General features: G+C 65.2%; 56 protein-coding genes (1 of these 56 cut by a window edge). 34 read left to right on the forward strand and 22 right to left on the reverse strand.

Annotated features, from left to right (window positions below; genetic code table 11):
* Positions 1-397 precede the first annotated feature (397 nt).
* From AC1DHL_RS26270 to AC1DHL_RS26300, 7 genes are all read left to right on the forward strand, one after another.
* Positions 398-667: a helix-turn-helix domain-containing protein gene (locus AC1DHL_RS26270; protein ID WP_478163909.1), complete on the forward strand. Its 270-nt coding sequence runs from the start codon at positions 398-400 to the stop codon at positions 665-667.
* Positions 657-1,913 (forward strand): type II toxin-antitoxin system HipA family toxin, encoded by a 1,257-nt coding sequence (locus tag AC1DHL_RS26275; protein ID WP_478163910.1) that lies wholly within the window; start codon positions 657-659, stop codon positions 1,911-1,913. Before AC1DHL_RS26270 ends, AC1DHL_RS26275 begins: the two co-directional genes overlap by 11 nt.
* Before the next feature lie 31 nt (positions 1,914-1,944).
* Positions 1,945-2,817: a LysR family transcriptional regulator gene (locus tag AC1DHL_RS26280; RefSeq protein WP_478163911.1), complete on the forward strand. Its 873-nt coding sequence runs from the start codon at positions 1,945-1,947 to the stop codon at positions 2,815-2,817.
* A gap of 23 nt (positions 2,818-2,840) precedes the next feature.
* Positions 2,841-3,653 carry an alpha/beta hydrolase gene (locus AC1DHL_RS26285; protein WP_478163912.1) on the forward strand — a complete coding sequence of 271 codons (813 nt, stop codon included), beginning with the start codon at positions 2,841-2,843 and terminating at the stop codon, positions 3,651-3,653.
* 16 nt (positions 3,654-3,669) lie between these two features.
* Positions 3,670-4,230, forward strand: coding sequence for a dihydrofolate reductase family protein (locus tag AC1DHL_RS26290; protein ID WP_478103613.1), 561 nt, complete (start codon positions 3,670-3,672; stop codon positions 4,228-4,230).
* Positions 4,231-4,303: 73 nt separating this feature from the next.
* The gene (locus tag AC1DHL_RS26295) at positions 4,304-4,693 is read left to right on the forward strand and encodes a VOC family protein (RefSeq protein WP_478103615.1); all 390 of its coding nucleotides are present in this window, start codon (positions 4,304-4,306) and stop codon (positions 4,691-4,693) included.
* Positions 4,690-5,421 (forward strand): HAD family hydrolase, encoded by a 732-nt coding sequence (locus tag AC1DHL_RS26300; RefSeq protein ID WP_478103616.1) that lies wholly within the window; start codon positions 4,690-4,692, stop codon positions 5,419-5,421. The genes AC1DHL_RS26295 and AC1DHL_RS26300 overlap by 4 nt, the downstream gene beginning before the upstream one ends.
* A gap of 7 nt (positions 5,422-5,428) precedes the next feature.
* Here the strand turns inward: AC1DHL_RS26300 and AC1DHL_RS26305 are convergent, their stop codons facing one another.
* Both AC1DHL_RS26305 and AC1DHL_RS26310 read right to left on the reverse strand, forming a co-directional pair.
* Positions 5,429-5,818 carry a VOC family protein gene (locus AC1DHL_RS26305; protein ID WP_478163939.1) on the reverse strand — a complete coding sequence of 130 codons (390 nt, stop codon included), beginning with the start codon at positions 5,816-5,818 and terminating at the stop codon, positions 5,429-5,431.
* A 166-nt stretch (positions 5,819-5,984) separates the two neighbouring features.
* Positions 5,985-6,956 (reverse strand): LysR substrate-binding domain-containing protein, encoded by a 972-nt coding sequence (locus AC1DHL_RS26310; RefSeq protein ID WP_478163913.1) that lies wholly within the window; start codon positions 6,954-6,956, stop codon positions 5,985-5,987.
* Between the two features lie 102 nt (positions 6,957-7,058).
* On the opposite strand from AC1DHL_RS26310, the gene AC1DHL_RS26315 reads away from it, so the two are divergent.
* Positions 7,059-8,105, forward strand: a complete 1,047-nt coding sequence (locus AC1DHL_RS26315) for an alpha/beta fold hydrolase (protein WP_478163914.1) — start codon at positions 7,059-7,061, stop codon at positions 8,103-8,105.
* Positions 8,106-8,172: 67 nt separating this feature from the next.
* On the opposite strand, the gene AC1DHL_RS26320 is transcribed toward AC1DHL_RS26315, so the two are convergent.
* On the reverse strand, positions 8,173-8,487 hold the full coding sequence (locus AC1DHL_RS26320) for a hypothetical protein (RefSeq protein ID WP_478163915.1): 315 nt from the start codon (positions 8,485-8,487) through the stop codon (positions 8,173-8,175).
* 345 nt (positions 8,488-8,832) lie between these two features.
* Between AC1DHL_RS26320 and AC1DHL_RS26325 the strand changes: the two genes are divergently transcribed.
* Positions 8,833-9,318 carry a glycerate kinase gene (locus AC1DHL_RS26325; RefSeq protein WP_478103621.1) on the forward strand — a complete coding sequence of 162 codons (486 nt, stop codon included), beginning with the start codon at positions 8,833-8,835 and terminating at the stop codon, positions 9,316-9,318.
* Here AC1DHL_RS26325 and AC1DHL_RS26330 read toward each other — a convergent pair.
* Positions 9,315-10,304, reverse strand: coding sequence for a recombination-associated protein RdgC (locus AC1DHL_RS26330; RefSeq protein ID WP_478103623.1), 990 nt, complete (start codon positions 10,302-10,304; stop codon positions 9,315-9,317). The genes AC1DHL_RS26325 and AC1DHL_RS26330 overlap by 4 nt on opposite strands.
* A gap of 118 nt (positions 10,305-10,422) precedes the next feature.
* Between AC1DHL_RS26330 and AC1DHL_RS26335 the strand changes: the two genes are divergently transcribed.
* On the forward strand, positions 10,423-11,361 hold the full coding sequence (locus AC1DHL_RS26335) for a branched-chain amino acid transaminase (protein WP_478103624.1): 939 nt from the start codon (positions 10,423-10,425) through the stop codon (positions 11,359-11,361).
* Between the two features lie 5 nt (positions 11,362-11,366).
* On the forward strand, positions 11,367-11,579 hold the full coding sequence (locus AC1DHL_RS26340; protein WP_478103625.1) for a zinc-finger domain-containing protein: 213 nt from the start codon (positions 11,367-11,369) through the stop codon (positions 11,577-11,579).
* Here AC1DHL_RS26340 and AC1DHL_RS26345 read toward each other — a convergent pair.
* From AC1DHL_RS26345 to AC1DHL_RS26375, 7 genes are all read right to left on the reverse strand, one after another.
* Positions 11,545-12,807 carry an O-antigen ligase family protein gene (locus AC1DHL_RS26345; protein WP_478163916.1) on the reverse strand — a complete coding sequence of 421 codons (1,263 nt, stop codon included), beginning with the start codon at positions 12,805-12,807 and terminating at the stop codon, positions 11,545-11,547. The genes AC1DHL_RS26340 and AC1DHL_RS26345 overlap by 35 nt on opposite strands.
* A gap of 127 nt (positions 12,808-12,934) precedes the next feature.
* Positions 12,935-14,119, reverse strand: coding sequence for an ATP-binding protein (locus AC1DHL_RS26350; RefSeq protein ID WP_478163917.1), 1,185 nt, complete (start codon positions 14,117-14,119; stop codon positions 12,935-12,937).
* Positions 14,120-14,126: 7 nt separating this feature from the next.
* Positions 14,127-14,840 carry a response regulator gene (locus AC1DHL_RS26355; protein WP_478103629.1) on the reverse strand — a complete coding sequence of 238 codons (714 nt, stop codon included), beginning with the start codon at positions 14,838-14,840 and terminating at the stop codon, positions 14,127-14,129.
* Positions 14,841-14,956: 116 nt separating this feature from the next.
* Positions 14,957-16,585 carry an NAD(P)/FAD-dependent oxidoreductase gene (locus AC1DHL_RS26360; protein WP_478163918.1) on the reverse strand — a complete coding sequence of 543 codons (1,629 nt, stop codon included), beginning with the start codon at positions 16,583-16,585 and terminating at the stop codon, positions 14,957-14,959.
* 7 nt (positions 16,586-16,592) lie between these two features.
* Positions 16,593-17,423 (reverse strand): beta-ketoacyl synthase chain length factor, encoded by an 831-nt coding sequence (locus AC1DHL_RS26365; RefSeq protein ID WP_478163919.1) that lies wholly within the window; start codon positions 17,421-17,423, stop codon positions 16,593-16,595.
* Positions 17,420-18,613 (reverse strand): beta-ketoacyl-[acyl-carrier-protein] synthase family protein, encoded by a 1,194-nt coding sequence (locus AC1DHL_RS26370; RefSeq protein ID WP_478163920.1) that lies wholly within the window; start codon positions 18,611-18,613, stop codon positions 17,420-17,422. Before AC1DHL_RS26370 ends, AC1DHL_RS26365 begins: the two co-directional genes overlap by 4 nt.
* A gap of 120 nt (positions 18,614-18,733) precedes the next feature.
* A complete protein-coding gene (locus AC1DHL_RS26375) occupies positions 18,734-20,104 on the reverse strand; it encodes an AmpG family muropeptide MFS transporter (RefSeq protein WP_478163921.1) in 1,371 nt (456 codons plus the stop codon).
* A 123-nt stretch (positions 20,105-20,227) separates the two neighbouring features.
* Here AC1DHL_RS26375 and atzF point away from each other — a divergent pair, with 123 nt between their 5' ends.
* The 11 genes from atzF to AC1DHL_RS26430 all read left to right on the forward strand — a co-directional run bounded on the left by atzF (position 20,228) and on the right by AC1DHL_RS26430 (position 31,687).
* A complete protein-coding gene (gene atzF, locus AC1DHL_RS26380) occupies positions 20,228-21,964 on the forward strand; it encodes an allophanate hydrolase (protein WP_478163922.1) in 1,737 nt (578 codons plus the stop codon).
* Positions 21,961-22,167: a DUF4089 domain-containing protein gene (locus AC1DHL_RS26385; RefSeq protein ID WP_478103637.1), complete on the forward strand. Its 207-nt coding sequence runs from the start codon at positions 21,961-21,963 to the stop codon at positions 22,165-22,167. Before atzF ends, AC1DHL_RS26385 begins: the two co-directional genes overlap by 4 nt.
* Entirely contained in the window at positions 22,164-23,588 is a 1,425-nt protein-coding gene (locus AC1DHL_RS26390) for an AtzE family amidohydrolase (protein ID WP_478163923.1), read from the forward strand. The genes AC1DHL_RS26385 and AC1DHL_RS26390 overlap by 4 nt, the downstream gene beginning before the upstream one ends.
* A gap of 130 nt (positions 23,589-23,718) precedes the next feature.
* Positions 23,719-24,099 (forward strand): oxalurate catabolism protein HpxZ, encoded by a 381-nt coding sequence (gene hpxZ, locus AC1DHL_RS26395; RefSeq protein WP_478163924.1) that lies wholly within the window; start codon positions 23,719-23,721, stop codon positions 24,097-24,099.
* Between the two features lie 102 nt (positions 24,100-24,201).
* Entirely contained in the window at positions 24,202-25,317 is a 1,116-nt protein-coding gene (locus tag AC1DHL_RS26400; RefSeq protein ID WP_478103641.1) for a BMP family ABC transporter substrate-binding protein, read from the forward strand.
* 37 nt (positions 25,318-25,354) lie between these two features.
* Positions 25,355-26,440 carry an ABC transporter permease gene (locus AC1DHL_RS26405; protein WP_478163925.1) on the forward strand — a complete coding sequence of 362 codons (1,086 nt, stop codon included), beginning with the start codon at positions 25,355-25,357 and terminating at the stop codon, positions 26,438-26,440.
* Complete coding sequence (locus tag AC1DHL_RS26410) at positions 26,437-27,357, forward strand: ABC transporter permease (RefSeq protein WP_478103644.1); 921 nt, start codon at positions 26,437-26,439, stop codon at positions 27,355-27,357. Before AC1DHL_RS26405 ends, AC1DHL_RS26410 begins: the two co-directional genes overlap by 4 nt.
* A gap of 23 nt (positions 27,358-27,380) precedes the next feature.
* Positions 27,381-28,094 carry a biuret amidohydrolase gene (gene biuH, locus AC1DHL_RS26415; RefSeq protein ID WP_478103696.1) on the forward strand — a complete coding sequence of 238 codons (714 nt, stop codon included), beginning with the start codon at positions 27,381-27,383 and terminating at the stop codon, positions 28,092-28,094.
* Positions 28,095-28,109: 15 nt separating this feature from the next.
* Entirely contained in the window at positions 28,110-29,720 is a 1,611-nt protein-coding gene (locus tag AC1DHL_RS26420; protein ID WP_478103645.1) for an ABC transporter ATP-binding protein, read from the forward strand.
* Positions 29,721-30,264: 544 nt separating this feature from the next.
* Entirely contained in the window at positions 30,265-30,930 is a 666-nt protein-coding gene (locus AC1DHL_RS26425; protein ID WP_478103646.1) for a cysteine hydrolase family protein, read from the forward strand.
* 10 nt (positions 30,931-30,940) lie between these two features.
* Positions 30,941-31,687 (forward strand): GntR family transcriptional regulator, encoded by a 747-nt coding sequence (locus tag AC1DHL_RS26430; RefSeq protein WP_478163926.1) that lies wholly within the window; start codon positions 30,941-30,943, stop codon positions 31,685-31,687.
* 18 nt (positions 31,688-31,705) lie between these two features.
* Here AC1DHL_RS26430 and AC1DHL_RS26435 read toward each other — a convergent pair whose 3' ends face one another.
* Together AC1DHL_RS26435 and AC1DHL_RS26440 are read right to left on the reverse strand one after the other, a co-directional pair.
* Complete coding sequence (locus AC1DHL_RS26435) at positions 31,706-32,668, reverse strand: tripartite tricarboxylate transporter substrate binding protein (RefSeq protein ID WP_478163927.1); 963 nt, start codon at positions 32,666-32,668, stop codon at positions 31,706-31,708.
* 25 nt (positions 32,669-32,693) lie between these two features.
* Positions 32,694-33,953 carry a flavin-dependent oxidoreductase gene (locus AC1DHL_RS26440; RefSeq protein ID WP_478163928.1) on the reverse strand — a complete coding sequence of 420 codons (1,260 nt, stop codon included), beginning with the start codon at positions 33,951-33,953 and terminating at the stop codon, positions 32,694-32,696.
* A gap of 114 nt (positions 33,954-34,067) precedes the next feature.
* On the opposite strand from AC1DHL_RS26440, the gene AC1DHL_RS26445 reads away from it, so the two are divergent.
* The gene (locus AC1DHL_RS26445) at positions 34,068-34,976 is read left to right on the forward strand and encodes a LysR family transcriptional regulator (protein ID WP_478103652.1); all 909 of its coding nucleotides are present in this window, start codon (positions 34,068-34,070) and stop codon (positions 34,974-34,976) included.
* 12 nt (positions 34,977-34,988) lie between these two features.
* Here AC1DHL_RS26445 and AC1DHL_RS26450 read toward each other — a convergent pair whose 3' ends face one another.
* The gene (locus tag AC1DHL_RS26450) at positions 34,989-35,792 is read right to left on the reverse strand and encodes an exodeoxyribonuclease III (protein ID WP_478103653.1); all 804 of its coding nucleotides are present in this window, start codon (positions 35,790-35,792) and stop codon (positions 34,989-34,991) included.
* A 13-nt stretch (positions 35,793-35,805) separates the two neighbouring features.
* On the opposite strand from AC1DHL_RS26450, the gene pyrE reads away from it, so the two are divergent.
* Together pyrE and AC1DHL_RS26460 are read left to right on the forward strand one after the other, a co-directional pair.
* Entirely contained in the window at positions 35,806-36,489 is a 684-nt protein-coding gene (gene pyrE, locus AC1DHL_RS26455; RefSeq protein ID WP_478103655.1) for an orotate phosphoribosyltransferase, read from the forward strand.
* 24 nt (positions 36,490-36,513) lie between these two features.
* Entirely contained in the window at positions 36,514-37,191 is a 678-nt protein-coding gene (locus AC1DHL_RS26460) for a DUF4124 domain-containing protein (protein ID WP_478103656.1), read from the forward strand.
* 130 nt (positions 37,192-37,321) lie between these two features.
* On the opposite strand, the gene gatB is transcribed toward AC1DHL_RS26460, so the two are convergent.
* Genes gatB through gatC form a run of 3 tightly spaced genes read right to left on the reverse strand, consistent with a single transcriptional unit; the run spans position 37,322 to position 40,608 of the window.
* Positions 37,322-38,809: an Asp-tRNA(Asn)/Glu-tRNA(Gln) amidotransferase subunit GatB gene (gene gatB, locus AC1DHL_RS26465; protein ID WP_478163929.1), complete on the reverse strand. Its 1,488-nt coding sequence runs from the start codon at positions 38,807-38,809 to the stop codon at positions 37,322-37,324.
* A 15-nt stretch (positions 38,810-38,824) separates the two neighbouring features.
* Positions 38,825-40,312 carry an Asp-tRNA(Asn)/Glu-tRNA(Gln) amidotransferase subunit GatA gene (gene gatA / locus AC1DHL_RS26470; RefSeq protein WP_478163930.1) on the reverse strand — a complete coding sequence of 496 codons (1,488 nt, stop codon included), beginning with the start codon at positions 40,310-40,312 and terminating at the stop codon, positions 38,825-38,827.
* Entirely contained in the window at positions 40,309-40,608 is a 300-nt protein-coding gene (gene gatC / locus AC1DHL_RS26475) for an Asp-tRNA(Asn)/Glu-tRNA(Gln) amidotransferase subunit GatC (protein ID WP_478103660.1), read from the reverse strand. Before gatC ends, gatA begins: the two co-directional genes overlap by 4 nt.
* Positions 40,609-40,837: 229 nt before the next feature.
* On the opposite strand from gatC, the gene AC1DHL_RS26480 reads away from it, so the two are divergent.
* From AC1DHL_RS26480 to mrdA, 4 genes are all read left to right on the forward strand, one after another.
* Entirely contained in the window at positions 40,838-41,881 is a 1,044-nt protein-coding gene (locus AC1DHL_RS26480) for a rod shape-determining protein (RefSeq protein ID WP_028249609.1), read from the forward strand.
* Between the two features lie 77 nt (positions 41,882-41,958).
* Complete coding sequence (gene mreC, locus AC1DHL_RS26485; RefSeq protein ID WP_478103662.1) at positions 41,959-42,942, forward strand: rod shape-determining protein MreC; 984 nt, start codon at positions 41,959-41,961, stop codon at positions 42,940-42,942.
* A complete protein-coding gene (gene mreD, locus AC1DHL_RS26490) occupies positions 42,939-43,460 on the forward strand; it encodes a rod shape-determining protein MreD (protein WP_478163931.1) in 522 nt (173 codons plus the stop codon). Before mreC ends, mreD begins: the two co-directional genes overlap by 4 nt.
* A gap of 76 nt (positions 43,461-43,536) precedes the next feature.
* On the forward strand, positions 43,537-45,513 hold the full coding sequence (gene mrdA, locus AC1DHL_RS26495) for a penicillin-binding protein 2 (protein ID WP_478103664.1): 1,977 nt from the start codon (positions 43,537-43,539) through the stop codon (positions 45,511-45,513).
* A 28-nt stretch (positions 45,514-45,541) separates the two neighbouring features.
* Here mrdA and AC1DHL_RS26500 read toward each other — a convergent pair whose 3' ends face one another.
* The 3 genes from AC1DHL_RS26500 to AC1DHL_RS26510 all read right to left on the reverse strand — a co-directional run bounded on the left by AC1DHL_RS26500 (position 45,542) and on the right by AC1DHL_RS26510 (position 49,888).
* Complete coding sequence (locus tag AC1DHL_RS26500; protein ID WP_478163932.1) at positions 45,542-46,300, reverse strand: sulfite exporter TauE/SafE family protein; 759 nt, start codon at positions 46,298-46,300, stop codon at positions 45,542-45,544.
* 301 nt (positions 46,301-46,601) lie between these two features.
* Complete coding sequence (locus tag AC1DHL_RS26505; protein ID WP_478163933.1) at positions 46,602-48,230, reverse strand: GMC family oxidoreductase; 1,629 nt, start codon at positions 48,228-48,230, stop codon at positions 46,602-46,604.
* Between the two features lie 146 nt (positions 48,231-48,376).
* Positions 48,377-49,888 (reverse strand): CoA-acylating methylmalonate-semialdehyde dehydrogenase, encoded by a 1,512-nt coding sequence (locus tag AC1DHL_RS26510; protein ID WP_478163940.1) that lies wholly within the window; start codon positions 49,886-49,888, stop codon positions 48,377-48,379.
* Between the two features lie 204 nt (positions 49,889-50,092).
* On the opposite strand from AC1DHL_RS26510, the gene AC1DHL_RS26515 reads away from it, so the two are divergent.
* The 5 genes from AC1DHL_RS26515 to AC1DHL_RS26535 are packed head-to-tail and all read left to right on the forward strand — an operon-like array spanning position 50,093 to position 54,289.
* Positions 50,093-51,259 carry an MlaE family ABC transporter permease gene (locus AC1DHL_RS26515; RefSeq protein ID WP_478103668.1) on the forward strand — a complete coding sequence of 389 codons (1,167 nt, stop codon included), beginning with the start codon at positions 50,093-50,095 and terminating at the stop codon, positions 51,257-51,259.
* Positions 51,259-52,113 carry an ABC transporter ATP-binding protein gene (locus AC1DHL_RS26520; RefSeq protein WP_478103670.1) on the forward strand — a complete coding sequence of 285 codons (855 nt, stop codon included), beginning with the start codon at positions 51,259-51,261 and terminating at the stop codon, positions 52,111-52,113. Before AC1DHL_RS26515 ends, AC1DHL_RS26520 begins: the two co-directional genes overlap by 1 nt.
* A 5-nt stretch (positions 52,114-52,118) precedes the next feature.
* A complete protein-coding gene (locus tag AC1DHL_RS26525; RefSeq protein ID WP_478103671.1) occupies positions 52,119-53,105 on the forward strand; it encodes an MlaD family protein in 987 nt (328 codons plus the stop codon).
* A 10-nt stretch (positions 53,106-53,115) separates the two neighbouring features.
* Positions 53,116-53,805: an ABC-type transport auxiliary lipoprotein family protein gene (locus tag AC1DHL_RS26530; RefSeq protein ID WP_478163934.1), complete on the forward strand. Its 690-nt coding sequence runs from the start codon at positions 53,116-53,118 to the stop codon at positions 53,803-53,805.
* 19 nt (positions 53,806-53,824) lie between these two features.
* On the forward strand, positions 53,825-54,289 hold the full coding sequence (locus AC1DHL_RS26535) for a metallophosphoesterase family protein (protein WP_478103673.1): 465 nt from the start codon (positions 53,825-53,827) through the stop codon (positions 54,287-54,289).
* Between the two features lie 9 nt (positions 54,290-54,298).
* On the opposite strand, the gene AC1DHL_RS26540 is transcribed toward AC1DHL_RS26535, so the two are convergent.
* Positions 54,299-54,955: a MarC family protein gene (locus tag AC1DHL_RS26540; protein ID WP_478103675.1), complete on the reverse strand. Its 657-nt coding sequence runs from the start codon at positions 54,953-54,955 to the stop codon at positions 54,299-54,301.
* Positions 54,956-55,108, reverse strand: the 3' portion of a protein-coding gene (locus tag AC1DHL_RS26545) for an SDR family oxidoreductase (protein WP_478103676.1). Its footprint extends 594 nt past the window's final position; only the last 153 of its 747 coding nucleotides appear in the window; the start codon falls outside the window, past its right edge; it ends in the stop codon at positions 54,956-54,958. It lies immediately after the preceding gene.

Genomic DNA, 55,108 nt, shown 5'->3' on the forward strand with positions numbered 1-55,108 from the left:
CTGACAAACAACGGGGGTAAGGGGGTCGTGTGCCTAAAAACAGCCGCGACTCCATCCAGTAGCTCACACTGGACGCAAGACCGCGCTCAATGTCCGCCACCAGGTTCGGTCAACGCCACATCGGCCTACTGATGAAATATCCGGGCTAGCCATTCATTCCGGTTTTGAGACGCCCGATCGTTGCGAATGAGCGGGGCATAACGTGAGAAATTGCCGTGCTGAGAAACTATCCGTCTTTCTGGGCGATCATTCGTCGACAAGTGTCAGCCATGACTGACAAATTCTGACTCTTGCTGAATTTTGCAAGTCAAAGCTTGCATTTTGCCGGGCGGTGGGTCAACAAGGATGCGGAAGCTATGGCTTGCAATCACGAGTCGAATGGTCACAATTGTCAGCTATGACTGACATCGCACGTCTGCCTGACGAACTTGGCCGCCAGCTACGCGAGCGCCGCGAAGCTCTGGGAATGAGCAAGTCTGAACTCGCCGAGAAGGCCGGAAAGGTTCGGGAGGTCATCTACCGGCTGGAGGCCGGTGAAGACACCACCGTGTCGTCCCTGATGGCCGTGCTGGGCGCTCTGGGCTTGGGAATGAGCCTGAAGCGAGTCGGTCTGCCTTCGGCCGAAGAGGTCGCACGCCGCTTCCAGGAAGAGGACGATGCTTCCTGAAAAAATTCGTGCCCTCTCGGTCTCGATCGGGGACGCCGAGCTTGCGGGACAGCTGCTCAAAACCTCGACCTACGAGTTCCGCTATCTGAGTCCGGACCCTGAGCAGCCGACAGTGGCCTTGCTGATGTCACCGCTCGAGCGCCTGACCTGGCAAGACGGCGACCTGTTCGCCCCGATGGACCAGAACCTGCCCGAGGGCGACTTGTTCATGAAGATTCGGGCGCTGTTTCCCAAGCAGCCGATGACGCCCATGCATCTGCTGGCATTGGTCGGCCGCAACGGCATCGGCCGGCTGGGATACAGCCTTTCGGAGTTGCCGGTTCCTGCGGCACCACGGACGCTGAGCAAGGAAGAACTGCTCAAGACGCGCTATACGCCGGAGATCTTCAACGAATTGGTGGCCGCCTATCTGAGTACCGGCGCCGGGATTGCAGGTATGCAACCCAAGATCATGGTCCCGGACCGCCCGACGGTCCCCATCCCATCGCTCATCGTGAAAGCTGCCAGCGCGGCTTACCCGGGACTGGCCGCCAATGAGTACCTGTGCTTGAGCGCGGCCCGGAGCGCCGGCATCGATGTCCCCTCGTTCGCCCTCTCCGACGATGGACAGATGCTGATACTGGACCGATTCGACTTGGTGGCCCACGAAGGCGGCCGCATTGAGCGGCTCGGCTTCGAGGACGTCGCCGCCTTGGCAGGCCTGCGCGTACGTGACGTTCTGTCGGACAGAAAGTACCAAGGCAGCTACCAACGGATCGCCGAGCTGTTGCGACAGCTGCAACTGCACAGCGACAACTTGCACCGGTTCTTCCAGCAGGTAGCCTTTTCCATCATGGTTCGCAATGGCGACGCGCACTTGAAGAACTTCGGCGTGCTGTACCGCTCCTCTGCCGAGGTATGGCTCGCCCCGATGTTCGACGTTGTGACAACCTCCATCTACAAGTACGCGCAGTACCAAGGAGGCCCCGAGCTCGAGGACCGTACGCTGGCGCTCAAGCTTTTCGCAGGCAGGCATCGAACCAAGGCCTACCCGACCACCGAAGAGCTCCACGATTTCGGCCGCCGGGTTTGCGGCGTGAGCCAGCCTGCTCGCGTGCTCGAAGCCATTGCCGGGGCTATGCACCAGATCCTCGAAGAGGCCAAAGGCGATGCGCGGGTGCCGACAGAACTCCTTGCGAAGATGAAGGGCACTTGGGAAGAGGGCATGCGATACGCCAGACCACAACGAATGTCGATGCATCGTTGACCCAAGCATCGATCCTTGAGATGCTCGATCGGTGATCAGCGAACTCCAGACATTCATTGCCGTGTGCAAGCATGGCACCTTTGCGGCCGCGGGAGATCGCATCGGCCTGACGCAGTCAGCGGTCAGCAGCCAGATCAAGCGACTCGAAGAAGCCTTAGGCTTCGAACTCTTCGACCGGACCGGGCGGTCCGCCACCTTGAACGCGGCAGGTCAAACAACGCTCGCGCGTGCGGAGGAAATCTGCGCGCTCTACGCAAAGCTCGGCGATCCACCCAGCGACACGTCCACGCGCGGGCTCCTGCGCATCGGGGCCATTGCTTCGGCGCAACCGACGCTTCTGGCGCGTGCGCTCGAACGATTTCGCAAGGCGCTTCCGCAGGTGCTCGTGCATGTGTCGCCCGGCGTGTCGATGCGCCTGATGGACGATCTGGACGCCGGACAAATCGATGCGGCCCTGATCATCCGGCCGCCGTTCGGCGTGCTGCCTGAATTGACATGGCAGGCCCTGGTGCACGAGCCCTATGTCCTCATCGCACCCAAGACCGTGCCGGGAAGGAACTGGCGAACGCTCATCCAGTCGCAGCCCTTCCTTCGCTATGACCGCGCCTCGTTCGGCGGGCGGCTGGTGCAAGGATTCCTGCGCCGCGAGGGTCTTGCGGTCCACGATTCCATCGAGATCGATGAAATATCGGGACTCATCCATCTGGCATCGAAGGGCTTGGGCGTCGCGCTGGTGCCGTTGGTCGAGGCGCACCTTCCGCTGCCGCCGGGCGTGCGCGCGATCTCGTTGGGGGAATCGACGTTCTACCGCGAGATCGGCCTGCTCAGACGCAAGCCCCGGGCCAGCCCGCCCGTCGTCGCGCAGTTCGCGGAGTGTCTGCGAGAGGCCGCCGAGGCGCGATAGGGCTTCCGCACAGACGGATTCACATGAAAAATGCACGAATCATTTCTCGGATCGTGTGGTGCGGCCTTCTCCTTCTGACAGCGCTTGTCGCCCCCGTCCTCGCCCTCGTGTCACTTCAAGATCACCTCCTCTACCATCCCGCAAAGGCCGGGATTTCAGACTTGGCGTCTGCCGGTCTTCGACCTTGGCCTTCAGCCGGCGAATTCCGCGGATTGATCGCTGATTCCGCTGGCTCGAAGCGTGGCACGGCGATTGTTTTCCATGGCAATGCAGGCCATGCGGGCGATCGCGCGTACTACGCAGAAACACTCGAGGCGCATGGCCTGCGCGTCATACTTGCCGAGTACCCAGGGTATGGCCCGCGGGATGGCAGCGTCGGTGAGACCAGTCTCGTGGACGATGCCGATGAGACGATCAGGCTGGCTTACGAGATGTATGGCGCACCGCTCATGATCGTCGGGGAGTCCTTGGGCTCTGGCGTCGCGGCGGCAGCGGCTGGGCGGCAGCGGAACCGGGTCGCAGGACTGCTGCTGATCACGGCATGGAACCGCCTGGAGAACGTGGCGGCGTATCACTACCCGTGGCTGCCTGTTCGATGGCTACTGCGCGATCGTTACGACAGCGAGACGAACCTGCGGGACTTCGGTCGTCCGATCATGGTCGTCATTGCGGAGCGCGACAGTGTCGTGCCGCCAACCTTCGGGCGGGCACTCTATGAGGCACTACCCGATCCCAAGAGATTGACCTTGGTCAAAGGTGCCGAGCACAACAACTGGCAGGCGCACCTGGACCATGGTTGGTGGACGAAGACCGTGGAATTTCTCCTTGGCCCCTGAACAGCACGAGGCGCGAATGAAAACCCAGTACTTCACAGCAACAAGTCTCGACGGGTTCATTGCGACCGAGGATGACTCGCTCGACTGGCTGTTTCCGCTTGGCGACTTGAATGCCTCCAGCTATCCGGCGTTCATCGCCAATGTGGGTGCGTTGGCAATGGGATCGGCGACTTACGAGTGGATGGTGCGCAACGCAGAAAAGGTTGCCGCTGAGACTGGCTCGACATGGCCCTATGCTCAGCCAGCCTGGATCTTCTCGAGTCGCAAGCTTCCAACCATCGAAGGTGGGAACATCCGATTCGTCAATGGCGATGTGCGACATGCGCATGCCGCAATGCGAGCCGCTGCTGGAACCCAAAACATCTGGATCGTTGGAGGCGGAGATCTCGCGGGTCAGTTCTACGATGCTGGGTTGCTGGACGAACTTGTTGTCCAGGTTGGTTCGGCCACGCTCGGCAAGGGGAAGCCGCTTTTCCCGCGCAGAGTGCTGAACCCGGTTCTGCGCCTGGTGTCTGTCCGCCAGATGGGCATTGGCATGGTCGAGTTGCGCTATGAAGTGCGCAAGGGTGATATGTGATCTCCTGGTCGATCAGAGAACTCCTCCGTCATGGCCTCGAAGAATTCAGGATTGAGTGTTGAACAGGAATCCAATGCGCATCGAGCATATTGCCCTTTGGACTGATGACCTTGAGCGTTGCAAGCAGTTCTACACGCGATATTTCGGCGCCATTGCCGGCAGCGGCTACATCAACGCGTCGAAGGGCTTCGAGTCTTGTTTCCTCAGCTTCAAGGAAGGGGCGCGCATCGAGGTCATGAAGACGACCTCGCTACGCCCTGTCGCCATCGAGCCGGGTGCTCAGCGTATGGGCTTGACGCATTTCGCGGTGTCGCTGGGGTCGGAGGCGCTCGTCGACGAACTCACGCGGCGCCTGAAGGACGACGGATATCCAGTGCTTGACGGTCCTCGAAGAACCGGGGACGGCTACTACGAGAGCGTCGTCCTCGACCCGGACGGCAACCGAATCGAGATCACCGCGTGACGGAACAGGCGAGGGTCGACTCCGGAGCTGGGCTGGAGAGCAGCCATCCAACCAGAAAGCCTGTGGTTGTCCTTGACCTCGACGGCGTGATCATCCGATCGAACTTCGTCAAGCACAGGTCAATGCTGGCATTGTTCGCCGACTACCCGGACAAGTGTGCGGCCATCGATGCCTACATCCTCGACAACGGCGGCGTTGCCCGACGCGACAAGCTGATGGCGATACTCGAAACCATCGTCGGCGTCGAGGCCACACAGGAACGACTGGCTCAGTACCTTGCGCGATATGCGAAAAGCCTTGAGGCGTCGCTCGCTGTCGCGCCGCTTGTCGAGGGCATCAAGGCGTTCGCTGCCAGGGGCGACCATGCCTTCTATGTCAGTTCGACGGCTCCGGAAGAGGAGGTACGCGACCAGCTCGTCCGGAATGGCCTCCTTCACTGCTTCGCCGGGGTCTACGGGAGTCACACCCCAAAGGCCAAGGCTCTGGCGGAAATCTCGAAGCAGCATCCCAATGAGGAGATCGTGTTCTTCGGCGATTCGCTTGGTGACCTGGACGCAGCCCGAGAAGCTCGCGTCGCATTTGTGGGGGTGACGAACGAGCGCGACAACTTCAAGGGCATTGACGTCGTGAAGCTCGAAGACTTTGGCTCACCGGAGGCGGTGAACCACGCGATGCGCGCAGCGACCCGCATGCGAAGCGGCGCTTCGGGAAGCACGCCCTCAAGGTAATCACCAATCACGCCACGGCGAACAACGAATCCAGGTTCGCGAACGACTTCATCTCGATGGCGTTGCCCGAAGGGTCGAGGAAGAACATCGTCGCTTGCTCGCCCGGTTCGCCCTTGAACCGGATGTAGGGCTCGATGACGAATGGGGTCTTGCGTGCGATGAGCTTGTCGGCCATGGCTTGCCACTGGTCCATCGGGAGCACGGCGCCGAAGTGGCGCACCGGGACGTCGTGCCCGTCGACGGCACTGTGCTGATGATGGCCGCATTCATCGGGGGCCAGGTGCGCCACGATCTGGTGGCCGTAGAAATTGAAGTCGACCCATTCGGGCGCGCTTCGGCCCTCCGGGCAACCCAGCAGCTCGCCATAGAACGCGCGGGCCTCGTCAATGTCCCGCACGGGAAACGCGAGGTGAAACGGAATCGGTGTGTGGGGCGTGGTCATGAGAGTCATCGCGGCGAGAGTTCAGGTAGCCAGACTCTAAGGAATGGCTCTCATAACCGAAAGCGATATATTTTCTTGCTGAGCTCCTCGATTCTTGATGAATGGAGGTCGAGGGAAGCACCTACCTGGGCGCAGGCAACTTCGTGCGCGCTGGTGCTGTGCTTCGTGCTCGCCGGCCCGGCCCCTGAAAGACCGAGAACTTTTCCCGAATCTCGCCAAGCAAGCTGCTCGCCGCAATCGACAACGGCCGACCACCGCGAACGATCAGCTTGACTTGCGCCGACCGGCAAAGCGGGTGCGCCAGATCGAGCGCCACGAGATGCCCCGCATCGACCTCCACCGCCGCAGCCAGCCCGGCGCCGATGAAGGTCACCCCATCCGTGGTCCGCACGAATCGCTTGAGCGCTGCCACCGAGTTGCTGCGCAGGGTCGCATGCAGCTTCACGTTCTCGGCGTATTCGAGCAACTCGACGAGGATCCCGACGCCGTAGCCCGCCGGCATGAGTCCCAGCGGATATCCCGTGATCTGCCGCAGATGCAGCGGCCCGCCGAACCGCGTGAGCGGATGGCCAGCACGAACAAGCAGCTTGGCCGGCGCGGCTGCAGTTGCGACGACTTCGAGCCGAGGCTCGGCAGGCGGGTTGTACGCGAGGCCGATGTGCGCCTCGTCGTCGACGACTGCGCGCACGAGTTCATTGGCGGGCACGGCATCGACCACGACGTCCAGCTTCGGGTGCGCGGCGCAGAAGGCCGAGACGACCTGATCCAGCAGGCCGTCGATGAAGCCCTCGCTCGCGACGATCCTGACCGTGCCGGCTTCAAGTGACTTGACCGCGCGCAACCGCTCGGCCAGTTGCTCCTGATGGGCCTGGCACCCGCGCCAGTATTCGAGCAAGTGCTGGGCGACATCGGTCGGCACGACGCCCCGGGCCTGCCGCTCGAACAGGTCCAGCCCGAGTTCCTCTTCCAGCAACGCCACCTGTCGGGTGATCACCGATGGTGCGGTGTTGAGGCTGTCCGCTGCGGCCCGGATCGAGCCGTGGGTGAGGACTTCACGGAAGTACCTCAGTCGTTTCTGGTTGATTTCGCGCATGGCGTAGTGTTGCTCAACGAGCAACGAAGTAGTCAACAGATTGCTATTGGTCGAACGATGGCAAAGGCAAAGAATCCGTTCCATCGCACCACGGAGAACGCCATGTCCGAATCCTTCAAACTTCAACGCCGCAGCTTCCTGGGCAGCGCAGCCGCCGGGATCGCCCTCGCTGAATCGCTGCTTCCGGCCTTCGCCCAGGCAGCGACGCCATCGCAGCAGAAGCCCGTCGCAGGCTCGGGCGCCGCGCCACGAAGGCTCGAACCGATCCGTCAGATCCGCGCCGGCCAACTCTATGTCGGCTACTACGAAGCCGGCCCGCGCGATGGCACGCCCGTGTTGCTGATGCACGGCTACCCCTACGACATCCACAGCTATGCCGACGTCGCGCCGCTGCTCGCTGAGCGCGGATTCCGCGTGATCGTGCCGCACCTTCGCGGTCACGGCACAACGCGCTTTCTCGACCCGTCGGCGCCGCGCAATGCGCAGCAATCCGCCGTCGCGCTGGACCAGATCGCGCTGCTCGACGCGCTGGGCATCGACCGCGCCTTGATGGTCGGCTACGACTGGGGCGCGCGCACGGCCTGCATCATCGCGGCGCTGTGGCCGGAGCGCTGCCTGGGGCTGCTGACGGTCGGCGGCTACATCGTCACCAATCTCGCTGCTGCCGGAATGCCTTTGCCGGCGAAGGCCGAACACGACTGGTGGTACCAGTACTACTTCGCGCTGGAGCGCGGCCGCGCGGGCCTGAAGGCCAACCGGCGCGACATCGCCAAAATCCTGTGGACGAACAACTCGCCGAAGTGGGACTACGACGAAGCGACTTTCGAACGCAGCGCGGCGTCTTTCGACAACCCTGACTACGTCGACATCGTGGTCCACAACTATCGCTGGCGCCTTGGCCTGGAGCCCGGACAGCCGAAGTACGACGAGTGGGAAAAGCGGCTCGCCACGCAGCCGGTGATCACCGTTCCGACGATCACGATGGACGGCGCGACCAACGGCATCGTGCCGGCCAGCGACGGCAAGGCGCAGGCGGCGAAGTTCAGCGGGCCGCGTACGCACCGAGTGGTGCAGGCCGGTCACAACGTTCCGCAGGAGGCGCCGCAGGCTTTCGTCGACGCCGTCGTGGCGTTGGCCTCGGGGCACTGACGAACATGAATGCGCCGATCCTCGCCGTGGCTTACCGATCGGCTGAAGCTCTACCAACTACCTTCTGCTAATGCTTGGGGCACAGAGACAGCGCCGCTTGCGCGTCGGTGCAACTCTTGCCTCCAGCATCGTCACTCCGCTTCGCTGGCGCAGCGGCGGTTGTCAGGGGTGCGGCATCGGGCTCTGGCTCTGTCTGCCCGTTCGGCGACATGCTCGTCAGGAGCGGCTTGATGGTGTCGGCGATGGATGCGGCGGACCAATTCCATGCGGAGGCGACCGAACTCTTGACCGACGACCAGCGCTCGGGGGAAGCGTCGGAATTCCAATGCGTGAAAGGCCCGAACAGCAACACGAGAAAGATCAACAGCAAGCCTGCGCGCATGGCCGGTGAAGTGCTGCGCGCTCGCTCCCGTCTTCTTGCTGGCGTCGACGGCAGTCGCGATCTGCCACGTGGCGGGAGTGAATCGGAGGGGGCGCCGGCAGTTGTGTGAGCGCCGAAGCGGACACCCGAAAACCTGCCGTGGCAATAGCAACAATATTTGGCACGATCGATGTTCGCCGAGTGACACGCGTCGCAGTACTTCGTCATGAAGAGGATTCCTCCTTCCGTACTTTTTTGTGTTTTCTTCGGCGTGGATGTAAGAGGAAGACGGATGTCGTTGTCTCATTTGGCGACGTGCCGCACCGCCCGGGCTCCTCGGAAAAAAGTCGCGCGACAATCGGCCCCATGAATTTCGGCAAGATCCTCGTCCCCATCGTTGGCATCGTATTGATCGGCGGGGCCTATCGCAGCTATGGCTGGGCCGGCGTGGCGCTTGCCGCCGGCGCCATGATCATGTTCGTTCTTTTGAATATCAATCGCGCGATCACGGTCTTGAGGCGCGCGGCCGACCGGCCCATCGGCTCGGTGGCGAGCGCCGTGATGCTCAACGCGAAGCTCAAGCCGAAGGCGACCCTGCTGCACGTGGTCGCGATGACGCGCGCGATCGGCGAACTCCGTACGCCCAAGGACACCCAGCCCGAAGTGTTCCGCTGGACCGACGCGGGCGGCTCGTGGGTCGATGCCACCTTCGTCGGCGGCAAGCTCACCGAATGGAAGATGGTGCGGCCGGAGGTGCCAGAGACGGTCGAGGACGATGGTGCGCAGGCGGATGCGCCCAGCGCCGACGCCGTGAAGCCCGGCGCGACGGACGCCCTGCGCCCGCCCGTTTAAAACGGCGCCGACTCGTCGGCCAGCGCTTCTTCCGCGTTTGGCGTGGCTTTGACGGCCGCAGGCGCTGCATTGACCGTCGCCGCGCCCAGTTGCATTTCACCGCCCAGCGCGTCGAGCAATTCGGGCACCAACTGGCCGAGTTCACCCGTCGCGATCGCGGCGTCCGCGTCGAAGTTGTCTTCCTTGCCCGAGGCCGGCGCGTCGTCGAGCGTGCCTTCCAGGAATACGATCTTGCGAATCTGCAGACCTTCCGTCAGCTCGAATGAAACGCGGTCGTCCCACGTCATCGCAAGGCGGGTCGGTCGCTTGCCATCGGCGATGTGCTGCCGCACTTCCTCGATGTCGAGCGGATGCTTGGCATAGCGCACCACGGCCTTCGATTCGTCACTGGCCTTGAGTTCGCATTCGCGGTCGATCGTGAAGCCGGCCGGCGGCTCCTGGGTCGACAGCCAGTTCGACATCGCGACGGCAGGCTCGACCTGCGTGTTGATCAGCGCGACCGCAAAGCCGTCGAGCGCCTTCACCAGGTTCGTCACGACTTCATCCGCGCGTGCCGCATTGCTCGAATTGACCACCAGCCGGCGCGCAGCAGGATCGATCCACACCGCCACGCGTGCGTGCCGCGTGAAGGCCAGCGGCAGCAGCTCGTGCGTGACGTCTTCCTTGAGTTCCTTCTTTTCCTTCTTGCCGGGCTTGCGGCCGGTGGTGGCTTCGATCTGCGCGGCGCGCTCGTCGACCTTGCGGCGAACCACCGAGGCCGGCAGCGTCTTGCTTTCGACCATGAATTCGAGCAGCCACTGGCCGCCGATCGATTCGGCGAGCGGGCCGTGGTCTTCGCCGCGAGGCTCGACCCAGCCGGTGGACTTCTCCTGCGAAGGGCTGCAGGGGACGAAGCGCTGCGCATCGAGGCACTTCTCGACCTGATCGAGCGACTGCGACCACGTAGGCTCGATGCGGTAGACGATGACATTCTTGAAGACGGACACTGAAACCCTTTTCTCTGGCGATTGGCAAAGCTGAGCATTGTCGGTGCGGCGCCGACGGTCGCGGTCGTAAAATCGAAAGCTTTTGCGACTTACCCCCAAACGCCTGAGGACCTAGAACATGAGCGCGCTGCCCCCCGCACTGGACGACCGTGACGGCAAGATCTGGATGGATGGTGATCTCGTGGACTGGCGCGAAGCCAAGATCCACGTGTTGACCCACACGCTGCACTACGGCTGCGGTGTCTTCGAAGGCGTGCGCGCCTACAAGACGGTCGACGGCACGGCGATCTTCCGCCTGGCGGAGCACACGGAGCGCCTCTTCAACAGCGCCAAGATCCTGCGCATGAAGATCCCGTTCACGCCCGAACAGCTCAACGAGGCGCAGAAACAGGTGGTGCGCACCAACAATCTCGACAGCTGCTACCTGCGCCCGCTGGTGTGGATCGGCTCCGAGAAGCTCGGCGTCAGCCCCAAGGGCAACCGCATCCACGCGATGGTCGCCGCATGGTCCTGGGGTGCCTACCTCGGCGAAGAAGGCATGAAGCGCGGCATCCGCGTCAAGACGTCGAGCTACACGCGCCATCACGTCAACATCACGATGACGCAAGCCAAGGCGGTGAGCAACTACAGCAACTCCATCCTGGCCAACATGGAGGCGTTGGACGACGGCTACGACGAAGCCCTGCTGTTGGACGCAAGCGGCTTCGTCTCCGAAGGCGCGGGCGAGAACATCTTCGTGGTCAAGGGTGGTGTGGTCTACACGCCCGACCTGTCGGCCGGCGCGCTCAACGGCATCACCCGCAACACCATCCTGCACATCTGCAAGGACCTCGGCATCGAAGTCGTGCAGAAGCGCATCACGCGGGACGAGGTCTACATCGCTGAAGAAGCCTTCTTCACTGGCACTGCGGCCGAAGTCACGCCGATCCGCGAACTCGACCGCGTCGAGATCGGCAAGGGTTCGCGTGGCCCCGTCACCGAAAAGATCCAGAACGCGTTCTTCGATATCGTGAACGGACGCAACCCCAAGTACGCCCACTGGCTCACGAAGATCTAAAAACCATGTCGTCTCCCAAAGCCGTCATCGAACTGCTCGCCAAGGACCTGAACGATCAGGGCGGCGTGTTCTGCCCGAACCCGAAGGCCGACATGCCGCTCTGGAGCGCGCACCCGAAGGTCTATCTCGACGTTGCCCGGACCGGCGAAGCCAAGTGCCCTTATTGCGGCACGGTCTACCGTCTCAAAGCGGGCGAGGCGGTGGGTCACCACCACTGAGCTTCAGGGCGATCCGGCGCGGCACGAGCTCGCGCCAGGCATCGCCCGGTTCCTGCGCGAGCCGCAGGTAAACCATCGTCACCCACAGGAGCGACAGCCCGATCTGCGCATCACGAAGCGCGGAGTTCAGGCTTGTCGCGATCAGCATGATCAGGATGGCGGCAAAGGCCCGGCAACCGGCCAGGTCGTTGCGTCGCCACGCAACCCACAGCGCCGTGAGAATGATCGCGAGCAGGCTCAGCGAGCCCGGGATGCCGGCTTGCGAGCCCATCCAGAGAAAGTCGTTGTGCGGCATGTTGTAGTCCGCCAGCAGCTTGGGTCCGCGCAGGTGCCATTGCTCTGTCCAGCCGCCGATGCCCCAGCCCATGACCGGCTTGTCCTCGATCATGCGCGCGGTGTCGCGGTACATGTAGTAGCGCACCACCCAGCTGCCTTCTGACACCGCGCCCGCCTGTGCGGCTTCGAGTTCCTGCAGGCCCAGCTCGAACTTCTGCTGGACTGAAGGCGTGTTCCAGATGCCGACTGCTGCCACTACGGCGACCAGCGCGATCGCGATCGCGAGCACTTCGAGTTGCTTGCGCCATTGGTGCACGCAGGCCGCCGCGATCGCCAGGATCAACGCAAGCAGCGAGGTGCGCGAGACGAGCGCGAGCGTGATGACCACAGCCACCACCAGCGTGAGCGCAAAGGCCGGCAGTGCCCGCCGAACAAACTGGTGTTCCCGGATCGCCTGGATGCCGTACACCGCGGCCGTTGCGCCCATGATGGTGAAGAGCAGGGCGTTGCTGATGGATTTGTTGCCGACCGGCATCAACACCCCGCGCCACACTTCCAGCACCGGCAGTCCCACCGTGTAGTACAGCGCGATCAGCACGAAGTTCACGAGCCCGATGAGCCAGAAGCCGCGCAGTGCCCAGAGGGCTTCGTCGCGAGTGAGCGCCTGCGCCATCAGAACCGTGGCGGCAATGCGAAGTCCATGGCCCAGGTTCGAGCCAGTCTGCGGGTAGTGCCGCCCGACAGCCAGCACGATGAGCGTCCAGGCCACGTAGATCACGACGGGCCACCACAACGGATTCGCGCGAAGCCGCGCCGCGCGTTCACGCAGCCCGCCGGCGCAGAACAACGTGATCAGCAGCAAAACCGCCGCCGCATAGGTGGCCCCGACTGGCATGAACACAGTCAGCCCCCAGAACATGGCTGCGGGACGGACGATGTTCGATCTCTGCATGGGGCGCGATTCTAGAGAGGTAACTTGTTCGAGAAACACCGCGGAACCGGCTCCGCCGGGCCGCCGGTGTTGCCCCCGGCCGGGGGTGGGCGGCTACACGAAGTGAGCCAACCTGGGGGCGAGCCAATCAGTGCGGCAGTGTGATGACGAAACTCGCGCCGCCGCCCGGGCGGTCTTCGCAGCGTACATTGCCACCGTGGCGCTCGGTGATCGACTTGACCAGTGCCAGGCCAAGGCCGACTCCGCCGTTTCTCTCGCTGGCGCCAGGCAGCCGATAGAACGGCTCGAAGATGCGCTCCCTCAGCGCCGCAGGCACCCCGGGGCCGCGGTCGTTGACGCGGATCTCCGCCGCGCCGTTGCGGCTTCCAAGTTCCACGCTGGTTTCGCCGGCACCGTAGCGACGGGCGTTTTCCAGGAGGTTGCGGATCGCACGGCGCAGCAGGCGCGGCACGCCGCGCACCGTGAGCACGTCGCCATCGGTGCCGTCGATCACATCGAGATCGGCGTCCACGCGCGCACATTCCTCGGCCGCGAGGCCGGTGAGGTCCACGGTCTCGACTGTGCCCATGTCGGCTTCCTTGGCGTCGAGCCTGCTCGCGAGAAGGATCTCGTCGATCAGCTGGTCGAGTTCGCCGATATTGCGCGAGATTTCGTCGCGCGCGGCGAGGCTGGGACGCTCGCCCATCAGCTCCAGGCCCATGCGGATGCGCGTGAGCGGAGAGCGCAGCTCGTGCGAGGCATTGGCGAGCAGCGACTTGTGCGAGCGCACCAGTTGCTCGATGCGGGCCGCGGCGGCATTGAAGCGATTGGAAAGATCGGCCACCTCGTCCTGTCCGTCCTCGGCGATGCGCACCGAGAGGTCGCCTTCGCCCCAACGCTGCACGCCGCGCTGCAGCTCTTCGAGCCGCTTGGTGATTCGCCGCACGATCGGGTAGACGCCCAGCGCGACGGCCACCCCAACCAGCGCGACCATCCAGCCCAGTCCGAATGGCGAGCGCCATGGTGCCAAAGCGGACGGCGGAGGCGGGCGATCGCGTGGCGCGACCCGCAGCGTGAGGGAGCGCCCGTCGTTCAGCGTCACGTCGAACTCCAGCCCCTGGCCCGGCACGCGCGTGGCCTTGCCGCCGCCGATGGCACGGTCCTGGTCGTCCAGCACCACGACGTCGCGCGGTACGGGCGCCAGCCTTTCGCGTTCGTACTCGGCGGCTTCTCGCACGATCCAGTTGGCGGTCAGCGTGAGGATGAAGACACCCGCGACCACCGCCAGCCAGATGCGGACGTAGAGATGACGCTGGTAAAGCTTCAGGAGCATCGACGGTTCAGTCTTGCTGCTTGGCGAACACGTAGCCGACACCGCGCACGGTGAGGATGCGCTTCGGATTCTTGGCGTCGATCTCGATCGCGGCGCGGATGCGGCCCATGTGCACGTCGATCGAGCGGTCGAAGGCTTCGAGCTCGCGGCCGCGCACGGCTTCCATGATCTGGTCGCGCGTCAGCACGCGGCCGGCGCGCTCCGCCATCGCGGTCAGCAAGTCGAACTGGTAGGAAGTGAGGTCCGCCGGATCGCCGCTGACGGTGACCGTGCGCGCATTGCGATCGATTTCGAGCGAGCCGAAGCGCATCACCGAAGGTGCGCTCGAATCGGCCGCGCCTTCGCCGCGGCGGCGCAGCACGGCGCGGATGCGGGCGAGCAGCTCACGCGGTTCGAAGGGCTTCGGCAAATAGTCGTCGGCGCCGATCTCGAGGCCGATGATGCGGTCCATCGGATCGCCCTTGGCGGTGAGCATCAGCACCGAGACCTTGGCGAGCCCGTTGGGCAACGCCCGGATGCGGCGGCAGATCTCCAACCCGTCGGTATCGGGCAGCATCAGGTCGAGGATGACGAGGTCGGGGCTGCGCTGCTGCAGCATCTCGAGCCCGCTGCCGCCGTCAGCGGCGTGGCTGAAGCCGAAACCCGACTGCGTCAGGTACTCGCCCACCATGTGGGCCAGCCGGGTGTCGTCTTCGATCATCAGGAGTTGGGGGGTACTCATGGGTCAACCTTCGTGCGCGCCTCGGTGTAGGGCGTTTGATGTTGCTAGGTTCTTCCTGCGCCGCCAAGCAGGCTTGAACGCTTCGTAAAGTTGGGTAAATGTCGTGGCGGCGGCTTTCATCCCGACGCGAAAAGCATGGGTTCGCGCGGGATCTCGGGGCCGATGGCATGCGGTCTTTCGTCCAGTGCCGCTTGCAGGCCTTCCGCGGCGAGTTCAGGGTGATCGCGGGTAGCGCGCTCCAGAATCTCGGCCGCCAGTGCGCGCAACTGCTGCGCCGAATCCCTCATCCGGCCTTCGAAGGCACGATCGTCCAGCCGGTCCGTGAGGCAGCGGTTGAGCTCGGCAAACCAAGGCAGCGCTGCCTGATCGAGCATCAGCGGCCGATTGCGGCGGAAGCTCACGCCCGACCACGCACGCAAGAATTCCTGCATGGCGACATTGAGTCGCTGGCAATGCTGGAGCTCTTCGCGCAGGCGGCCCAGCAGTGCCAGGTCGGTGAGTCGATGCTGGAAGAAGATCTGCGACAGCACCCCCCAGTAGTAGGTGTAGTCCCAGATCACCTTGACCGGCAGTACCTCGGGATCGCCGAAGAGCGAATACTGGTCGGTGTAGAGCGCCAGCGTGCTCTCATAGAACGAGTGGTAGATCTGGTCGTAGAGCTGTGCGCGCGCATCCACGGCGTGGCCGGCGCGGTCGTGCGCGATCAAATCGGTGATGTAGGTGTTGCCGACCGCGATGAAGTCACTGCCCGGCGAATAGAACGGATCGAGAAACAGGCCGGCCTCGCCCGTCAGCGCCCAGCGTTGGCCGGAAAAGACCTGCTTGCAGCCATACGAAAACCCGCGGAAGAAGGCGAAGTCCTGCAGCAGATGGCGCTTTTCGTCGAGATCGTCGTACAGGCGCGGCTGCCAGGTGCGGAGCCACTGCATCGCCTTGTCGAAGGTGTCCATCCGCTCGAGCGGGTGGATGCGCGGGTCCGCCACGATGCCGACGGAATGGGAGCCCGATGCCAGCGGAATGAGCCACACCCAGTAGCCCGCGCCCACCAGATGGTTGGTCGAGAGCCAGCGTGCCCGCGGTTCGCAGCGTTCGCGCCATTCCGGGTCGTCGGACCAGTCGTCGATCATGATGCGCTCGCCGATGCGAAACCACACGGCATTGCAGTCGTGCGCGTTGGGCTGTGCCAGGCCGAGCTTGCGCTTGAGCATGCCGGCCCGCCCGCAAGCATCGACCAGCCAGCGGGCATGAATGGCATGCGATTCGCCGTGGCGCGCCCATTCGATCCGGTGCGGGCGGTGCGCGTCTTCGGCCAGTTCGATCCGGCGGACGGTCGCGCTGTCGATGAAGCGCACACCCCGGCGAGACGCTTCCTCGGCCAGGAAGTTTTCGAAGATGCCGCGGTCGATCTGGTAGCTGGGCACCGAGAGATAGCGGCTGGCGCCGATCTCGGTGACGTTTTCGATGTCGCGCCGGCCCTCGCTGAAGAAGAACCGGAATCCGAACTTGCGCAGCTGCGCGCCGTGCATGTGTGGCTTGAGGCCGAGCACCGTGTCGAAGTAGTGCGCGCCGATCTCGACCGACGACTCGCCGACCTTGTGCGTGGCGTGTGGCACCGGATGGGTCCGGCGCTCCAGCACCACGACGTCGAGGTCGGCGAAGCGCTGTTTGAGCTGCATCGCGAGCGTGAGCCCGGCAAGGCCGCCACCCATGATCACGACGTCGTGTTCGGAGGGCGGCATGCTCATGAGACCCTCAGCCTTGCCCTTCGAGTTGCAATGTGGGTTGCAGTTGAAGCTGCAGCGAGAGCTTGGCAGACAGCGGCAGGCTGAGCGATTCGGCATCGTCGTGCGCCAGTGCCTCGAAGAAGGGAAGTGCGTCGGCCATCGCATTGGCATCGAGCGCGCGCGCGGCGTCGCTCCGCAGCGCGGGCGTCGTCGCCGGTCCGGTGGCGAGCGACCATTCGAGCGCGGCCACGGTGCGCTCGGTGCGTGTCGGCGAAACGACGAGGGCCACCGCCAGCAGGCCGCGGCTGGTCGTCACCGAAGCGAGCGCGCCCACGGCAGGCATGTCGTAGCCAACGAGCAGCACAGGCTGCTGGTCTGCGGCGCATTGCGCCGCGGCTTCGAGCAGGCCGGCGGCGAAGGTGCTTTCGTAGGCGGTCAGCGAATTGCTCGCGGCCATGCAGCCGGTGCCGATCGTCCAGTAGCCCACGGCGGCGTTGTGCACCGAGTTGTGGAACTTGATCGGCGACAGCAACTTGGGATCGGCGGCCAGCGTGCTGCACATGTAGTCGTTGATGCCCAGATCGCCGTGCGCCGATGCGAACACGCAGGGCAGGTCGGCGGCGTTTCGACCCGCGCCGGCGACCGCTGCGGTCGCGACCTCGAGCGCCAGCGCCACGGTGTCGGGCGCGCGGCGGCGCTCGGCCGGGGCGAGGACTTGCGGCGACGGCCGCTTGGCCGGCGGATCGGCCGGGCTTGCCTCGCCGCGAAAGACGGCGCTGGCAATGTCCCAGCCAGGCAATGTCGGCGCCCAGAAGGCGGGGCCTTCGATGTAGAGGGTGGGAGTCTTTGCGCCATTCATGCCGCTGCTCCTTTTCCGAAGATCAGCGAGCAGTTGTTGCCGCCGAAGCCGAAGGAATTGCTCAGCGCGTAGCGCACTTCCCCGCGTGCGGGCTTCAGCTTGATCTGCGGGCCGCATTCGGCGTCGAGCGTGGTGGTGTTCACGGTGCCGGGCTTCAGGCCCGTTTCGATCGCCAGCAGGCTGATCACGGCTTCGACGATGCCTGCCGCACCCAGTGTGTGGCCGGTGAATCCCTTGGTCGAGCTGGCGTGGGTGGTCTCGGGGAAGCGCCGCGCGACCAGCGCGCCTTCGACTTCGTCGTTCTTGGTACTGGCCGTGCCGTGCATGTTGATGTAGTCGATGGCTTCTGCCTTCAGGCCGGCGCGCGCGAGCGCATCGTCGAGCGCTTTCTCGGCACCCAGTCCTTCGGGATGAGGCGTGGACATGTGGTGCGCGTCGCTCGCTTCGCCATAGCCCAACAGTTCGAGCTTGCCCTGACCGCGCTCGACCAGCGCGAAGCCCGCGGCTTCGCCGAGGCTGATGCCGTTGCGGTTGGCGTCGAAGGGCCGGCACGGTTCAGGCGAGACCAGTTCGAGCGAATTGAAGCCGAAGAGCACGCTGCCGCAGAGCGTGTCGACGCCCCCGACCACGGCCGCATCGACCAGCCCGAGACGGATCAGGCGCTCGGCCGATGCGAACACCTTGGCGCTTGACGAACAGGCGGTGGAGATCGTTTCAGCAGGCCCTTCGAGGCCTAGCGCCTCCTGCACGAACATCGTGAGCGAATGCGGTGTATGGACCTTCGGGCGTCGCTGGTCGATCGGGAACGCGCCGTCATCCAGCCGTGTGTAGGCCGCCTCAGTTTCGCCGATGCTTGACGTGGATGTGCCCAGGATCAGCGCGATGCGCGCGGGGCCATGGCGCTTGGATGCATCGGCCACGGCCTCCATGAAGCCGTCGGCCTGCATGCCCAGCCACGCCAGTCGGTTGTTGCGGCAATCCCAGCTCGCGAGGTGCTCGGGGAGCCGCAGCTCTTCAAGGCCGTCGACGCGTCCGATCCAAGTCGGCAGCGGCGTCGGGCCGAAGTCATTGGCGCGGAGCCCGCTGCGCGACTGTTCGAGCGCGGCGAGGAGAGATGCCTTGCCGGCGCCGACGGACGACGTCGCCGTGAAGGCGCTGATGTGCAGTGGGGGGATGCGTGAAGGTGACACGATGAAGAAAGGTGTGTACCGAAGACGGCAGCGTGAAAACTGCACAGCCTAACAGCAAGCTCCCGGGGTCGGACGTCAGTGAATGCCGCGGCTGGGCTCGGGCTGGCGGGCCGCGTTGGGTCAGGACGGCGCCGAGCCGGTGGACTCAGCAGGGGCTTTTGCCTTGCCATTGCTGTACGACCGCGACGCCAGCGCCACCAGGAACAGCACCGGCACGCCCAGCATCGCCGTGCCAATGAAGAAGGCGCTGTAGCCGTGGGCGTCCACGAACGCGCCCGAATAGCCGGCGATGAACTTCGGCAACAGCAGCATCAGTGAACTGAACAACGCGTACTGCGTGGCCGAATAGCTCACGTTGGTCAGGCTTGAGAGATAGGCGATGAATGCCGCCGAGGCGATGCCTCCGGCCAGGTTGTCTGCCGACACCACGACGACGAGCGCGGTCAGGTCGTGCCCGCGCGTGGCCAGTCCCGCGAAGAGCAGGTTGCTCGCGGCGCTCAGGACGGCGCCGAGCATCAGCACCCGCATCACGCCCAGCCGCATTGACAGCACGCCGCCCACGAAGGCGCCGGCCAGCGTCATGATCACGCCGTAGATCTTGCTGACCGTCGCAACCTCGTCCTTGGTGAACCCCATGTCGACGTAGAACGGATTGGCCATGATGCCCATCACCACGTCGCTGATCCGGTAGATGGCGATCAGCGAGAGGATCAGCACGGCCTGCCACCGGTAGCGGCGGATGAAGTCGGCGAAGGGTTCGATCAGCACGCTTTCCAGCCATGCGCCGACGGTCTTCGGCTGAGGCAGCACGGTACGCACGGGTTCAGGCGACAGGAGCACGGTGATCACGCCCACGGCCATGGACCCGGCCATCACGAGATAGGCGAACTTCCACGCCGCGTTCTGGTAGCCGGTGATGCCGGACACCTCGGCCCACGCTGCGACCCACAGGACGCCCGCGCCCGCCCAGATCATCGCGAGCCGGTAACCGGTCTGGTAGGCCGCCGCCAGCGCGGCCTGCTTGCGCGTCGCCGCGGATTCGATACGGAAGGCATCGAGCGCGATGTCTTGCGTGGCGGAGGCGAAGGCGACCAGCAGCGCGCACCAGACCAGCGGCGGCAGGCCGTCGCGCGGATCGTTGAAGGCCATGCCGCAAAGCCCGGCGATCACAGCCATCTGCGCCAGCAGAAGCCAACCCCGTCGCCGCCCGAGCAGCGTGGTCAGCGGGGGGATGGGCAGTCGGTCGACCAGAGGGGCCCAGACCCACTTGAAGCCGTAGGCCAAGCCGACCCAGCTCAGGAAACCGATCGTGGTGCGGTCGACGCCGGCCTCCCGCAGGCGAAAGCTCAGCGTGCCCAGCACCAGCAGCAAGGGCAGGCCGGCAGAGAAGCCCAGCGCCAGCATGCGCAGGGTGGCGGGTTCGAGGTAGACCTTGAGCGCGTCGCGCCAGGGCGGGGAAGGAGAGGCTTCGGCAGCCGGTGGTGCGGGCATGGAGAGGTGTCGTTGAGGCCTCTCATTATTCCCGCATGTCTCGCGCAGGCGACGGTCCGGCTGTTGGCAAACGCTGGCATACGGCTTGCAAGGCATCTTGTACACAAGACAGGATGCTTAACGATGGTGCATGAAGATGGCTTGCCCGAAGGCAAGACCAAGGATCCGCAGACCCACGAGATCGCCGCGCGGGCGTGGATCACGCGCCTCGACACGCTGCTGCGCGGTGTGGACACCGGCCCGCTGTCCGGCCTGTGCTTTGCGGTCAAGGACAACATCGACGTGGCCGGCGTGCCCACCACGGCGGCGTGCCCCGCCTTCGAGCGGACGCCGACCGCACACGCCCAGGCGGTGCAGCGTCTGCTCGATGCCGGTGCAGCGGTGCTCGGAAAGACCAATCTGGACCAGTTCGCCTGCGGGCTGAGTGGCACGCGCTCGCCCTACGGTGCGGTGCCGAACAGCTTCAATGCGCGCTATGTGTCGGGCGGATCGAGTTCCGGCTCGGCCTATGCCGTGGCGACGGGGCAGGTCGATTTCGCGCTCGGCACCGACACGGCCGGCTCCGGACGTGTGCCGGCGGGGCTCAACAACATCGTCGGCATCAAGCCGTCGCGCGGCCTCGTCAGCGCGCGCGGCGTGGTGCCTGCGGCGCAGAGTGTGGATTGCGTGTCGATATTTGCCCGCACGGTGGAAGTCGCTGCCCGCGTGCTGCAGGCGGCGATGGGCTTTGATTCGGAAGACCCCTATTCGCGCGACCTCGCGCTGAAGACGCAGCCGCTGCCGAGAAGCTTTCGCTTCGGCGTTCCGTCGAAGCTCCGGTTCTTCGGCGATGCCCTGTCCGCCAAGGCCTTCGCCCGCGCCGTCGAACAGATGAAGGCGCTCGGAGGCACGCCCGTCGAGATCGACTATGCGCCGCTGGCCGAGGCCGCAGCGTTGCTCTATGACAGCGCCTTGGTGGCTGAACGCTACGCAGCCGTGCGCGACTTCTTCGACGCCCATGAGGCCGAGGTGATCGAGCCCGTGCGCGGCATCATCGCCCAAGGACGGCGCTACAGCGCGGCCGACTATGTCGATGCACGCGTGAAGCTGCAGGCGCTGGGCCAACGCGCCGCCGCCATCTGGAACGACATGGACGTCCTGATGGTGCCGACCGCGCCGACGCACTACACGATCGAAGCGATGCAGGCCGATCCGGTCGGTCTCAATCGCAACTTCGGCGAATACACCAACTTCGTGAATCTGCTCGACTATGCAGCGATCTCGGTGCCGTCGAGCATGCGGGAGGATGGCCTGCCATTCGGCATCACCTTGATCGGTCGCTGCGGCAGCGACTTCCAGCTTGCCGAGCTCGGCCAGCGCTTTCACCATGCCACGGGCCTGCCGCTGGGCGCGACCGACGAGCCGATGCCGGTGCCCGCGCCGCTGCCGCTCGTTGCGCAGCCGGCTGTGACCAAGGTGGCGGTCGTCGGTGCCCATTTGTCGGGCATGCCGCTCAACGGCCAGTTGACCGAAAGGGGCGCTCGCCTGCTGCACGCCACGTACACGGCGCCCGAATACCGCCTCTTTGCGCTGCCCGGCACGGTACCGCCGAAGCCCGGCCTCCTGCGCGTGCCGTCCGGCGAAGGCGCAGCGATCGCTGTCGAAATCTGGGAGATGCCGCTCGCGCAGTACGGCGGCTTCGTTGCGCTCATTCCGGCGCCGCTGGGCATCGGAAGTCTCGCGCTCGCCGACGGGAGCAGCGTACAAGGCTTTCTTTGCGAAGCGCTCGCCGTGGCCGATGCCGAGGACGTCACGCACCACGGCGGATGGCGCGCCTACATCGCCTCGCGCGACACCTCTGATTCTCAGGTGCAGCCATGACGCCGGCACAGATCGAAGCCTATGTCGACGCGGCCTCTGCCGCATTGGGGTTGCGGCTGCGCCCCGATCATCGGCCCGGGGTCGTGCGCTACTTCGGGCTCGCCGCGGAGTTCGCCGCGATCGTCGAAGCCGTGCCGCTCGATCCGCATGACGAAGCGGCGGTGAGTTTTGCGCCGGTCTCGCCGAAGGAGAAGGAGGAATGACCGCAGCGGAATTCCTGCGTCGCGATGCATCGGCGATGGCAGCGGCGGTGCGCGCCGGCATGGTCAGCGCGACTGCGCTCGTCCAGGCGAGCCTGGATCGCATCGACGCAACGGACGGACGCGTCAACGCCTTCACGGACGTGGTCCGCGAGCGCGCGCTGCGGCGAGCGGCGCAAGTCGACGCGTCACTGGCATCGGACAAGAGTGCCCGCACGCGCGAGCTGCCGTTGCTCGGCGTGCCTTTCGCGGTGAAGAACCTCTTCGACATCGCCGGCCTCCCGACTCTCGCCGGCTCGAAGATCGAACGCGAGAGCCAACCGGCGCGAGGCGATGCGGCGCTCGTCCGTCGCCTTGAAAGCGCTGGCGCGGTGCTGGTGGGCGCGCTCAACATGGACGAGTACGCCTACGGCTTCACCACGGAAAACAGCCACGTAGGTCCGGCGCGCAATCCGCATGACCTGTCGCGCATCGCCGGCGGTTCGTCGGGCGGGTCCGGCGCGGCCGTTGCGGCAGGGCAGGTGCCACTCTCGCTGGGCTCCGATACCAACGGATCGATCCGCGTGCCGGCGTCGCTGTGTGGCGTCTTCGGACTGAAGCCGACCTTCGGCCGTCTGCCGCGCACCGGCAGCTATCCCTTCGTGTCGAGCCTCGATCATCTCGGGCCTTTCGCGCGCTCGGTACGCGACTTGGCGCTTTCCTACGATGCGATGCAAGGTCCGGAGCCCTTCGGCCTGCGCGATCCTGGGTGCGCACAGCGCGGCGTGGAACTCACGACGCCCACACTCGTGCGCGGCCTGCAAGGGCTTCGGATCGGCGTACTGGGCGGCTACTTTCGCGACCGTGCGCAGCCCGAGGCGCTGACTGCCGTCGACGCTGTCGCGCAAGCACTGGGCGCAAGCCACACGGTCGAGCTGCCGATGGTCGAAGCCGGACGCGCCGCCGCCTTTCTCATCACCAATGCGGAGGGCGCAGCGCTGCATCTGCCTGACCTCCGTACCCGTCCGCAGGACTTCGAGCCCTTGTCGCGCGATCGCTTCCTCGCCGGTGCGCTGCTGCCCGCGGCTTGGGTTGCGCGTGCACAGCGTGTGCGTCGACGCTATGCCGAACAGGTGGCTCGGCTGTTCGAGCGCTTCGACGTGCTGATTGCCGCCTCGACGCCCTGCGCGGCGACGCCGATCGGCGCCGAGTGGTTCGAGCTCAACGGCCAGCGTCTGCCAGTCCGTCCCAACATGGGTGTGCTGACCCAGCCCATCTCATGCATCGGCCTGCCCGTGTGCGCAGTGCCTGTGTGGGGAGCGCATCCGGATCTGCCCATCGGCGTCCAGGTGATCGCTGCGCCTTGGCGCGAAGACCTCGTGCTGCGGATCGCCGCCGCGCTCGAATCCGCGGGCGTGGCCCAGGCACCCGTCGCGACCTTATGACTCGCCCCCAGGTTGCCCGCACTTCGTGTCGGGCGCCCACCCCCTGCCGGGGGCAATACCAGCGGCCCGGCGAAGCCGGTTCCGCGGTATTCCTGGAGTGGCTCGACGCACTGATTGAGGAAAGTTGTCAATGAATCACCCCATCAACTTGCCCGAGGTGCTGGCTGAAGTCACCGCAGCCTTCGATCGCTACGAAGACGCGCTGGTGAACAACAAGGTCGACGTGCTTGACGAGTTGTTCTGGGACAGCCCGCACACGCTGCGCTATGGCGCCACTGAAAACCTCTACGGCTACAGCGAGATCCAGGCCTTCCGCGCATCGCGGCCGTCGCAGGGGCTCGCCCGTGAGGTCTTGCGATCGGTCATCACCACCTACGGCCATGACTTCGCCACCGCGAACATCGAATTCCGCCGCGAGGGAAGCACAAAGACGGGGCGCCAGAGCCAGACATGGATGCGCACTGCCCAAGGCTGGCGCGTCGTCGCGGCCCACGTGAGCCTTTTGGGCTGATTTCAGGCCGAAACCGCTGGTACGGTTTATGCACACCATCTTGTATCCAAGACAGGACAACCAGCCCTCCGACCCCTTTCAACACCTCCAGGAGTCAGCACCATGAGCCAGTTCAATCGCCGCGATTCCCTCAAGTCACTTGCCGCGCTCGCGTCCGCGACCACGCTCGGCGGATGGAGCGCGCTCGCCGGCGCGCAGAAGCCGCTGACCGTCGGCGTGATCTATGTCGGTCCGCGCGACGACTACGGCTACAACCAGGCGCACGCGCAAGCAGCGGCGGAGCTCAAGAAGCTGCCTGGCGTCAAACTGGTTGAGGAAGAGAACGTGCCCGAGACGGCGGCCGTGCAGAAGACGATGACGGGGATGATCGCGCAGGACGGTGCGACGCTGCTCTTCCCGACTTCCTTTGGCTACTTCGATCCGCACATCTTGGCGGTCGCGCCCAAGAACCCGGATGTGCGCTTCTCGCACTGCGGCGGTCTCTGGACCGAAGGCAAGCACCCGAAGAACGTCGGCAGCTTCTTCGGCTACATCGACGAGTGCCAATACCTCAACGGCGTGATCGCCGGGCACATGACCAAGAGCAACAAGATCGCCTTCGTCGCTGCCAAGCCCATTCCCCAGGTGCTGCGCAACATCAACGCCTTCACCATGGGCGCGCGCTCGGTCAAGCCCAACATCACCTGCAGCGTGATCTTCACCGGCGACTGGTCGATGGCCGTCAAGGAAGCCGAGGCGACCAACAGCCTCGCCGACCAGGGCTGCGACGTGTTCACGATGCACGTCGATGGCCCCAAGGTGGTTGTCGAGACCGCGGCCAAGCGCGGCAAGATGGTGTGCGGCTACCACGCGAGCCAGGCCAAGCTCGCGCCCAACGCCTACCTGACCGGTGCGGAATGGAACTGGCTGACTGCCTACAAGACCGTCCTCGATGCCGCACAGGCCGGCAAGCCGCATCCGAACTTCCTGCGCGGTGGATTGAAAGAGGGCTACGTGAAGATGTCGCCTTACGGTCCGATGGTGACCGACGCCGCGAAGAAGAACGCCGACGATCTCAAGGCCAAGATGGTCGCGGGCAGCTTCGACATCTTCCAGGGGCCGCTGAAGGACAACAAGGGTGCGGTCGTCATCCCGGCGGGCAAGACGCTCAAACAGACCGACCTCGAACTGGAGAAGATGAACTACCTCGTGGAAGGTGTTGTCGGGGCGGTCGGCTAACCCCCAGGTTGGCTCACTTCGTATAGCCGCCCACCTCATGCGCAACACTCTTCGCGAGATCGCATTGCCAGTGTTCGCCATCGCGGCGGCGCTGTTGCTGTTCGGTGTGTTCGTCTGGTTCGCCGGCGCGAGTCCGCTGGATGTCTGGATCATCCTGTTCAAGGGCGCCTTCGGCGACTGGTTCTCGTGGCAGAACACGCTGCAGCGCGCGGCGCCGCTGATGCTCACGGCGTTGTGCGTCGCGATCCCGGCGCGTGCGGGACTGGTGATCATCGGCGGCGAAGGCGCGCTGGTGCTTGGCGGGCTGGCCTGCGCTGCGCTTCCTTATGTGCTGCCGCTGCCGGCGAACATCGCAGGCACGGTGGCGCTGTGCATTGCGGGCGCGGTGGCCGGTGCGGCATGGATCGCCCTCGCGGGTTGGCTGCGTCAGTACCGCGGCATCAACGAAACCATCAGCAGCCTGTTGCTCGCTTATGTGGCGATCGGACTCTTCAAGCATCTGGTCGAAGGTGCGTTGCGTGATCCGGCCAGTCTCAACAAGCCGGCGACGCGATCGCTCGCGGACGGGCTGGGGATCGGCGGCATCGGCGGTTCGGATGTGCACTGGGGCCTGGTGATCGGCGTGGTCGCGTGCATCGTGTCGGGGCTGTGGCTGCGCTTCACGGCCTCCGGTTTCTCGGTACGGGTCGTCGGCGGCAATCCGCGGACCGCCCAGTTGGTAGGGCTGCCGGCCAATCGATTGATCCTGGCCGCCTGCGGCCTGGGCGGCGCGTGCGCCGGTGTGGCGGGTGCGGTGGAGGTGGCGGCGGTCCATACGAATGCCAACGCTTCGCTGATCGCAGGCTACGGCTATGCGGGCATCCTTGTGTCCTTCATCGCGCGGCACAACCCGGTGGCCGTCATCCCGGTGGCGATCCTCTTCGGAGGCTTCGGCGCCGCCGGCAGCCTGCTGCAGCGCCGGCTGGGGTTGCCCGACGCCTCGGTGCTGGTGCTGCAGGGCATGGCGTTCGTATTGATCCTGGCGAGCGAGGGGCTGCGAATGATCGATTGGAATGCGCTGCTCAGGAACCGTGCGCCGAGGGCTGCGCCGAGCACCGCGCTCGCCAAGGAGATCGCGCAATGACCACCGACCAGTGGATCGCCTTCGTTGCCGCGATCGTCGGCGGCGCGCTGCGCGTCGGCGCGCCGTTCCTGTTCGTCAGCCTGGGCGAATGCCTGACGGAGAAGTCCGGCCGCATCAACCTCGGCCTGGAAGGCGTGCTCGTACTTTCGGCGATGGCGTCGTTTGGTGGCGCGTGGCTGACAGGGTCGGCATGGCTCGGTGTGCTGATCGGCGGCATCGTGGGCGCGATGCTCGCGCTGCTGCACGGCCTGCTGTGTTCGCTCGACCGTGTCAACGATGTCGCGACCGGCATCGCGCTGATGCTGTTCGGCACCGGACTCGCGTTCTACCTGGGCAAGCCGCTGATCCAGCCGCAGGCGCCGCAATTGCCGGCGATTCCGCTGGGCAACTGGAGCGACAACCCGGTCATCCGGGCGGCGCTGCAGGTCAATTCGCTGGTGCCGGTTGGCATCGTGCTGGCAGTGTTGCTGTGGTGGGGCTTCGCGCACACGCGCATCGGGTTGCTGGTGCGCATGGCCGGCGATTCCGCGAACGCGACACGCGCGCTCGGCTATTCCGTCGCGGGCCTGCGCATCGCGGCCACCACGGCGGGCGGATTCATCGCGGGGCTCGGGGGTGCGTCGCTGACGCTCTTCTATCCGGGTAGCTGGAACGAGGGCATCTCCAGCGGCCAAGGCCTGATCGCGGTGGCGCTCGTGATCTTCGCGCGCTGGAGTCCGCTGCGCTGCATCGGCGCCGCACTGCTCTTCGGCGGTGCCGGCGCGATCGGCCCGGCGCTGCAATCGGTCGGCGTGGGGTGGGGTTACCACCTCTTCAATACCGTGCCCTATGTGCTCACGCTCGTCATCCTCGTACTGACCTGCAAGCCAGGCAGCGTGGCCGTCGGAAGTCCCGGCGAGCTGTCTTCAACACGTTGAGAATCCTTGTGAGCAGACGATCCATGAATGCCGTCGAGCAAGCCACACGCTTCGTTGCGGCGGACCCGTATCCGTGGCCTTACAACGGCGAGCTGCGGCCCGACAACACGGTGCTCATCGTGATCGACATGCAGACGGACTTCTGCGGCAAGGGCGGCTATGTCGATGTGATGGGCTATGACCTGTCGCTGGTCCAGGCGCCCATAGAGCCGATCGCGCGCACGATGGCGCGGCTGCGGCAACTCGGCTTTCACATCATCCACACGCGGGAGGGCCATCGCCCGGATCTCGCCGATCTGCCGCCGAACAAGCGCTGGCGGTCGCGACAGATCGGCGCCAACGGCGTGGGCATCGGCGACGAAGGCCCGTGCGGGCGCATCCTGGTGCGCGGCGAGCCTGGGTGGGAAATCATTCCCGCGCTGGCACCGATGGCCGGCGAGGTGGTGATCGACAAGCCGGGCAAGGGCTCGTTCTACGCGACCGATCTCGAACTTGTCTTGCGCACGCGTGGCATCGAGAACTTGATCCTCGCCGGCATTACGACCGACGTGTGCGTGCACACCACCATGCGCGATGCGAACGATCGCGGCTTCGAATGCTTGCTGTTGTCGGACTGCACGGCCGCGACAGATCATGGCAATCATCTGGCCGCCCTGAAGATGATCACCATGCAGGGTGGCGTGTTCGGCGCGCACGCCAATTCGGCCGCGTTGCTGGACGCCGTGTCGGCCATGTAGAGAAAGGCTCCGAGCATGATCGCCCCCGTCTACCCGATCCCGCCAGCCACAGGCGCGCTGGCGCTCGACACCTACGAACTGACCAAGCGCTTCGGCAGCTTCACGGCCATGGACCATGTGACCATGCACGTCGAGCCAGGCACCGTGCATGCGCTGCTGGGAGAGAACGGCGCTGGCAAGAGCACGCTGGTGAAGTGCGTGGCCGGCTTCCAGCGTGCGGAAGAGGGCAGCATCATGATCGACGGGCGCGAGCAGGACATCGCGAACCCGATCGTCGCGCGGGCGCTCGGCATCGGCATGGTCTACCAGCACTTCACATTGGCACCGGGCATGACGGTTGCGGAAAACCTGTTGCTGGCGGGCGGCAAGACGCCGGCCATGATCGACTGGAAGCGCAAGCGTGCCGAACTGAAGGATTTCCTGGCCACGACGCCCTTCACGCTCGATCTCGACGTGCGGCCTTCGGAACTGGCGGCCGGCGAGAAGCAGAAGCTCGAATTGCTGAAGCAGCTGTATCTGAAGCCGCGCCTGCTGATCCTCGACGAGCCGACTTCGGTGCTGACGCCGCAAGAGGCCGACGAGGTGCTGGGCCACGTGCGCGAGTTCGCGTTGAGCGGGATGTGCACGGTGCTCATCATCACGCACAAGTTCCGCGAGGTGATGGCCTATGCCGACAGCGTGACGGTGCTGCGCCGCGGCAAGGCGGTGCATCACTGCAAGGTGGCCGAGACGAATCCGGCGAGACTTGCGGCGGCCATGATGGGCGAAGGCGAGGCGCCGCCGCCCGAAAGCGACACGGCTGCGCCGTCCGGGCGCGCGTTGCACGCGATGAAGGACACGCCGACGGATGCGCCCGTTGCCTTGCGCATCGACGGATTACGTGCGCAGGGTGATCGGGGAACGCTGGCGGTGCACGACCTGAGCCTGAGCGTGCGGGCCGGGGAAATCCTGGGCGTGGCCGGGGTCTCCGGCAATGGCCAGCGCGAGTTGGTAGAGGCGCTGGTGGGCCAACGGCCGCGCCTCGCGGGCGAAGTCACGGTGATGGGCAAGCCCTATGGTGCGCGGCGTGAGGAGAACCGGCGCCTGAAGGTGCGAAGCCTGCCCGAAGAGCCATTGCGCAATGCTTGCGTGGGCGATCTCAGTGTTTCGGAAAACATGGCCCTGCGCGATTTCGATCAACCGCCGCTGGCGTGGCAGGCGCTCGGCGCGGGAGTGCTGAACTTCCCGCTGTGGCGCAGTCGTGCGCGCGAATGGATCACGGAATACGGCGTCAAGACGCAAGGGGAGGGCGCGCCGATCCGCAGCCTCTCCGGCGGCAACGTTCAGCGGGCGGTGCTGGCGCGGGAGTTGGCGGGCGACATCAACGTGCTGATTGCGGCGAACCCGGTGTTCGGGCTGGACTTCGCGGCGGTGGCGGAGATTCACAGCCGTATCGTGCAGGTGCGGGCGCGGGGTGGTGCGGTTTTGCTGATCAGCGAAGACTTGGATGAACTGCTGGAAATGGCGGACCGGATCGTCGTGATGAGCGAAGGGCGTGTTGTGTTCGAGACGCCTGCTGCTACGGCTGAAAGGCATGTGTTGGGGGCGCATATGGGGGGCGGGGAGCACGCTGTGGTGGCTTCATGAGGCTCCTCCGGGCCTTGCTGCCGTGTTCGTTTGCTTGGGGGGGCCGCCCGGTATGCGGTGCGGGCTGTGCGACCCCGCTGCGCCGGCCCTTCGGGCTTCCTTGCGGTGCTCGCTCCAGGCGGGGTCCGCGCGAAACTCGCTTCGCTCAAACACACGCGGCCCTGATCCGCCTGAAGCTGCGCTCCTCAGCGGCGCAGAAGGGTCGCACAGCCCGCACCGCACACCGGGCTCCATGGTTGTGCGAGCGATGCGCGCGTCTCGAACGCCAACAGCCTGCGCGTGCATCACGGCGATGGCGGCGGACAGTCAACCCCTTCCCTCTCCGCGGAGGCGGGTGGTGTGCCTTGGGCCGGCCGTTGAGGCACCGCCGAGCAGCGCAGCGGTACGCGGATCAGGGCCGCGCGTGTTTGAGCGAAGCGAGTTTCGCGCGGACCCCGCGTATCGCGAGCAGCGCAGGGCAGCCCGAAGGGCCGGTGACGTCGGCCGGCCCAAGGCACACCGCCCGCCTCCGCCACCCCCAACCCCACTCCATCGAAGGCCCGAAATGCAGGTAGCCGCCACCCCCTTCCCATACGATTTCGATCTCCCGAAAACGGCACTGGTCCTGATCGACATGCAGCGCGATTTCATCGAGCCCGGCGGCTTCGGCGAGACTTTGGGCAACGACGTCTCCCTGCTCGAAGCCATCGTCCCGGCGACGAAGAAGACTCTCGAAGCCTGGCGAGAAGCAGGTGGCCTCGTCGTCCATACCCGCGAGGCACACCGTCCCGACCTCTCCGATTGCCCACCCGCCAAGCGCAATCGCGGCAACCCGAGCTTGCGCATCGGCGACCAAGGCCCCATGGGCCGCATCCTGGTGATGGGGGAGCCGGGCAACCAGATCATCGACGCGCTCGCTCCCATCGAAGGAGAGATCGTCGTCGACAAGCCCGGCAAGGGTGCGTTCTATGCCACGGGCCTGCACGAGATGCTGCGGCGGCGCGGCATCACGCATCTGCTCTTCGGCGGCGTGACCACCGAAGTCTGCGTGCAGACCAGCATGCGCGAGGCCAACGATCGCGGCTACGACTGCCTCCTGCTTGAAGATTGCACCGAAAGCTACTTTCCCGCCTTCAAGGCCGCTGCCGTTGAAATGATTCGCGCGCAGGGTGCAATCGTCGGCTGGACCGCCCCGAGTTCCTCGTTGCTTGCCGCGCTCGGCAAGCACTAACATTGCCCTCGTGTCGACCGTTCGAACCCCTTCCGCGCCAGCCCAGCCCGCTTTGCAGGAGGTAGCGTTCCGCACGCGCGCGGATGAGGTCTACGCGCAGCTCAAGCGCGATGTGGCCGAATTCAGCCTCGTGCCCGGAGACCGCTTCACCGAGAACGAAATCAGCGAACGGCTCGGCGTTTCGCGCACACCGGTGCGGCAGGCGCTCTTCAGGCTCCAGCAGGAAGGCTTCGTCGAAGTGCTGTTTCGCAGCGGCTGGCGCGTGCTGCCTTTCGACTTCGACCAGTTCGAGCAGCTGTACGACCTGCGGATGGTCCTCGAGACCACTGCCGTGCACCGCCTCTGTGAAAGCGACCATCGCGTCGATCGCAGCCTGCTCGACAGCCTCGCCGGCATCTGGCTCGTGCCGTCCGCGCAACGCAGCGCCGACACGGTGCAGGTCGCGCAATGGGACGAGGCCTTTCACTGCTCGCTCGTCGAAGCGGCGGGCAATGGCGAAATGGCGCGCGTGCATCGCGACGTGACCGACCGCATCCGCATCATCCGCAGGCTCGATTTCACCCAGCAGCCGCGCATCGATGCCACCTACGACGAGCACGCCAAGATCCTCAAGGCGATTCGTGCCAATCGCGGCGATCAGGCCGCGATGCTGCTGCGCGCGCACATCGAGACCAGCCAGGCCGAGGTGCGCAAGATCACGCTGCACCAAGTGCACATGGCAAGGCATGCGGGCCGCACACGGCGGCCCGAGCGTTGAGCGCCTGGCGCTCGCCCGTCAGTCTGCAGTGATGCCGCCGCGCTGAACCACCTCGGCCCAGCGCTTTGCATCCTTGCTGATCAGCCCGCCGAACTCCTCGGGCGTCGACGCGGCCGGAACCATGCCCTGCGCCTCGAAGGCCTTCGCGACTTCCGGCTGCTTGAGTACGGCGCCGATTTCCTTGTTGAGTCGCGCGACCACGGCGGGCGGCGTGCCCTTGGGCGCGAGCACGCCGTACCACATGTCGACGTTGCCGCCCTTGATGCCGGATTCGGCGAGCGTCGGCACGTTAGGCAATTGCGGAAGCCGCTTGTCGCTGCCGGTGGCGATGGCCTTGAGCTTGCCGGCCTGGATGTGCTGCAGCGCGACGTGCACCGGCAGGAACATGTAGTCGATGCGGCCGCCCAGCAGATCGGTCACGGCGCCGGCCGTACCCTTGTAAGGCACGTGCAGCATCTCCGCACCGGAGCTCTGCAGCAGCATGGCCATCGACAGATGGTGCGGCGTGCCGACGCCCGGCGTCGCGTAATTCAGCTTGCCCGGATTGGCCTTGGCTGCAGCAACCATTTCCGCGACCGAGCTGGTCTTTTGCACATTGGGATTGGTGACCAGCAGCAGCGTGCCCCACGACGTGAGGGAAACCGGCGTGAAGTCGGAGACCGGGTCGTAGGCGAGAGACTTGTACAGACTCTTGTTCATCACCAGCGTGTTGACCTGCACCATCAACGTGTAGCCGTCTGGCTTGGCGCGTGCCACCTTTTCGCTGCCGATGTTGCCGCTGGCGCCGGCGATGTTCTCGACGACCACCGGCTGGCCGAGCAATGCCGGCAGCCGCGCCGACAGTTGCCGTGCGACCAGGTCGATGCCGGTGCCGGGCGTGTACGGCACGACCAGCGTGATCGGCTGTTCGGGCCATGCGTGGGCGGCCACTGCGCTGGCGGCCATGAGGAAGGCGCCGAGGAATCGGGTCAGTTTGCGCATGATGTCTCCGTCTTTTTGTTGGAAATCAAAGGTAGGAAGGACGGTTCTTCAGCGCGACGGGGTCGTAGCCGGCGACGCGCTTGTAGTTGTCCGAAATGGCTTGCAGTTCGTCCTGCGTCACGAATTCTTCCAGCCGCTCGAAGCGTCGGCCGCCGGAACGTTCGAAGACCTCGCGAAGGATCGTGTCGGGCGGATTGCTGCGATTGGTGAGCACGACGTTCGTGGTCGCCTTCACGCGGACGCTGTCGTAGTCCTCCAGTGCCGGGTTGCCTACGCCCAGCCTTTTCAACGCACCTGCGAGACAGCGGGCGTCGATGATGGCCTGGCCGGCACCGTTCGAGCCGCGCGGCACCATGGGATGTGCCGCATCGCCCAGCAACGTGAGGCGCCCGTGCGTCCACCTGGGCAGCGGGTCCTGGTCGACCATCGGGTATTCGAGGATCGCGTCGGAAGAGCGAATCAGCGCCGGCACGTCGAGCCAGTCGAAATGCCAGTTCTCGAAGGCCGGGAGAAAGTCCTCCAGACGGCCGGGGCGGCTCCAGTCCTGCAGCGCAGGCTTGGGTGCATGGATCTCGGCGACCCAGTTGATGAGCTGGTTGCCTTCGCCGTCCACGTTGTTGCGGATCGGATAGATCACCATCTTCCCCTGGTCGAGCCAGCCCGCCCGGACCATGCTCGCGCCGGAGAGAAACGGCTTGTGCTTCGCGGTGCCGCGCCACATGTTGACGCCCGAGTAACGCGGCGCGCCTTCATTGGGATAGAACTGCTTGCGCAGCACCGAATGTATGCCGTCGCATCCCACGGCCACGGCGCCGCGCACGCTGGGCAGGGGCGAGCCGTCAGGGGAGGTGAAGCGGGCCGTGACGCCGGTGTCGTCCTGGTCCACGCCCGCGCAGCGGTGGCCGCACACGACGGCATCGGCGCCGAGGCGCTCCAGCGTCGCGGCCAGAAGAACGCTGTGGAGATCGCCGCGATGGATCGAGTATTGCGGCCAGTCGTAGCCCGCCGCGCTCCCGGCCGCTTCCCGAAACGCGAGCTGGCCGTGCGAATTGAAGAAGACCGATTCCTGCGTGCGGACGCCCACGGCATCGAGCGTAGCTGCCAGGCCGAGTTCGCTCAGTTCGCGCACCGCATGCGGCAACAGGTTGATGCCGACGCCCAGCGCCTTCAGTTCGGGCACTGCCTCGTACACGCAGCAGGCGATGCCGGCCTGGTGCAGGCTCAAGGCCAGGGTCAGGCCGCCGATGCCGGCACCCAGCACGATGACTTCGGTTTGCTTGCTCATATCTCGTCTCGCTCTTCTTTGTCCAGCATCAATAAGAAAGTAGGAAAGCGGATTAGATCGAGCCATCGATCATTTGGGAAATTTAGATGTCGTATGGATTTATCATGAAGTCATATGAATATGTCGGTCCGTCAGATGCGCGCTTTTCTGCACGTGGCGCGCATTGGAAATTTCACCCGCGCGGCCGAGCAGGCGCACATGACGCAGGCTGGACTGAGTACCCTGGTGCGCGAGATGGAACGGCAGCTCGGCTGTCGCCTGTTCGACCGCACCACGCGGATGGTGAGCCTGACCTCGGCCGGCCGTCGCCTGCTGCCGGTCGTGGAACGCGTCGTCACCGACCTGGACGACGTCACGTCGCGCCTCGGCATCGAAGGCGATGCTGCGCGGCAGACCTTGCGCATTGCCGCGACGCCGTTGGTGTCGTCGAATCTTCTGCCGCAGGTGTTCCGTCAGTTTCGCCATGACCATCCGTCGGTCAGCTTGCGCCTCTTCGATGCCGACCTGCGTGATGTGGAGGAGATGGTCGTCAACGGCGAGGCGGACATGGGCCTGGGCTTCTTCTTCAAGGCGGCGGCGGGACTGGAGCGCACGCCCGTGGGCCGCTTTCATCTGATGCGGGTGGCGCCTGCAGAATCCGATGAAGCATCTGCGTCCACCGGGACGGTGTCATGGTCGGCGCTGCGATCCGCCGAGCTGCTGGCGCTGCCGCAGAACAATCCGATCCAGAAGGTCATCGACGTTCATCTCGGCGCGATCGGGCGGGCCGATGCGCAGCAACGGCAGTCCTTCAACTTCTTCGGCACGATGATCTCGATGGTCGAGGCCGGCTTCGGTACTGCGGTGATGCCCACCTTCGCGCTTGCGGCGTGTCGCCGCCACCGGGTGAGCACCGACGTGCTGGTCAAGCCCAAGGTGGGCATGGATTTCTTTCGCATCACCAAGCGCGGCGCGTACGAGAGCGAAGCCATGCATTCATTCGGCGAAACGCTCATGAAGGCGCTGCCCGTGCTCTCCCGCTAGGGACTGTTCGCGCTACAGCGTGAAGTCGTAGTCGATCGTGATCGGCGCGTGGTCGCTGAACTTGAGCGTCTTGAAAATCGATTCGTTGCGCGCGAGCTTGGCGAGCTTCGGCGTGGCAAGGTGGTAGTCCAGCCGCCAGCCCACGTTCTTCGCGTAGGCCTGTCCTCGGTTGCTCCACCACGTGTAGGCTTCTTCGGTGGTGTCGGGCCTGAGCATCCGGTAGACGTCGACGAGCCCGGCACCTTCGGCGCCGGTGTCCAGCAGGTTCGTCATCCAGGCGCGTTCTTCCGGCAGGAAGCCACTGTTCTTCTGGTTGCCGCGCCAGTTCTTCAGGTCGATCTCCTTGTGCGCGATATTGATGTCGCCGCACAGCACGAATTCGCGCTCGCGCTTGAGCGCCACGAGATGCGGAAAGAAGCCTTTGAGAAATCGATACTTCGCCGCCTGCCGCTCTTCGCCCGATGAGCCGCTCGGGAAATAGCAACTGATGACTGACAGCTTGCGTTTCGGCGTATCGAAACGCAGTTCAAGGTAGCGGCCCTCGGCGTCGAACTCGCGATCGCCCCAGCCCACGATGACGTCGCTGGGCGCATGCTTCGTGTAGATCGCAGTGCCCGCATAGCCTTTTTTCTCTGCGAAATGAAAGTGGCCTTTCAGCCCCGCCATTTCTTCGAAGCGGCCCTCGATGTCGCTCGCCTGGACGCGGATTTCCTGCATGCAAATACAATCCGGCGCCAGTTCGGCCACCCAGTCGGCAACGCCTTTGGTGGCAGCCGATCGCAGGCCGTTGAGGTTGAGGCTGGTCAGTTTGAACACGAGGACATTCCCTATGGCTGGAGAGATTGAAGAGGGCAGCGCGCTCGCACAGGAGTTTGTGCAGTTCGCTCTGGAGTCGGGGGTGCTGCGCTTCGGCCAGTTCAAGACCAAGGCCGGTCGCATGAGCCCCTATTTCTTCAACGCGGGCCTGTTCGACGACGGCGCCAAGCTCGCGAGGCTCGCCGGATTCTATGCAGACCGCCTGATCGCCAGCGGGCTGGAATTCGACATGATCTTTGGCCCGGCCTACAAGGGCATCCCACTGGGTGCCACAGTGGCTGCCGAACTCGCTCGCCGCGGGCGCAACGTGCCGTTCGCCTACAACCGCAAGGAAGCCAAGGACCACGGCGAGGGCGGCTCGCTGGTCGGCGCGCCGCTCAAGGGCCGCGTGCTGATCGTGGACGACGTGATGTCCGCCGGCACCGCGGTGCGCGAATCCATTGCCGCCATCCAGAACGCTGGCGCCACCCCGCATGCGGTGGCCATCGCCCTCGATCGCCAGGAGATGGCGACCGAAAACGGCCAGGACGTGGCGCACAGCGCCGTGCAATATGTCCGCAATCAACTGGGTCTGCACGTGATTGCGATCGCAACGCTTGACGACTTGTTACAGTACCTCTCAGGCCGTGCCGACGACGAACTGGGCGCCCATCACCAGGCGGTGCTGGCATACAGGACTCGTTACGGCGCAAGCTGATTCAACCCGCCTGAAGGACTCACGTTGGCGAGAACCTACGCACTGATTGGATTCCTGGCGCTCACGCTGGTCGTTGCCGGCGAAATCCGCGCGCAACAAGCCGGCGCAGCGCGCCCGCCGGGCGGCGCTGCCGGGGGCGCATCCAGCAGCGCCGGCATCTACAGTTGCGTCGACGCGCGGGGCCACACCATCACCGCCGACCGACCCATTCCCGATTGCATCGACCGGGAGCAGCGTGAGCTGAACCCCAGTGGCACGATACGGCGCAAGGTCGAACCTACGTACACGCCGCGTGAACAGGCCGAGCGCGAAGAGCGCGAACGCCAGGCGCAGTTGCAGGCGTCGCGCCAGATCGAAGAGCGGCGGCGCGAACGTGCGTTGCTGATCCGCTATCCCAATGCCGCTGCGCACGACCGCGAACGCGCCGAAGCGCTGGTGCAGATCGATGCGGTGATTCAGGCGGCCAAGAAGCGCCTTGGCGAGCTGGCCGAGGAGCGCAAGCGGATCGACGAGGAGCTCGAGTTCTACAAGGGCGACCCGGCCAAGGCGCCGGGCTCGGTCCGCCGCAAGGCCGACGACAACGCCAGAAGCGCCGAGGTGCAGAACAGGTTCATCGCGGAGCAGGAAGACGAAAAGAAGCGCGTCAACGCGCGCTTCGATGAAGAACAGGTGCGCCTCAAGCCTTTGTGGGCTGGGAAGTAGCTCGCCCCCAGGTTGGCTCACTTCGTGTAGCCGCCCACCCCCTGCCGGGGGCAACACCGGCGGCCCGGCAAAGCCGGTTCCGCGGTGTTTCGCGAAGGGCGGCCGCGCTTCGCGGGCCGCTGGCGCGGCATCAGCCCAGTTTGGCTTTCAGGAGGGCGTTGACTTGGGCGGGGTTGGCTTTGCCTTGGCTGGCCTTCATGACTTGGCCGACGAGGGCGTTGAAGGCCTTGTCCTTGCCGGCGCGGTATTCGTCGATGTTTTTCTGGTTGGTGGCCAGGACGCCATCGATGATCTTTTCCAGCGCGCCGGTGTCGCTCATCTGCTTGAGGCCCTTGGCTTCGATCACTGCATCGGCGTCCTGGCCTTCGCCGGTCCAGAGTGCGTCGAAGACCTGGCGCGCTGCGTTGTTCGACACGGTGCCGTCGCTGATGCGTTGGATCAGTTTCGCGAGTTGTGCCGCGCCCACGGGCGCTTCGGTGATCGCGATGTCCTGCAGGTTCAGGCGCCGCGCGATTTCGCCGGTGATCCAATTGCTGGCCAGCTTGGGTGCGGCGCCGGCGCTTACTGCATCGTCGAAATAGCGTGCCAGCGCGGGGCTCTGGGTGAGCTGCGTGGCGTCGTACTCGGACAGGGCGTGCGCCTGCACATAGCGCTCGGCCATCGCGCGCGGCAGTTCGGGCATCTGGGCGCGAACGCGCTCGATCCATTCGGCGGCGATCGCCAGCGGCGGCAAGTCCGGATCGGGGAAGTAGCGGTAGTCGGCCGCGTCTTCCTTGGTCCGCATGGCGCGCGTTTCGCCAGTGTCGGGGTCGAACAGCACCGTCGCCTGCTGGATCTCGCGGCCATCCTCGATCTCGTCGATCTGCCAGCGGATCTCGTAGTCGATCGCCTGCTGCATGAACTTGAAGCTGTTGAGGTTCTTGATCTCGCGGCGGGTGCCCAGAGGGTCGCCGGGCTTGCGCACCGACACGTTGGCGTCGCAGCGGAAGCTGCCTTCCTGCATGTTGCCGTCGCAGATGCCGATCCAGGTGACGATCTTGTGCAACTCGCGCGCGTAGGCGACGGCCTCGGCGGTCGAGCGCATGTCGGGTTCGGTCACGATTTCCAGCAGCGGCGTGCCGGCGCGGTTCAGGTCGATGCCCGACTGGCCGATGAAATCCTCGTGCAGCGACTTGCCCGCGTCTTCCTCGAGGTGCGCGCGCACCAGTCGCACGGTCTTCTTCTCGTCGCCGAGGAAGAAACTCACCGAACCGCCCTGCACGACCGGAATCTCGAACTGGCTGATCTGGTAGCCCTTCGGCAGGTCGGGATAGAAGTAGTTCTTGCGCGCAAACACGCTGCGCGGCGCAATGTGCGAGCCGAGCGCGATGCCAAGCTTGATGGCGCGTTCGACGGCGCCCTTGTTCATCACCGGCAGCGTGCCGGGCAGTGCCAGATCGACTGCGCAGGCCTGTGTGTTCGGCTCGGCGCCGAAGGCGGTCGATGCGCGGCTGAAGATCTTGGATGCGGTGGACAACTGCGCGTGGGTCTCGAAGCCGATGATGACTTCATAGCCACGAACCAGCGGGCCTGTCGGACGTCCGCTCTGCGCGGCCTCGAAAGTGTTGATTTCGCTCATGTCAATTTTTCGCCATCAATAGCCGGCCGGCGCGCGCTGGTGCCAGTCGGTGGCCTGCTGAAAGCGGTGTGCCGCGTTGAGCAGACGGGCTTCGTCGCAGTAGTTGCCGATCAATTGCACCCCGACAGGCATGCCGCCGTCGAAGCCGGCCGGCACGCTCATGCCGGGCAGGCCGGCGAGCGACGCCGGCAACGTGAAGATGTCCGCGAGGTAGTCCGCCACCGGGTCACCGCCGTGCTCGCCAAGCTTCCATGCCACCGTGGGCGCCGCGGGGCCGGCGATGAGGTCGCACTGGCTGAAGGCCTGCTGGAAATCGTCCGCGATCATGCGGCGCACCTTCTGGGCTTGCAGGTAGTAGGCGTCGTAATAGCCGTGGGACAGCACGTAGGTGCCGATCATGATGCGGCGCTTGACCTCGTCGCCGAAGCCTTCCTCGCGTGTCTTGCCGTACATGTCGGCGAGGTCGCGATAGTCCTTCGCGCGATGGCCGAACTTGACGCCATCGAATCGGCTCAGGTTGCTCGACGCTTCAGCAGCCGCAATGATGTAGTACACGGGAATCGACAGTTCGGTGCGCGGCAGCGTGATCTCTACGCGGCGGGCGCCGAGCTTTTCATATTCGGCAAGTGCCGCATCGACCGCGGCGCGCACGCCAGGGGCAACGCCCTCGCCGAAGAACTCCTTGGGTACGCCGATGCGAAGGCCTTCGAGCGATTCGCCCAGACGGCGCGAAAAATCTTCCGGGGGGCGGTCGAGCGATGTCGAATCGCGGTCCGGGTCAGGGGCGCACATGGCCGAGAGCAGCAGCGCGCAGTCCTCGGCCGATCGAGCCATCGGGCCCGCCTGGTCGAGGCTCGAGGCGAACGCGACCATGCCGTAGCGCGAAGCGCGTCCGTAGGTCGGCTTGATGCCGGTCACGCCGCAGAACGAGGCCGGCTGACGGATCGAGCCGCCCGTGTCGGTGCCGGTCGCGGCGGGTGCCAGTCGCGCCGCGACCACGGCGGCGCTGCCGCCGGACGAGCCGCCGGGAATGCGCGTGGGATCCCATGGATTGCGTACCGGCACCGCGTGGTCGAAGCCCACGGCGGGCACGGCCACGTTCTCGTTGGCCGAGCCCATCGCGAATTCGTCGCAGCTCAGCTTGCCGAGCGTCACGGCGCCCGCGTCTGCGAGGCGCTTCACGACAGTGGCGTCAAACGGCGATCGGTAACCGGCGAGGATGCGCGACCCCGCGCTGGTCGGCAGGTCGGCGGTGACGAAGATGTCCTTGTGCGCAATCGGCACGCCGGTCAATGCGGCGGCCTGGCCGGCGGCGATCTTCACGTCGGCCGCGCGGGCCTGGGCCAAGGTCAGGTCTTCGTCGATGGCGATGAAGGCACCCAGCTCCTTGTGTTGCCCGATGCGGGTCAGCTGGTGCTTGGCGGCTTCCACGGCCGACACCTTGCGTTCACGCAGGGCCTTGGCGAGTTCCGTCACGCTCAATTGATGCAGTTCGCCGCTCATTCGATCACCTTCGGGACCAGGAATAGACCGTTCTCGACGGCCGGCGCGCTGCGCTGGTTGGCTTCGCGGTTGTCGGGCTCGGTGACGGCGTCTTCGGCAAGACGGAGGGTCACGTCCTCGATCGTGGCGACCGGATGGGCGAGCGGCTCGATGCCGGTAGTGTCGACGGCACGCATTTGTTCGACGAGGTCGAAAAAGCCGTTGATCTGGCCGCGCATGCGCTCGCTTTCATCGGGGGCCAGCTGGAGCCGGGCGAGCGACGCGATGCGCGCGATATCGGAAGAAGTGAGGGACATCGGAGAAAAGAAGCCTTGGCGAACGTGAAAACGAGGCCCCTGGCACGCTGAAAAGGTGCGCCGAAACGCTGGGAGCGTCAAGGGATTCGGTTATTATCCCGCCTTTGCCGCAACCCCCGCGAACGCGACGGCATTTGCCGCAAAACCGTTTCAAACCACCCCCGTCAAACGACCCAGCAAGAGGGCGACGGCGTGCCGACGCGCATGCCGTGCTCCAGAGGATTCCACAATGTTTGGAGCTTTCCGTCGGTACTTTTCTACCGACCTCGCGATCGACCTCGGCACCGCCAACACCCTGATCTTTGCTCGCAACAAGGGCATCGTCCTGGACGAGCCCTCGGTTGTCGCCATCCGCCATGAAGGCGGTCCGCACGGCAAGAAGGTGATCCAGGCCGTGGGTCGCGAAGCCAAGGCCATGCTCGGCAAGGTGCCCGGGAACATCGAAGCCATCCGTCCCATGAAGGACGGCGTGATCGCCGATTTCGTGATCACCGAGCAGATGATCAAGCAGTTCATCAAGATGGTGCACCCGCGTTCGCTGCTCACGCCCAGCCCGCGCATCATCATCTGCGTACCCTGCGGTTCCACCCAGGTCGAGCGCCGCGCCATCAAGGACGCGGCCGAAGCGGCAGGCGCGACCTCGGTCTACCTCATCGAAGAACCCATGGCCGCCGCGATCGGTGCCGGCCTGCCGGTTTCCGAAGCCAGCGGCTCGATGGTTGTCGACATCGGCGGCGGCACGACCGAAGTCGGCGTGATCTCGCTGGGCGGCATGGTCTACAAGGGCAGCGTCCGCGTCGGCGGCGACCGCTTCGACGAGGCCATCATCAACTACATCCGCCGCAACTACGGCATGCTGATCGGCGAACCGACGGCCGAAGTCATCAAGAAGAGCATCGGCTCCGCTTTCCCGGGCTCCGAAGTCAAGGAAATGGAAGTCAAGGGCCGCAACCTGAGCGAAGGCGTGCCGCGCAGCTTCACCATCAGCAGCAACGAAGTGCTGGAAGCGCTGACCGACCCGCTCAACAACATCGTGTCCGCCGTCAAGAACGCCCTCGAGCAAACACCTCCCGAACTGGGTGCCGACATTGCTGAACGCGGAATGATGCTCACCGGCGGCGGCGCGCTCTTGCGCGACCTCGACCGGCTGCTGGCCGAGGAAACCGGCCTGCCAGTGCTCGTGGCCGAAGATCCGCTGACTTGCGTGGTGCGAGGCTGCGGCATCGCGCTGGAGCGCATGGACCGGCTCGGAAGCATCTTTACCAGCGAATAATGCAGCTGTTGCGCAAATTGCCGGCCCGCGTCGTCTGCGCAGGGCCGGCTTTTTCAATTTAAGGCACTCCTCTCGTCATGCCGCTCGGGACGCTCGATCGCACCGCGCCACCCTTGTTCAACCAGGGGCCTTCGGCGCTCAGCAAGCTGATTTTCTTCAGCGCGCTCGCGCTGTTCCTGATGGTGGCTGACGCACGCTTCAACATCGTCCAGCCGGTGCGTACAGCGATCGGCGCGGTGCTCTATCCCATCCAGTGGCTCGCGCTGAAGCCGGTGCAGCTCATCGCGGGCGGCGGGCGCTATCTCGAAGATCTGCAAGCCGCGCAATCCAATGAGGCAGACGCGCGCAAGGCGCTCGCGCTGCAGTCCGAACGGGCGAGCCAGGCCGATACGCTCGCGAAGGAAAACGCCCGGCTGCGCGCGATGCTCGAACTGCGCCAGACGACCCAGACCCCCGGAAGGGTGGCCGAGGTGCTCTACGACACGGCCGACCCCTATACCCGCAAGCTTGTCATCGACCAGGGCCTCAACAGCGGCATCGCGGCCGGCTCGCCGGTGATCGACGAGAACGGCGTGCTCGGGCAGGTCACCCAGGTGCTGCCGTTCACGAGCGAGGTCACGCTCGTGATCGATCGCGACCTTTCCATCCCCGTGCAGAACACGCGCACCGGCGCCCGCAGCGTGGCTTTCGGCGATGCCAGCGCTCATGGCGCCGGGCTTGAATTGCGTTTCATCGCTGCGAATGCGGATATCCAGGAAGGCGACATCCTGACGACCAGCGGCGTCGACGGCGTCTATCCGCCCGGCTTGCCGGTCGCGAAGATCGATCGCATCGAGCGCCGCGCTGAATCCGCCTTCGCGCGCATCCACAGCGAGCCCTTGGGCCACGTGACGGCGGCGCGCTACGTGCTCGTACTGGCGCCGACCGGAACACCGCCCTTGCCGCGGCCCGCCCCATCTGCGCCCGCGGCGGCCGCCGCCAAGAAGAAGGCCGACAAGGCGGACGCCAAGGCAGATGCCAAGGCGGACAAGGGCGACAAGAAAGAGAGGCGCACCCGATGATCATGCGTCCCGGACAACAGCAGCTGCTGCTGCCCGTCAGCCCTTTCTTCATGTGGACGAGCCTCATCGTTGCGCTGTTGCTCAACATGGTGCCGGTCGGCCGAGCTGCGTGGACCCCCGACCTGCTGGCGCTGGTGATCGTGTTCTGGAGCGTCCATCAGCCCGCCCGCATCGGCATCGGTGCCGCCTTCGTGTTCGGCCTGCTGATGGATGTGCATCAGGCGGCCATGCTCGGCCAGCATGCGTTGTCATACACGACGCTCGGCTTCTTCGCGATCATGATCCACCGTCGGCTGCTGTGGTTTCCGGTGATCTCGCAGGCCTTGCAGGTGCTGCCATTGTTCGCGGTATCGCACCTCATCGAGCTTGCGATCCGGATGATCGGCGGCGGCGTGTTCCCCGGCTGGTCGCTGCTGATCGCCCCGGTCATCGAGGCGGCGCTGTGGCCGCTGGTGAGCCTCGCGCTGCTGGCGCCGCAGCGCCGAGCGCCGGAACCAGATGCCAATCGGCCACTCTAGATGAGGCCGCCCGAGCGCGTAAACGATGAGGTGAGCATTTGCTTCCATCGTTCGTCCCATCTAAGCTGACCCTGTCATGACCGAAATCCGCAATGTCGCCGCCGACCTCTCGCGCTTCAAGCGCCGGGTGATCGTGATCGGCCTCGTCGTCCTGACGTGTTTCGGACTGTTGTGCATGCGGCTGGTCTATCTGCAGGTCGTGCGCCATGAAGATCTCGCGGAGCAGGCCGAGAGCAATCGGACGGCCATCGTGCCCGTGGTACCGAATCGCGGCCTGATCCTGGATCGCAACGGGATCGTGCTGGCTTCGAACTATTCAGCCTATACGCTCGAAATCACGCCGTCGAAGGTCGACAGCCTCGAGGAAACCATCGACAGCCTTGCCGAAGTTCTCGAGATTTCTCCGCGCGATCGCCGTCGTTTCAAACGCCTGCGCGAGGATTCACGCAGTTTCGACTCCGTTCCGATCCGCACCCGGCTGAGCGACGAGGAAGTCGCCCGGTTCGCTGCGCAACGCTATCGCTTCCCCGGCGTCGAAATCAAGGCGCGGCTCTTCCGAAACTATCCAAACGGCGAACTGGCGAGCCACGTGCTCGGCTACATCGGCCGCATCAACCAAGCCGAGAAGGCGGCCATGGACGATTGGGAAGACGAGGACTTGGCCAACTACAAGGGCACGGAGTACATCGGCAAGCTCGGCATCGAGCAGAGCTACGAAAAGACGCTGCACGGTCAGACCGGTGTGGAACAGATGGAAACATCGGCCGGCGGCCGCGCAGTGCGTCGCCTTGCGGCGCACCCGGCCACGCCGGGCAATACCGTCATGCTCTCGATCGACATCAAGCTGCAGAAGCTGGTGGAGGAAATGTTCGGCGACCGGCGCGGCGCGCTTGTCGCGATCGATCCCAGGACGGGCGAGATCCTGGCCTTCGTGAGCAAGCCCACCTTCGATCCGAACCTTTTCGTCGAAGGCATCGATTCCGAAAGCTGGAAGGAACTCAGCGAGTCGATCGACAAGCCGCTGCTCAATCGCGCATTGCGAGGCACCTATCCGCCGGGCTCGACCTACAAGCCGTTCATGGCGCTGGCCGCACTGCAGACCGGCAAACGCGGACCGAGCGTGGTGGTTAACGACCCGGGGTATTTCAATTTCGGCGGACACCGGTTCGGCAGCCCCGAGGGCTATCTCGGCGGCGTCGACATGCGTCGTGCGATCCAGCTGTCGAGCAACATCTACTTCTATTCGCTAGCCAACGAAATGGGCGTGGACCTGATCCACGACTCGATGAAGCCGCTGGGCTTCGGCCAGATCACCGGCATCGACATCGGCGGCGAGGTGCGCGGCGTGTTGCCCAGCACCGAGTGGAAGCGCAATACCTACAAGCGCCCGGAGCAGAAGAAGTGGTACGCGGGCGAAACCATCTCGTTGGGCATCGGCCAGGGCTACAACGCCTTCACGATGTTGCAGTTGGCGCAGGCCACGTCGATCGTGGCCAACGGCGGCATGAAGCACAAACCGCATCTGGCGCTTGCCGTTCGGGACACGGTGACCGGACAGGTCAATCCCGTCGAGCAGCCGCCTGCCGAAAACCTTGGGCTGACGAGCGCCAATATCGGGGTGGTGCGCGACGGCCTGGTTGCCGTCGTGACTGCCGGCACTGCACGGGGTGTGTTTGCCGGCGCGGGCTACCAGGCCGCCGGCAAGACCGGTACCGCTCAGGCGATGACCCAGGCGCAGAACACCAAGTACAACGCCAAGGCTCTCGAAGAGCACCAGCGCGATCACGCGCTCTTCATGGCTTTTGCACCAGTGAACGATCCGAAGATCGCGGTGGCGGTCGTTGTCGAAAACGCGGGCTGGGGCGCTGGCGCCGCGGCGCCGATCGCGCGCCGCGTATTCGACTACTGGCTGATGAACCAGTATCCCAGCGAGGCCGACCTGGCCGCCATCCAGACGGGCAAGGCCGCTGCGCCGATCGGCAAGCCGCGCGTCGCCAGCGAAGTGGCCTGGCCTTCGGATGCAACGCCCGCAGCGGCGTCGGCTGCACCCTGAACGAAAACCCGCTGGCGCGCGGGCAGGGTCAGCGTAGAAAGGCGTCATACGCGGTCTTCAGGATCAGTGCGCCCACCACGACGATGAACACCTTCCGGACGAAGCCGGCCCCGTGCCTTATCGCGACGCGGGCGCCGATCACACTCCCGGCGACGTTCGCGACTGCCATCACCAGCCCATAGCGCCACAGCACGTGGCCCTTGAGCCCGAGGAGCAGCAGCGCGCCGAGGTTGGTCATGGTGTTGAGCAGCTTGGCCGACGCGGCGGCGTTCAGGAAATCGTAGCCCAGCCAGCGCACGAACAGGAACACGAAAAAGCTCCCGGTGCCGGGTCCGAAGAAGCCGTCGTATACCCCGAGCGCGAAGCCGATCAGCGCCGTCGCAGCAAGCTCTGCACGGCCGCTGAACTGCGGCGCATGGTGATGGCCCATGTCCTTGCGCGCGAGGGTGTAGACCAGCAGCACGACAAGGATGACTGGTAGCAGCTTTCGGAGGAAGTCGCCCGGCACCACGGTCACGCCCCACGCTCCGACCAGCGCGCCCGAAAAGGCGAGGGCGGCGGCGGGCAACAAGGTGCGCCAGCGCAGGCCGACGCGATGGTGGAACTGTGCGGTGGCGGCGGCGGTGCCCCAGACCGAGGCGCTCTTGTTGGTGCCCAGCAACGTCGCCGGTGCCGCGCCGGGAAGCACGCTGAACAGCACCGGCACCAGGATCAGTCCGCCTCCCCCTACGATCGAATCCACGAAGCCCGCGAACAGCGAAGCGAGGGTCAGCACCAGAATTTCCATGGGGAGAAATTGTCCCACCCGGTTTTTGCTATCGATCTTGTAGCAAGACCGTGTGAATTCAGGCCATGGTGCAGGCATGCCGCCGCAAAAAGAAAAGGCGCCGACCAGCGGCGCCTTGTTCAAAAAAACGGCATCTCGTGCGGATGCCTTTTGTCGATTGTTCTGATTCTTGGAAAGATGTCTCCTCGGTCCCCCGCGCAGCGGGCAGGCCCGTTTGCGAGTGCCGAGACTTTATTCGGCGCACCGCCGCAGTGCATCGGGGATTACCCGTCAAACTGCAACAACTGGAAACACGGAAGGGTCAAACTTCGGCTTCGCGCACCCAGGCGGCCGCCTTCTCCGCCATCATCAGGGTGGGGCTGTTGGTGTTGCCGCTGGTGATGGTCGGCATGGCGCCGGCGTCGACCACACGCAAGCCCGCGATGCCGCGCACGCGCAGGCGGGCGTCGAGCACCGCCATCGGGTCGTCGTCGCGGCCCATTTTCGTGGTGCCCACCGGGTGAAAGATGGTGGTCGCGATGTCGCCGGCGAGCCGCGCCAGTTCTTCGTCGCTCTGGTACTGCGCGCCCGGCTTCCATTCCTCGGGACTGTATTTCGCCAACGCGGGTTGCGATGCGATCCGGCGCGTCACCCGCAGCGAATCGGCCGCGACCTTGCGGTCTTCGTCGGTGCTCAGGTAGTTGGGCGCGATGGCCGGCGCATCCTCGAAGCGAGGGCTCTTGATACGCACGCTGCCGCGACTGGTCGGGTTGAGGTTGCAAACGCTCGCGGTGAAGGCCGGAAAGCTGTGCAGCGGCTCACCAAAGGCGTCGAGCGAAAGCGGCTGCACGTGATACTCGAGATTCGGCCATTCGTACGCTGGCGAGCTGCGCGTGAAGGCGCCGAGTTGCGAAGGCGCCATGCTCATCGGGCCACTGCGCTTGAAGAGATATTCCATCCCGATCTTCGCCTTGCCGTAGAGCGAAGAGGCCAGCACATTGAGGGTCGGCGCATTCTTGATCTTGTAGACCGCGCGGATCTGGAGGTGGTCCTGCAGATTCGCGCCAACGCCGGGTGCGTCGAGCATCACATCGATGCCATGCTGGCGCAGCAGGTCCACCGGCCCGACGCCCGAGAGTTGCAGGATCTGCGGCGAGCCGATGCTGCCGGCACAAAGGATCACTTCGCGCGTCGCATGGGCGATCACCATTTCGTTCCCGTCCCACACCTGCACGCCGGTACAGCGGCGGCTGCCGTCGGCGTGGGTTTCGAAGAGCAGGCGCGACACCTGCGCGCCCGTCCAGAGTTCGAAATTCGGGCGCCCATAGCAGGTCGGTCGCAGGAACGCCTTGGCGGTGTTCCAGCGCCAGCCGTCTTTCTGGTTGACCTGGAAGTACCCCACGCCTTCATTGCTGCCGCGGTTGAAATCGGTGCTGTGCGGCACGCCCGCCTGCACGGCGGCTTCGGCAAAAGCGTCGAGGATGTCCCAGCGCAGGCGCTGCTTCTCGACCCGCCACTCGCCGCCGGCGCCGTGAAGCTCGTCGGCGCCGAGGTAGTAGTCCTCGTGCTTCTTGAACGCAGGCAGCACATGGCTCCACCGCCATTCGTCGTCGCCCGTGATGCGCGCCCACTGGTCGTAGTCACGCGACTGGCCGCGCATGTAGATCATCCCGTTGATGCTCGAGGAACCGCCCAGCGTCTTGCCGCGCGGATAGCGCAGCGTGCGGCCATTGAGCCCAGCGTCCGGCTCGGTGCTGTAGAGCCAGTCGGTGCGCGGATTCCCGATGCAATACAAGTACCCGACCGGGATGTGGATCCAGTGGTAGTCGTCCCTTCGGCCGGCCTCTATGAGTAGCACGCGGCGTTGCTTGTTGGCGCTCAGGCGATTGGCCATCAGCGAGCCGGCGGTGCCGGCGCCGATGATGATGTAGTCGAAGGTGGTGTCACTCATGGCGTCCTGCTTGTCTCTGCTTGTTATTGGAAAAAATGGCACGGTCGGATGCGGCCGCCGCCGGGCCGCCCCAAGGCGAGCCGCGCCTCCCCCTCGGGGGGTGGCGAATTACACGCAGCGTAGCGGAGTGAAAAGCCGGGGGGCCGTCATCTAGCCGTCGGCATCACGAACTCGGCGCCCTTGCCGATGCTCTCCGGCCAGCGCTGCATGATCGACTTCTGCTTGGTATAGAAGCGCACGCCTTCTTCGCCATAGGCATGCATGTCGCCGAACAGGCTCTTCTTCCAGCCGCCGAAGCCGTGCCATGCCATCGGCACCGGGATCGGCACGTTGATGCCCACCATGCCCACCTGGATGCGCCGCGAGAATTCGCGCGCCACGTTGCCGTCGCGGGTGAAGCACGAGACGCCATTGCCGAACTCATGGTCGTTGATCAGGTCGACGGCTTCCTTCAGGTCGTGAACGCGCAGGCACGAAAGCACCGGGCCGAAGATCTCTTCCTTGTAGATGCGCATGTCGGGCGTGACGTTGTCGAACAGCGTGCCGCCCATCCAGAAGCCCTCGTCGCAGCCTTCGCCCGCGGCCTTGCCGCTGAAGCCGCGGCCGTCGACCACCAGCTTTGCGCCTTCCTTCTCGCCTTGCGCGATGTAGCCGGTGATGCGCTCGTGGGCCGCCCGCGTGACGATCGGGCCCATCTCCGCATCGAGCTCGGTGCCGTTCTTGACCTTCAGCGTCCGTGCGCGCTCGGCCAGCAGCGGCATGATCTTGTCGGCCACGTCACCCACCAGCACCGCGACGCTGATCGCCATGCAGCGCTCGCCGGCCGAGCCGTAGCCGGAGCCGATCAACGCGTCCACCGTCTGCTCGATGTCGGCATCGGGCATCACCACCAAGTGGTTCTTCGCGCCGCCGAGCGCCTGCACGCGCTTGCCGTGGCGCGCGCCGGTCTCGTAGATGTAGTTGGCGATCGGCGTCGAGCCGACGAAGCTGATGGCCCGGACGTCCGGATGCTCCAGCAGTGCGTCGACCGCCTCCTTGTCGCCCTGAATGACGTTGAACACACCGTCTGGCAGACCGGCTTCCTTGAGCAACTCGGCCATGCGCAGAGAGGGGCTCGGATCGGTCGGGCTGGGCTTCAGGATGAAGGTGTTGCCTGCGGCGATCGCCACCGGGAACATCCACATCGGGACCATCACCGGGAAATTGAATGGCGTGATACCCGCCACCACGCCGAGCGGCTGGCGCATCGTCCAGTTATCGATGCCGGTGGAAACCTGGTCGGTGTAGTCGCCCTTGAGAAGCTGCGGAATGCCGCACGCGAATTCAACGATGTCGATACCGCGCGTGACTTCGCCCTGAGCGTCGGTGAAGACCTTGCCGTGCTCGGCGGTGATCAGGTGGGCGAGTTCGTCGCGGTGCTTGTTGAGCAGTTCGAGAAACTTGAACATCACGCGCGCGCGCCGGATTGGCGGTGTGTCGGCCCACGCCGGGAATGCAGCCTGGGCGGCGGCCACCGCAGCATCGACATCGGCGCGGTTGGCGAGCGCGACACTGCCGGTCGCCATGCCGGTCGCGGGATTGAAGACATCCTGGTTGCGCGGGGATTGGGGGGTGACGACGCGGCCGCCGATGTAATGATGGATCGGGGTCTTGCTCATCTGCATGGCGTTCTCCTACCGGCGCCGGGCCGGTTGATTGCGGGAATGGGTCATCGAATGAAATCGACTCAACCGGCGATTGTGGCAAACGCTTGCGCAATGCGCGACTTCCCGCGTCGATGCGCGTTGGCCCCGAGGCTTGGCGCAGACGCACCCGGTTACGATGCTGCGTTGTCCGTCCCTGCCGTCCCTGTCCACCACAACATGCCGTCCGAGTCCCTGTCGCCCGCCGCAGCGCAAGATGCCGAGAGCATCCGGCCGCGCGTCGAGGAGCGCCAGCAGGACGGCGGCAACTGGGCCATCGCCAGCGGACGCTGGACGGCGCTCGCCATGTCGTCGCGGCGGACCTGGGACGCGCTGTCCAGCAATCTCGCCGGCTTGCCAGCGAGCGACGACAGATCATGGGATCTGCGACCCATCGAACAGCTCGACCACATCGGCGCCCAATTGCTCTGGAACCATTGGCGGCAGGCATGGCCGGCCAACGTCGAGATGGACTCGCAGCACAAGGCCGTGCTGGACCAGGTCGCCTTGTACACATGCAGCGCGCCGACCGAACCAAGGCTGAAGCCGGCCGACCGATTCAAGGCCTTTGCGCACAACGGTCCCCGCATGATGTTCGTGGCGCGCGATTTCCTGCGCCTCATCGGGCAGCTGACGCTCGACATCGGCAAGCTGATCCGCGCACCGCACCGTGGCCCCTGGCGCGATTTCTCGGGGCAGATCTATCAGTTCGGCACGACGGCATTGCCCATCACCGCGCTGGTGGGCCTGCTGATCGGCGTGGTGCTGGCGTACCTGACATCCCAGCAATTGCGGCAATACGGGGCGGAGACCTTCATCGTCAACATCCTCGGCTTGTCCTTGATTCGTGAACTCGGGCCCGTGCTGGCTGCAGTGCTGATCGCCGGTCGTTCCGGCTCGGCCATCACCGCGCAGATCGGCGTCATGCGAGTGACCGAAGAACTCGACGCCATGCGCGTGATGGGCATTCCGCACGGCTTCAGGCTCGTGATGCCCCGCGTGTTGGCGCTGGCGATCGCGATGCCGCTCATCAGCATGTGGACGTCGATGGCGGCGCTGTTCGGCGGCATGATCGCTGCCGATCTCTCGCTCGACATCTCGCCGGCGTATTTCATGTCGGCGCTGCCGCGCGCGGTGCCGATGTCGAACCTCTGGCTGGCGATGTCCAAGTCGGCGGTGTTCGGCATCCTCATCGCGCTGATCGGCTGCTATTTCGGGATGAAAGTGAAGCCCAACACGGAGAGCCTCGGCCGAGGCACCACGTCTTCGGTGGTGACGTCCATCACCGTCGTGATCCTTGTCGACGCGTTGTTCGCCGTGCTTTTCAAAGGCGTGGGGTTCCGCTGATGACTGACGCTTCGACCAGCAACGCATCGTCTGTGGTGGAAATCCGCAAGCTCTGGACCGTGTTCAAGTCTCCGGAAGGCGAACAGGTCGTGCACCGCGATCTCGATCTCACGATCATGCGCGGAGAGGTCCTGTCGCTCGTGGGCGGATCAGGCACCGGCAAGACAGTGCTGCTGCGCCAGATTCTCGGGCTCGAGCATCCGACGAAGGGAGAGGTCACCGTGCTTGGCCGGCCGCCGGGGCAACTCGGCGCGAAAGGCGCCGCCAACGTCGGCATGCTGTTTCAGCATGGGGCGCTGTTCTCTGCATTCAGCGTTCTCGACAACATCGCGTTCCCGCTTCGTGAGCTGAAGTTGCTGCCCCACGATCTCATCCGCGATGCCGCGTTGGTCAAGATGCAGATGGTCGGCCTGGATCCGAAGCACGCCTCCAAGAGCCCCTCCGATCTGTCGGGCGGGATGATCAAGCGCGTGGCGCTGGCGCGCGCGCTGATCATGGATCCGCCGCTGCTGCTTCTCGACGAACCCACGGCCGGCCTGGACCCCGAGGGTGCCGACGGCTTCTGCGATTTGCTGCTCGGCCTGCATCGCGAACTTGGACTCACGGTGGTGATGGTCACGCACGATCTCGACACGCTCTTCGAGTTGAGCACGCGCATTGCGGTGCTGGCGGACCAGAAGGTCATTGTCGCGGGTACGGCGCGCGACGTGATCGCCTACCCGCATCCGTTCATCCACGAATATTTTCTCGGCGGCCGTGGCCAGCGCGCGATGGAAGCGCTGCATGACCACTCCGCGCCGGTGCCGCTCACGGGCTGGCACGGCGCAGGGCCGGCCCCAACCATCGAAAGGTAGCTGCCATGGAAAACAAGGCCCATGCCCTCGCCGCCGGCGCCTTCGTGCTCGGCCTGGTCGCCGTGCTCGTCGCATTGGTGGTCTGGCTCACGCGCGATGAAACTGTGCGCAACATCTACGAACTGTCGACGCGCGATGCCGTCAGCGGTCTGCAGCCACAGGCGATGGTGCGCTACCGCGGCATCGCTGTCGGCAAGGTCGCATCGATCGACTTCGACCCGAAGGTCAAGGGCAATGTGCGCGTGCGCATCACCGTCGACGAACGCGTGCCGCTGACGACCTCGACCTTTGCCACCCTGAGCTACCAGGGCGTGACCGGGCTGGCTTTCATTGCGCTCGACGACAAGGGCGAGTCCCAGGTGGCTCTGGTGCCAGACAACGACAACCCGCCGCGCATCCCGCTCAAGCCGTCATTGCTCGCGCAGTTGCAGGATCGTGGCGAAGCGATCGTCGGCAAGGTCGAGGAAGCCACGAGCCGCATCAACACGCTGCTTGGCAACGAGAACCAGAAGCGCATCGCGGACGCACTGGAAAGCATCTCGCTGGCCGCGGCCAGTGCCAACCAGCTCACTCGCTCGCTGGACAACACGGTGAAGACGGGCCTGAACCCCGCGCTGAAGGCGCTGCCGCCGTTGGTGGATCGGACCAAGGACACCATGGTCTCGGTCAAGACTGCGGCGGGCGATGTTTCGCGCGTGGCCAAGAATCTCAATACCACCGTAGGCCGCCTCAATGCGGTGGACGGCCCGATCGATCGACTGGGGGACGGCACCAAAGCCTTGTCGCAGGCCGTAGATTCTTTCAACAATGCCACCCTGCCGCGGGTGAATCGCGTGGCCGACGACACTTCGCGCGCTGTGCGCCGCCTCGGACGCGCGGCCGACAACATCAACGACAACCCGCAGTCGCTGCTGTTCGGCAGTGGCGGCGTGGTCGCTGGACCGGGCGAGCCCGGCTTCACTTCGCCGTCTGCCTCCTCCGCTCGTCCTTGAAATCATCATCATGACCATGCACGAAGCTTTGAAGAACGCCGCAGCCGGAGCCGGGCGGATTCGCCTGTTGGCCATGGGTGGCCTTGCAGCCATGCTGTTGATGGCGGGTTGCGGCGCGTTGCCCGACAAGCCCGTTCGCTCGACGCTCTATGACTTCGGTCCCGGGCCCGTGATGGCGACCTCCACGCCTGCCGCCGCTGCCGCGCCATCGCTGCCGCCGATCGCGCTGGCCGATATCGACGCCACCTCCCGCCTCGATGGCAACCAGATCGTCTACCGTCTCGGCTATGCCGATGCGAACGAAGTGCGGCCCTACGGTCAATCGCGTTGGAGCCAGCCGCCGGCCCAGTTGCTGCGCCAGCGTCTGCGCGAGGCGCTGGCCCAGAGCCGGACGGTGCTCGGCCCGGAGGAGAGCGCCGCGATCGCCCGCGCCCAAGGCCGGGTGCCCGACACGCTGCGCGTCTCGCTGGAGGAGTTCAGCCACTTCTTCGAATCGCCGGACAAGAGCGTCGGCCTGGTTCGCGTGAATGCCACCCTCATTCGGAGCAATCCTGGCGGGGATCGTGTCCTCGCGCAGCGCAGTTTCACGGCGCAGAGACCCGCACCGAGCAACGACGCGCCGGGTGGCGTGAAAGCGCTGGCCGCCGCCAGCGATGCCGTGGTCGCCGATCTGGTCGCCTGGGTGGGGCAGGCGCGCTGACGTTCGCCGAGGCGGCCACATGCAACGCATCGGCCTCATCTCAGACACGCACGGTCTGCTCAGGCCTGAAGCGCTGGCGTTCCTGCGCGGCTGCGATCACATCGTCCACGGAGGCGATATCGGTGAACAAAGAATCCTCGATGAGTTGACCGCCATTGCGCCGGTGACCGCGGTACGCGGCAACAATGACGTGGCGTTCTGGGCGCAGGACGTGCCGGATACGGCGTTGATCGAACTCGGCGGCGTGCGGCTCTATGCCATCCACGATCTGGCGCAGTTGGACATCGATCCAGTCGCTGCCGGCGTGCGCGTCATCGTGTCCGGCCATTCGCACCGGCCGGTTGCGCAGGAGAGGGACGGCGTCCTCTACATCAATCCCGGCAGTGCCGGACCGAGGCGATTCAAGCTGCCGATTTCCGCAGCCGAACTTCTGCTGGAGGGCGGCGCAGTCACTCCGCGAATCGTCGAATTGCTGGAGAGGTAACGCGACGGGTCAAAGCGTCCGACGAAGCACCGGGAAAAGCGTGCTGAGTCCCACCGACATGACTTCGACTGCAAGCGCCGCGAGGATCAGGCCCATCAAACGTGTCATCACGTTGATGCCGGTCTTGCCGAGCACGCGCGCGATCGGCTCTGCGAGCGAGAAAGTGACGCCGGTCGCGACGCCGACCACCACGCCATAGCCGACCAGGATCGCAAGCTCCCAGACGTGCTGTGCTCTTTCGGCAAAGATGACCACCGTCGACATCGTCGCGGGCCCGGTCAGGAGCGGGATGGTCAGCGGCACCACCGCGATCGAGGCGCCCAGTGAGGCTTTCACCTCGGCCGCGCGGATCTCTTCGGAATTGGACTTCGATTCAGCCGGCTGGGCGTTGAGCATGCTCAGCGAACTCATCAGCAGCAACATGCCCCCGCCAACCTGGAAGCTCGCGATCGAGATGCCGAAGAACGAAAGCAGCTGCAGCCCCAGCAGTGCGCTGACTGCGATCACCACGAAAGCACTGAAGGCCGACACCCAGGCCGTGCGCCTGCGCTGGAGCTCGGTGCAGCCTTGCGTGTAGTGAATGAAGAACGGCACGATCGCCAGAGGATTCACGATGGCAAGCAGCGTGATCAGCGGCTTGACGAGGTCCATCGTCGGGCTGGCCATCTAGCGTCCACCCGTTACGTCAAGGAATGTCGCCGTGACGTAGCTCGCCTCCGCTGAAAGCAGCCACACGATTCCGTTGGCGACTTCCTCCGCGCTGCCGGTGCGCTTCATGGGCACGGTCGGCGCGAGTTGCGCGGCGCGATCGGGAAGTCC

This window comes from Variovorax sp. 10L426, from assembly GCF_056395305.1.

Excerpts from the sequence above, each read along its gene's own strand:
- AC1DHL_RS26500 (WP_478163932.1), bottom strand. The coding sequence starts at position 46,300 with ATGGAAATTCTGGTGCTGACCCTCGCTTCGCTGTTCGCGGGCTTCGTG.
- AC1DHL_RS26335 (WP_478103624.1), top strand. The coding sequence starts at position 10,423 with ATGAGCGCGCTGCCCCCCGCACTGGACGACCGTGACGGCAAGATCTGG.
- AC1DHL_RS26445 (WP_478103652.1), top strand. The coding sequence starts at position 34,068 with ATGAATATGTCGGTCCGTCAGATGCGCGCTTTTCTGCACGTGGCGCGC.
- mreC (WP_478103662.1), top strand. The coding sequence starts at position 41,959 with ATGCCGCTCGGGACGCTCGATCGCACCGCGCCACCCTTGTTCAACCAG.
- AC1DHL_RS26275 (WP_478163910.1), top strand. The coding sequence starts at position 657 with ATGCTTCCTGAAAAAATTCGTGCCCTCTCGGTCTCGATCGGGGACGCC.
- hpxZ (WP_478163924.1), top strand. The coding sequence starts at position 23,719 with ATGAATCACCCCATCAACTTGCCCGAGGTGCTGGCTGAAGTCACCGCA.
- AC1DHL_RS26320 (WP_478163915.1), bottom strand. The coding sequence starts at position 8,487 with ATGCGCGCAGGCTTGCTGTTGATCTTTCTCGTGTTGCTGTTCGGGCCT.
- gatA (WP_478163930.1), bottom strand. The coding sequence starts at position 40,312 with ATGAGCGGCGAACTGCATCAATTGAGCGTGACGGAACTCGCCAAGGCC.
- AC1DHL_RS26405 (WP_478163925.1), top strand. The coding sequence starts at position 25,355 with ATGCGCAACACTCTTCGCGAGATCGCATTGCCAGTGTTCGCCATCGCG.
- AC1DHL_RS26365 (WP_478163919.1), bottom strand. The coding sequence starts at position 17,423 with ATGAATGGCGCAAAGACTCCCACCCTCTACATCGAAGGCCCCGCCTTC.
- AC1DHL_RS26440 (WP_478163928.1), bottom strand. The coding sequence starts at position 33,953 with ATGAGCAAGCAAACCGAAGTCATCGTGCTGGGTGCCGGCATCGGCGGC.
- AC1DHL_RS26350 (WP_478163917.1), bottom strand. The coding sequence starts at position 14,119 with ATGCTCCTGAAGCTTTACCAGCGTCATCTCTACGTCCGCATCTGGCTG.
- AC1DHL_RS26480 (WP_028249609.1), top strand. The coding sequence starts at position 40,838 with ATGTTTGGAGCTTTCCGTCGGTACTTTTCTACCGACCTCGCGATCGAC.
- AC1DHL_RS26510 (WP_478163940.1), bottom strand. The coding sequence starts at position 49,888 with ATGAGCAAGACCCCGATCCATCATTACATCGGCGGCCGCGTCGTCACC.
- AC1DHL_RS26295 (WP_478103615.1), top strand. The coding sequence starts at position 4,304 with ATGCGCATCGAGCATATTGCCCTTTGGACTGATGACCTTGAGCGTTGC.
- AC1DHL_RS26340 (WP_478103625.1), top strand. The coding sequence starts at position 11,367 with ATGTCGTCTCCCAAAGCCGTCATCGAACTGCTCGCCAAGGACCTGAAC.
- AC1DHL_RS26410 (WP_478103644.1), top strand. The coding sequence starts at position 26,437 with ATGACCACCGACCAGTGGATCGCCTTCGTTGCCGCGATCGTCGGCGGC.
- AC1DHL_RS26505 (WP_478163933.1), bottom strand. The coding sequence starts at position 48,230 with ATGAGTGACACCACCTTCGACTACATCATCATCGGCGCCGGCACCGCC.
- AC1DHL_RS26435 (WP_478163927.1), bottom strand. The coding sequence starts at position 32,668 with ATGCGCAAACTGACCCGATTCCTCGGCGCCTTCCTCATGGCCGCCAGC.
- AC1DHL_RS26345 (WP_478163916.1), bottom strand. The coding sequence starts at position 12,807 with ATGCAGAGATCGAACATCGTCCGTCCCGCAGCCATGTTCTGGGGGCTG.
- pyrE (WP_478103655.1), top strand. The coding sequence starts at position 35,806 with ATGGCTGGAGAGATTGAAGAGGGCAGCGCGCTCGCACAGGAGTTTGTG.
- AC1DHL_RS26390 (WP_478163923.1), top strand. The coding sequence starts at position 22,164 with ATGACCGCAGCGGAATTCCTGCGTCGCGATGCATCGGCGATGGCAGCG.
- gatC (WP_478103660.1), bottom strand. The coding sequence starts at position 40,608 with ATGTCCCTCACTTCTTCCGATATCGCGCGCATCGCGTCGCTCGCCCGG.
- AC1DHL_RS26515 (WP_478103668.1), top strand. The coding sequence starts at position 50,093 with ATGCCGTCCGAGTCCCTGTCGCCCGCCGCAGCGCAAGATGCCGAGAGC.
- AC1DHL_RS26360 (WP_478163918.1), bottom strand. The coding sequence starts at position 16,585 with ATGAGCATGCCGCCCTCCGAACACGACGTCGTGATCATGGGTGGCGGC.
- AC1DHL_RS26525 (WP_478103671.1), top strand. The coding sequence starts at position 52,119 with ATGGAAAACAAGGCCCATGCCCTCGCCGCCGGCGCCTTCGTGCTCGGC.
- AC1DHL_RS26420 (WP_478103645.1), top strand. The coding sequence starts at position 28,110 with ATGATCGCCCCCGTCTACCCGATCCCGCCAGCCACAGGCGCGCTGGCG.
- AC1DHL_RS26400 (WP_478103641.1), top strand. The coding sequence starts at position 24,202 with ATGAGCCAGTTCAATCGCCGCGATTCCCTCAAGTCACTTGCCGCGCTC.
- AC1DHL_RS26385 (WP_478103637.1), top strand. The coding sequence starts at position 21,961 with ATGACGCCGGCACAGATCGAAGCCTATGTCGACGCGGCCTCTGCCGCA.
- atzF (WP_478163922.1), top strand. The coding sequence starts at position 20,228 with ATGGTGCATGAAGATGGCTTGCCCGAAGGCAAGACCAAGGATCCGCAG.
- AC1DHL_RS26285 (WP_478163912.1), top strand. The coding sequence starts at position 2,841 with ATGAAAAATGCACGAATCATTTCTCGGATCGTGTGGTGCGGCCTTCTC.
- AC1DHL_RS26290 (WP_478103613.1), top strand. The coding sequence starts at position 3,670 with ATGAAAACCCAGTACTTCACAGCAACAAGTCTCGACGGGTTCATTGCG.
- AC1DHL_RS26310 (WP_478163913.1), bottom strand. The coding sequence starts at position 6,956 with ATGCGCGAAATCAACCAGAAACGACTGAGGTACTTCCGTGAAGTCCTC.
- biuH (WP_478103696.1), top strand. The coding sequence starts at position 27,381 with ATGAATGCCGTCGAGCAAGCCACACGCTTCGTTGCGGCGGACCCGTAT.
- mreD (WP_478163931.1), top strand. The coding sequence starts at position 42,939 with ATGATCATGCGTCCCGGACAACAGCAGCTGCTGCTGCCCGTCAGCCCT.
- mrdA (WP_478103664.1), top strand. The coding sequence starts at position 43,537 with ATGACCGAAATCCGCAATGTCGCCGCCGACCTCTCGCGCTTCAAGCGC.
- AC1DHL_RS26270 (WP_478163909.1), top strand. The coding sequence starts at position 398 with ATGACTGACATCGCACGTCTGCCTGACGAACTTGGCCGCCAGCTACGC.
- AC1DHL_RS26355 (WP_478103629.1), bottom strand. The coding sequence starts at position 14,840 with ATGAGTACCCCCCAACTCCTGATGATCGAAGACGACACCCGGCTGGCC.
- AC1DHL_RS26520 (WP_478103670.1), top strand. The coding sequence starts at position 51,259 with ATGACTGACGCTTCGACCAGCAACGCATCGTCTGTGGTGGAAATCCGC.
- AC1DHL_RS26535 (WP_478103673.1), top strand. The coding sequence starts at position 53,825 with ATGCAACGCATCGGCCTCATCTCAGACACGCACGGTCTGCTCAGGCCT.
- gatB (WP_478163929.1), bottom strand. The coding sequence starts at position 38,809 with ATGAGCGAAATCAACACTTTCGAGGCCGCGCAGAGCGGACGTCCGACA.
- AC1DHL_RS26530 (WP_478163934.1), top strand. The coding sequence starts at position 53,116 with ATGACCATGCACGAAGCTTTGAAGAACGCCGCAGCCGGAGCCGGGCGG.
- AC1DHL_RS26325 (WP_478103621.1), top strand. The coding sequence starts at position 8,833 with ATGAATTTCGGCAAGATCCTCGTCCCCATCGTTGGCATCGTATTGATC.
- AC1DHL_RS26425 (WP_478103646.1), top strand. The coding sequence starts at position 30,265 with ATGCAGGTAGCCGCCACCCCCTTCCCATACGATTTCGATCTCCCGAAA.
- AC1DHL_RS26315 (WP_478163914.1), top strand. The coding sequence starts at position 7,059 with ATGTCCGAATCCTTCAAACTTCAACGCCGCAGCTTCCTGGGCAGCGCA.
- AC1DHL_RS26540 (WP_478103675.1), bottom strand. The coding sequence starts at position 54,955 with ATGGCCAGCCCGACGATGGACCTCGTCAAGCCGCTGATCACGCTGCTT.
- AC1DHL_RS26375 (WP_478163921.1), bottom strand. The coding sequence starts at position 20,104 with ATGCCCGCACCACCGGCTGCCGAAGCCTCTCCTTCCCCGCCCTGGCGC.